47 protein-coding genes and 1 riboswitch (2 of these 48 only partly in view) are annotated in these 57,519 nt (G+C 71.1%); of the genes, 33 read left to right on the top strand and 14 right to left on the bottom strand.

Annotated elements, in window-relative coordinates:
• On the bottom strand, positions 1-248 hold the 5' portion of the coding sequence (locus tag K4B79_RS31585) for a hypothetical protein (protein ID WP_232030717.1). The gene continues 16 nt to the left of window position 1, outside the view; the window shows 248 of its 264 coding nt (coding positions 1-248); it begins with the start codon at positions 246-248; its stop codon lies off the left edge, out of view.
• Between the two features lie 118 nt (positions 249-366).
• Entirely contained in the window at positions 367-1,527 is a 1,161-nt protein-coding gene (locus K4B79_RS31580; RefSeq protein WP_232030716.1) for a sensor histidine kinase, read from the bottom strand.
• A 187-nt stretch (positions 1,528-1,714) separates the two neighbouring features.
• Here K4B79_RS31580 and K4B79_RS31575 point away from each other — a divergent pair, with 187 nt between their 5' ends.
• Together K4B79_RS31575 and K4B79_RS31570 are read left to right on the top strand one after the other, a co-directional pair.
• A complete protein-coding gene (locus tag K4B79_RS31575; RefSeq protein WP_232030715.1) occupies positions 1,715-2,113 on the top strand; it encodes a DUF4333 domain-containing protein in 399 nt (132 codons plus the stop codon).
• Positions 2,114-2,146: 33 nt separating this feature from the next.
• Positions 2,147-2,776: a hypothetical protein gene (locus tag K4B79_RS31570; protein WP_232030714.1), complete on the top strand. Its 630-nt coding sequence runs from the start codon at positions 2,147-2,149 to the stop codon at positions 2,774-2,776.
• A gap of 71 nt (positions 2,777-2,847) precedes the next feature.
• On the opposite strand, the gene K4B79_RS31565 is transcribed toward K4B79_RS31570, so the two are convergent.
• Positions 2,848-6,498 (bottom strand): LamG-like jellyroll fold domain-containing protein, encoded by a 3,651-nt coding sequence (locus K4B79_RS31565; protein ID WP_232030713.1) that lies wholly within the window; start codon positions 6,496-6,498, stop codon positions 2,848-2,850.
• A gap of 369 nt (positions 6,499-6,867) precedes the next feature.
• On the opposite strand from K4B79_RS31565, the gene K4B79_RS31560 reads away from it, so the two are divergent.
• The 7 genes from K4B79_RS31560 (at position 6,868) to K4B79_RS31530 (ending at position 17,347) form a co-directional block, all read left to right on the top strand.
• A complete protein-coding gene (locus tag K4B79_RS31560; RefSeq protein WP_232030712.1) occupies positions 6,868-7,887 on the top strand; it encodes a LacI family DNA-binding transcriptional regulator in 1,020 nt (339 codons plus the stop codon).
• A gap of 166 nt (positions 7,888-8,053) precedes the next feature.
• Complete coding sequence (locus tag K4B79_RS31555) at positions 8,054-9,295, top strand: sugar ABC transporter substrate-binding protein (RefSeq protein ID WP_232030711.1); 1,242 nt, start codon at positions 8,054-8,056, stop codon at positions 9,293-9,295.
• 10 nt (positions 9,296-9,305) lie between these two features.
• A complete protein-coding gene (locus K4B79_RS31550; RefSeq protein WP_232030710.1) occupies positions 9,306-10,280 on the top strand; it encodes a carbohydrate ABC transporter permease in 975 nt (324 codons plus the stop codon).
• A complete protein-coding gene (locus K4B79_RS31545; protein ID WP_232030709.1) occupies positions 10,277-11,101 on the top strand; it encodes a carbohydrate ABC transporter permease in 825 nt (274 codons plus the stop codon). The genes K4B79_RS31550 and K4B79_RS31545 overlap by 4 nt, the downstream gene beginning before the upstream one ends.
• A 74-nt stretch (positions 11,102-11,175) precedes the next feature.
• Positions 11,176-12,912 (top strand): amylo-alpha-1,6-glucosidase, encoded by a 1,737-nt coding sequence (locus tag K4B79_RS31540; protein ID WP_232030708.1) that lies wholly within the window; start codon positions 11,176-11,178, stop codon positions 12,910-12,912.
• Between the two features lie 306 nt (positions 12,913-13,218).
• Positions 13,219-14,229: a cytochrome c oxidase assembly protein gene (locus tag K4B79_RS31535; RefSeq protein WP_232030707.1), complete on the top strand. Its 1,011-nt coding sequence runs from the start codon at positions 13,219-13,221 to the stop codon at positions 14,227-14,229.
• A gap of 388 nt (positions 14,230-14,617) precedes the next feature.
• Entirely contained in the window at positions 14,618-17,347 is a 2,730-nt protein-coding gene (locus K4B79_RS31530) for a SpoIIE family protein phosphatase (RefSeq protein WP_232030706.1), read from the top strand.
• A 114-nt stretch (positions 17,348-17,461) separates the two neighbouring features.
• Here the strand turns inward: K4B79_RS31530 and K4B79_RS31525 are convergent, their stop codons facing one another.
• The 4 genes from K4B79_RS31525 to K4B79_RS31510 all read right to left on the bottom strand — a co-directional run bounded on the left by K4B79_RS31525 (position 17,462) and on the right by K4B79_RS31510 (position 19,657).
• Positions 17,462-17,998: a GNAT family N-acetyltransferase gene (locus K4B79_RS31525; protein ID WP_232030705.1), complete on the bottom strand. Its 537-nt coding sequence runs from the start codon at positions 17,996-17,998 to the stop codon at positions 17,462-17,464.
• Positions 17,998-18,414 carry a hypothetical protein gene (locus tag K4B79_RS31520; RefSeq protein WP_232030704.1) on the bottom strand — a complete coding sequence of 139 codons (417 nt, stop codon included), beginning with the start codon at positions 18,412-18,414 and terminating at the stop codon, positions 17,998-18,000. Before K4B79_RS31520 ends, K4B79_RS31525 begins: the two co-directional genes overlap by 1 nt.
• A 306-nt stretch (positions 18,415-18,720) precedes the next feature.
• A complete protein-coding gene (locus K4B79_RS31515; RefSeq protein WP_232030703.1) occupies positions 18,721-19,077 on the bottom strand; it encodes an ArsR/SmtB family transcription factor in 357 nt (118 codons plus the stop codon).
• A gap of 205 nt (positions 19,078-19,282) precedes the next feature.
• Positions 19,283-19,657 (bottom strand): hypothetical protein, encoded by a 375-nt coding sequence (locus K4B79_RS31510; RefSeq protein ID WP_232030702.1) that lies wholly within the window; start codon positions 19,655-19,657, stop codon positions 19,283-19,285.
• A 795-nt stretch (positions 19,658-20,452) separates the two neighbouring features.
• Positions 20,453-20,628, top strand: a riboswitch (cobalamin riboswitch).
• Positions 20,629-20,686: 58 nt separating this feature from the next.
• Between K4B79_RS31510 and K4B79_RS31505 the strand changes: the two genes are divergently transcribed.
• From K4B79_RS31505 to K4B79_RS31495, 3 genes are read left to right on the top strand one after another with little or no spacing between them, the layout of a single operon-like run.
• Entirely contained in the window at positions 20,687-21,718 is a 1,032-nt protein-coding gene (locus tag K4B79_RS31505; protein ID WP_232030701.1) for an ABC transporter substrate-binding protein, read from the top strand.
• Positions 21,715-22,728, top strand: a complete 1,014-nt coding sequence (locus K4B79_RS31500) for an iron chelate uptake ABC transporter family permease subunit (RefSeq protein WP_232030700.1) — start codon at positions 21,715-21,717, stop codon at positions 22,726-22,728. Before K4B79_RS31505 ends, K4B79_RS31500 begins: the two co-directional genes overlap by 4 nt.
• Positions 22,725-23,567, top strand: coding sequence for an ABC transporter ATP-binding protein (locus tag K4B79_RS31495; RefSeq protein ID WP_232030699.1), 843 nt, complete (start codon positions 22,725-22,727; stop codon positions 23,565-23,567). Before K4B79_RS31500 ends, K4B79_RS31495 begins: the two co-directional genes overlap by 4 nt.
• A 756-nt stretch (positions 23,568-24,323) precedes the next feature.
• On the opposite strand, the gene K4B79_RS31490 is transcribed toward K4B79_RS31495, so the two are convergent.
• On the bottom strand, positions 24,324-25,010 hold the full coding sequence (locus K4B79_RS31490) for a GntR family transcriptional regulator (RefSeq protein ID WP_232030698.1): 687 nt from the start codon (positions 25,008-25,010) through the stop codon (positions 24,324-24,326).
• 301 nt (positions 25,011-25,311) lie between these two features.
• On the opposite strand from K4B79_RS31490, the gene K4B79_RS31485 reads away from it, so the two are divergent.
• From K4B79_RS31485 to K4B79_RS31460, 6 genes are all read left to right on the top strand, one after another.
• The gene (locus K4B79_RS31485) at positions 25,312-26,736 is read left to right on the top strand and encodes an MmgE/PrpD family protein (protein WP_232030697.1); all 1,425 of its coding nucleotides are present in this window, start codon (positions 25,312-25,314) and stop codon (positions 26,734-26,736) included.
• Positions 26,737-26,769: 33 nt separating this feature from the next.
• Positions 26,770-27,903 carry an ABC transporter ATP-binding protein gene (locus tag K4B79_RS31480; RefSeq protein WP_232030696.1) on the top strand — a complete coding sequence of 378 codons (1,134 nt, stop codon included), beginning with the start codon at positions 26,770-26,772 and terminating at the stop codon, positions 27,901-27,903.
• Positions 27,900-29,672: an ABC transporter permease gene (locus K4B79_RS31475; RefSeq protein ID WP_232030695.1), complete on the top strand. Its 1,773-nt coding sequence runs from the start codon at positions 27,900-27,902 to the stop codon at positions 29,670-29,672. The genes K4B79_RS31480 and K4B79_RS31475 overlap by 4 nt, the downstream gene beginning before the upstream one ends.
• Entirely contained in the window at positions 29,665-30,804 is a 1,140-nt protein-coding gene (locus tag K4B79_RS31470) for an ABC transporter substrate-binding protein (protein WP_232030694.1), read from the top strand. The genes K4B79_RS31475 and K4B79_RS31470 overlap by 8 nt, the downstream gene beginning before the upstream one ends.
• Before the next feature lie 87 nt (positions 30,805-30,891).
• Complete coding sequence (locus K4B79_RS31465) at positions 30,892-32,034, top strand: acyl-CoA dehydrogenase family protein (RefSeq protein ID WP_232030693.1); 1,143 nt, start codon at positions 30,892-30,894, stop codon at positions 32,032-32,034.
• 14 nt (positions 32,035-32,048) lie between these two features.
• Positions 32,049-34,103 (top strand): FAD-dependent oxidoreductase, encoded by a 2,055-nt coding sequence (locus tag K4B79_RS31460; protein WP_232030692.1) that lies wholly within the window; start codon positions 32,049-32,051, stop codon positions 34,101-34,103.
• A 59-nt stretch (positions 34,104-34,162) separates the two neighbouring features.
• Here K4B79_RS31460 and K4B79_RS31455 read toward each other — a convergent pair whose 3' ends face one another.
• On the bottom strand, positions 34,163-35,080 hold the full coding sequence (locus K4B79_RS31455; protein ID WP_232030691.1) for an acyl-CoA thioesterase: 918 nt from the start codon (positions 35,078-35,080) through the stop codon (positions 34,163-34,165).
• Positions 35,081-35,197: 117 nt separating this feature from the next.
• Between K4B79_RS31455 and K4B79_RS31450 the strand changes: the two genes are divergently transcribed.
• From K4B79_RS31450 to K4B79_RS31385, 14 genes are all read left to right on the top strand, one after another.
• On the top strand, positions 35,198-37,342 hold the full coding sequence (locus K4B79_RS31450; RefSeq protein WP_232030690.1) for an acetate--CoA ligase family protein: 2,145 nt from the start codon (positions 35,198-35,200) through the stop codon (positions 37,340-37,342).
• 30 nt (positions 37,343-37,372) lie between these two features.
• A complete protein-coding gene (locus K4B79_RS31445) occupies positions 37,373-38,194 on the top strand; it encodes an alpha/beta fold hydrolase (protein WP_232030689.1) in 822 nt (273 codons plus the stop codon).
• Complete coding sequence (locus K4B79_RS31440) at positions 38,191-38,763, top strand: carboxymuconolactone decarboxylase family protein (protein ID WP_232030688.1); 573 nt, start codon at positions 38,191-38,193, stop codon at positions 38,761-38,763. The genes K4B79_RS31445 and K4B79_RS31440 overlap by 4 nt, the downstream gene beginning before the upstream one ends.
• Positions 38,764-38,776: 13 nt before the next feature.
• Entirely contained in the window at positions 38,777-39,577 is an 801-nt protein-coding gene (locus tag K4B79_RS31435; RefSeq protein WP_232030687.1) for an SDR family NAD(P)-dependent oxidoreductase, read from the top strand.
• Positions 39,578-39,604: 27 nt separating this feature from the next.
• Positions 39,605-40,489 (top strand): amidohydrolase family protein, encoded by an 885-nt coding sequence (locus tag K4B79_RS31430; protein ID WP_232030686.1) that lies wholly within the window; start codon positions 39,605-39,607, stop codon positions 40,487-40,489.
• Positions 40,490-41,197: 708 nt separating this feature from the next.
• Positions 41,198-41,503: an MSMEG_0570 family nitrogen starvation response protein gene (locus tag K4B79_RS31425; RefSeq protein ID WP_232030685.1), complete on the top strand. Its 306-nt coding sequence runs from the start codon at positions 41,198-41,200 to the stop codon at positions 41,501-41,503.
• Positions 41,500-42,855, top strand: a complete 1,356-nt coding sequence (locus K4B79_RS31420) for an MSMEG_0569 family flavin-dependent oxidoreductase (protein ID WP_232030684.1) — start codon at positions 41,500-41,502, stop codon at positions 42,853-42,855. Before K4B79_RS31425 ends, K4B79_RS31420 begins: the two co-directional genes overlap by 4 nt.
• 20 nt (positions 42,856-42,875) lie before the next feature.
• Positions 42,876-43,691 carry an amidohydrolase family protein gene (locus K4B79_RS31415; RefSeq protein WP_232030683.1) on the top strand — a complete coding sequence of 272 codons (816 nt, stop codon included), beginning with the start codon at positions 42,876-42,878 and terminating at the stop codon, positions 43,689-43,691.
• A gap of 41 nt (positions 43,692-43,732) precedes the next feature.
• Positions 43,733-44,263, top strand: a complete 531-nt coding sequence (locus K4B79_RS31410; protein ID WP_030049047.1) for an MSMEG_0572/Sll0783 family nitrogen starvation response protein — start codon at positions 43,733-43,735, stop codon at positions 44,261-44,263.
• 9 nt (positions 44,264-44,272) lie between these two features.
• The gene (locus K4B79_RS31405) at positions 44,273-45,364 is read left to right on the top strand and encodes an MSMEG_0568 family radical SAM protein (RefSeq protein ID WP_232030682.1); all 1,092 of its coding nucleotides are present in this window, start codon (positions 44,273-44,275) and stop codon (positions 45,362-45,364) included.
• Positions 45,361-46,800, top strand: a complete 1,440-nt coding sequence (locus K4B79_RS31400; protein WP_232030681.1) for an MSMEG_0567/sll0787 family protein — start codon at positions 45,361-45,363, stop codon at positions 46,798-46,800. The genes K4B79_RS31405 and K4B79_RS31400 overlap by 4 nt, the downstream gene beginning before the upstream one ends.
• Positions 46,797-47,648, top strand: a complete 852-nt coding sequence (locus tag K4B79_RS31395; RefSeq protein ID WP_232030680.1) for a carbon-nitrogen hydrolase family protein — start codon at positions 46,797-46,799, stop codon at positions 47,646-47,648. The genes K4B79_RS31400 and K4B79_RS31395 overlap by 4 nt, the downstream gene beginning before the upstream one ends.
• Positions 47,645-48,481, top strand: a complete 837-nt coding sequence (locus tag K4B79_RS31390) for a carbon-nitrogen hydrolase family protein (RefSeq protein ID WP_232030679.1) — start codon at positions 47,645-47,647, stop codon at positions 48,479-48,481. Before K4B79_RS31395 ends, K4B79_RS31390 begins: the two co-directional genes overlap by 4 nt.
• Positions 48,478-49,740 (top strand): MSMEG_0565 family glycosyltransferase, encoded by a 1,263-nt coding sequence (locus tag K4B79_RS31385; RefSeq protein WP_232030678.1) that lies wholly within the window; start codon positions 48,478-48,480, stop codon positions 49,738-49,740. Before K4B79_RS31390 ends, K4B79_RS31385 begins: the two co-directional genes overlap by 4 nt.
• An 82-nt stretch (positions 49,741-49,822) precedes the next feature.
• Here the strand turns inward: K4B79_RS31385 and exaC are convergent, their stop codons facing one another.
• The 5 genes from exaC to xylB all read right to left on the bottom strand — a co-directional run bounded on the left by exaC (position 49,823) and on the right by xylB (position 56,775).
• Complete coding sequence (gene exaC / locus K4B79_RS31380; protein WP_232030677.1) at positions 49,823-51,346, bottom strand: acetaldehyde dehydrogenase ExaC; 1,524 nt, start codon at positions 51,344-51,346, stop codon at positions 49,823-49,825.
• Positions 51,347-51,456: 110 nt separating this feature from the next.
• Positions 51,457-52,770 (bottom strand): GAF domain-containing protein, encoded by a 1,314-nt coding sequence (locus K4B79_RS31375; RefSeq protein ID WP_232030676.1) that lies wholly within the window; start codon positions 52,768-52,770, stop codon positions 51,457-51,459.
• Between the two features lie 109 nt (positions 52,771-52,879).
• Entirely contained in the window at positions 52,880-53,893 is a 1,014-nt protein-coding gene (locus K4B79_RS31370) for an acetamidase/formamidase family protein (RefSeq protein ID WP_232030675.1), read from the bottom strand.
• A 169-nt stretch (positions 53,894-54,062) separates the two neighbouring features.
• Complete coding sequence (locus tag K4B79_RS31365; RefSeq protein ID WP_232030674.1) at positions 54,063-55,271, bottom strand: ROK family transcriptional regulator; 1,209 nt, start codon at positions 55,269-55,271, stop codon at positions 54,063-54,065.
• Positions 55,272-55,329: 58 nt separating this feature from the next.
• Positions 55,330-56,775: a xylulokinase gene (xylB, locus tag K4B79_RS31360; RefSeq protein ID WP_232030673.1), complete on the bottom strand. Its 1,446-nt coding sequence runs from the start codon at positions 56,773-56,775 to the stop codon at positions 55,330-55,332.
• A 117-nt stretch (positions 56,776-56,892) separates the two neighbouring features.
• Between xylB and xylA the strand changes: the two genes are divergently transcribed.
• Positions 56,893-57,519, top strand: partial view of a xylose isomerase gene (xylA, locus tag K4B79_RS31355; RefSeq protein ID WP_232030672.1) — the 5' portion only. Its footprint extends 540 nt past the window's final position; only the first 627 of its 1,167 coding nucleotides appear in the window; the start codon lies at positions 56,893-56,895; its stop codon lies beyond the right edge, outside the window.

Genomic DNA, 57,519 nt, shown 5'->3' with positions numbered 1-57,519 from the left:
GGAGGGTCGGCGTCGAGTCCCGTCGGAGCGGACGGGGCCGGCAGCGGGGACGGTGCGGGAAGGGGGCGCTGCTGTTCCCGCTGCACCGAGACGGTCGGCTGGATGTAGTCGCCCCGGCCGCCGGTGTCCGGTGCGCCGGCATAGGAGGTCAGGGTGGGGATCACGGCGGCGCCGAGGGTCAGGGTTCCCACGAGGACGGGGACCAGGATCGTGCCCATGGCGGTGCGGGAGTGTTGGTTGTGCGTCAACTCGTGTCCAAATGGCTTGGCTTGGCGTTGTGTGGTCTCCCCTTGTCTCCACTGTCACAGGCGCCGCACCGTAAGGGAATCTTGAGAGTTGAAGCTCTATCGGCCCTGCACAAAGGCTTCACGGCAGCCGCAACGGGAAGACCGCCCGGACGTTCCAGCCGTGCTCGGGGCGGGCGCCGCAGCGCAGATCGCCGTTCAGGGCGCTCACCCGCTCCTTGAGGCCGACCAGGCCGAAGCCACCGCCGCGGGCGGCGTCGGGGAGCTGGGTGCCGCCGCGGCCGTTGTCGGTCACGGCGACGTGCAGGCGGCGGCCGTCGCACCGCAGGTCGACGGTGACCTCGGTGGCGTCGGCCGCGTGCCGCCGTACGTTGGTCAGCGCCTCCTGGACGACCCGGAAGGCGGCGGCCTGCACCTCGTGCGGCAGGTCGTCCGGTACGGCGGGATCGCGGCGCAGGGTGACCCGCTGCCCCGGGACCGCGAAGCCGTCGATGAGCTCGCCGATGCCCGCCAGGTCGCCGGCCGGCCGGCGGCCGCCCGGCTCCGTCCCGGTGTCGCGCAGCACGCCGACCGTGCGGCGCATCGAGGCCAGCGCCTCGGTGGCGGCGCGTTCGATGGTCGAGAGGACCGGGTCGAGCTCGCCCGGCCGGTCGGCGGCCATCATGCGGGCCACCTGCGTCTGCACCAGGATCCCGGTGACGTGGTGGGCCACGAAGTCATGCAGGTCGGCGGCGATGGCGAGGCGCTCGGAGCGGCGCGTCTCGGTGACGGCCACGGCGCGTCGGTAGTCCAGGGACCGCAGGTAGCCCGCGAGGCCCGCGGTGAGGCCGACCAGGACCAGGCCCGCCAGCATCAGGGCCTGTGTCTCCTCCGCGGTCACCCCGAAGAGGCGGACCGGTGTGGCGAGCAGGGCGGCGCCGTCCAGGACCGCGCAGGCCAGGGCCCACCGGGGCGGGCAGTGCCGTACCGCGACGAACAGCAGGCACAGCAGGACCAGTACTTCGCCCGGGCCGAAGGGGGCATGCCGGCCCATCGAGATCGAGGCCAGCGTGTAGGCCGCCGAGGCGACTGCCGGGACCGCGGTGCGCAGCGGCACGGTGAGCCACCGCGGTGCTCGCCGGACCGGCCACAGCACGGCCGCGAGACCCGTGGAGAGCACGATCGCGGTCGCCTCCGTCGAGCCGCGGGATTCGGTCGCGGCGGCCACGTCGGCGGCGGACGCCATGAGCAGGGCGCCGACGGCGAAGCCCCAGGCGCAGCCACGGGTGGAGGCGGTTCTCATGCGATCACGGTATGCCGGGCCGTCGGCGGCGGGATCGGTCGATCGGCCGAGGGAGTGGGCCGCCCCCGCGCGGGCGTATGGCCGTATGGCCGAGGCGGGCGGAGGGGTGCGCGGGGGAGGCTGGAGCAGGCGTTCCGCCCCCCTTGGGTTCTTAGGGTTCTCAAGGCCTGCTTCCTGGGAGTACGTGATGCGGCACAGCGGGTTTGTCGTCGGCGCGGTCGGCGGCGCGATCGCCGTGGCCGCCGTCGGAGGCGTGATCACCCACGCTCTCGCCTCCAAGGACAGACAGCACACCAGGGTCGAGCGGATCCGGGGCGGGCTGTACGTGACAGTCGACGGCCACCCCGCCGTCCACCGCACGATCATCGAGAGCCGCATCCAGGGCTGGTACCACCCACTGCCCTGGGTCGGCCGGAAGATCCACGACGTGTCCTGCCCGACCCACCTCAAGGCGGTCGTCGGCGCCCGGGAAACCTGCACGGCGCGCAGCGACGACGGGCGGATCGAGATCCCCGTCAGCGTGGTCGAGGTCGAGGTCGAGGGAAAGCCGACGGAACCGACGGTCCACTGGACGTTCGAACGCTGACCCTCGGGCCGTCCGTGATGAGAGAGTCGGCGCATGTCCACCTCACCGTCCGTCCGGCGTGTTCCTCTCGGCGCCGTGGTCCTCGTCCTCACAGCGGCGCTCACCCTCACCGCCTGCGGCCGGCTGCACGCGTCGGACGAGGCGGCAGGAGCGACTCCCGGCACGTCTGCGCCCTCGCCCTCGTCCTCCTCGTCCCCGTCGCCGTCCGCTCCCGCGGGGGCCTCGCCGTATGTCGAGCCGGGTGCCGGTGACGGGGCCCCGCACTACAACGAGAACAACGCCTACCGCCGGGCGGGCGAGATGACCCCCGCCCACGCGGAGGACGCCGAGCGGGAGGCCGGCCGTATCAGGCCCGTACTGGAACGGCTCTGGAAGCAGCGGACGTGGGACCCCGCGTCGGTGCGGACCGCCCTGCTCCGGCTCGGCTACGAGGAGGAGCGCGTCACCCGGGACGGCAGGCGGACCGGCGGGACGCTCACGGTCGCGGCGATGTCCCCGCGCTGGGAGAACGACGGCTACGTCACGCCCGAGGGGACGCGGGTCGCGCTGCGTGTCCATGACGACGCCTGCGTCACGGCGTTCGTGCAGAAGACCAATTTCGAGGCCCGGGCCAACGGCCCCTACCCGGAGACCGGCTGCTTCGAGCCGCCCGTCGGGCACTGAACGCGGCCACTGAACGCGGGCGCGGGGCCGCCCGGGTCCGCCGCGACGGACCCGGGCGACCGACCGCTAGCTCATCGCACCTCCCGCGCGTACGGCGCGACGGCGATCCGGTCGATCAGCGGCGCGTAGCGGGAACGGAGCGGTACGCCGGGGAAGGTGTCCGAGGCGTAGCTGGTGCCGTCGAAGTTGGGCAGTTCCTCGGAGCGGAAGGTGATCGTGTTCTGCCCCTTCTTCAACTGGACCGGGACGGTCAGCTCCCAGAAGTTGTTCTGGTGGAAGCTGTGCGGGAAGCCGACGCGCCGCACTTCGCCGCCGTTGACACTGATGTCGGCGTGACGGGCGAGCGGGTCCGGGTTGTAGTGGGTGGCCTCGGCCTGCTCGGGGTTGGAGTAGCGCACGCGCAGCGCGTACAGGCCGGCGCGGTCGGCGGTGACGGTGAAGGTGGCCGTGTTGCCGTTGCCCGGGTCGCCGCCGATGCCGGTGACGGCCGTGCCGGCGGTGGCCAGGGACAGCGGGGTGAGCGTGGCCGACCCGGCGAGTGCGGCGTCCCCCGCCTCGTACGTCCGCGCCGGGAGCGCGCCCTCGGTGGGCGTGACACGGAGACGGTCGACGAGGGTGGGGGAGGAACCCCCGGTCAGGGTCACCTTGTTGACGCCGCCCGAGAGGGACACCGCCACGCCGCTCGTGCCCTTGCCCAGGCGCAGCACGTCATGGCCGTTGACCGAGAGCCGGGCGCCCGATCCGCCGAGGGTGTCGACCTTGAGGGTGGCCTCGCGGTCGGCGGGTGAGTAGACCCAGAACGTGGCCGTCTGGCCCTTGGCGAGCCGGGCCGCGCCCGATCCGCCGGCCGCCCGCTTCGGCAGGTCGTAGACGGGACGGGCCCCGCCGGTCAGCCAGGCCAGCTCACCCTCGTAGACCTGCGTGTTCGCCGAGGCCGAGGGCAGGGCGAGGGTGAGACGGTCGACGATGGCGTCACCCTGGGTGACGCGCTTCCCGTCGGCGCTCCTCGCCGCCAGGGTCAAGGTGTGCTTGCCCTTGGTGAGCTTCACCTTGGTGTCGGCGTGGTCCCACACCACCCACTTGTAGCCGAGCGGCAGGTACAGCTCCTGCTCGCCGTCCGCCTTGCCGTCCACCCGCAGGAACACGTTGGTCGGGCCCTGGTCCTTCACCTTGTCGAAGGTGTTGAGGGAGTTGGCGAAGACGCTCAGGTCGTAGGTGCCGTCCTCGGGCACGTCCACCGTGAAGTCGAGGGTGACGTCGGAGCCGGTGCGCAGGCCGCCCACGTCGTAGCCGCCGGAGGTGTAGAACTTCGACACGTCACGGGGCGAGCCCTCCGGGCCGTTCTTGGAGTAGCCGGACCCGGTGTGGGCCGCGTCCTCCGCCTCGTACGAACCCTGCCGGCGCGTGGGCGGGGACTGCGTGGCCTTCGCGTCGCCGGCCGGGCTGAGGACGATCTCGTAGGCCGAGGACTCCTTCAGCCCGGGCAGTGCGCCCTCGCCGAAGTCGACGACCACCGTGCCGTCGTCACCGACCTTCAGGTTCTGCTCCGCGAGCAGCTTGGGGCCGGAGTTGTCACCGACCTGGCCGCTCCAGTCGATCTCCTTCACCCAGGCGTGCACGCGGTCGCCGAAGAGCTTCTTCGGGACGCCCGCGAAGGTGATGTGACCCTTGCCGGTGGAGCCGCCGAAGATCAGCCGGGACTGCTTCTTCTTCTCGTCCAGCGTCGCGACGCCCTGCATGGTGTAGTTCTCGCCCGGGAACGGCGGCGTCACCTTCAGCGTGTGGCCGCTCATCGAGGCGTACGCGTTCAGCAGCCACCACTGGCCGTTGCCGCGGTTGGACTGCACCGCGGAGTCGGAGAGGTTGCCGTCGATGTTCCAGTACGCGATGTCGGCGTCCACCTTGGACTCCTCGATCGCGGAGACCCACTGGATCATCTGGCCGGGGACCGAGGTGTGGTAGTTGAAGGCGTACTCGTTGATGTTGACGGGGAGTTGGGTGCCCTCGCGGTCGGTGCCCTTGAACAGGTCCTTCTCCCACGCCCGGTACTTGGCGACGCTGTCGCGCACCGCCTCCGGGTGGCTCAGCTCGTGCCAGGTGATGACGTCGGGGAGGGTGCCGGCGGCCAGGGTGTGGGTGAGGAAGCCCTTCACCTGGTCGTACAGGACGCTGGTGTTGGGGCCGGCTATGCGGGCCTCGGGCATCCTGCTCTTGATGAGCTTGTAGAAGTCGTCCCAGGCGGCGAAGTAGGCGTCCGGCTTGTCGAGCCAGCTGACCTTGTCGTAGCTCCACTCGCCGGTGCCGAACATGTTGCCCTCGGGCTCGTTGAACGGCACGAAGACGATGTTGTCCTGGTACTCCTTCGGCAGCTTCAGGACCTGGTCGACCTGCTTGGCGATCTTCTCCCGGTAGAGCTTGAGCTTCTCCTCGGGGGTGTCGCCCGGCCACTGGTACGGGAAGCCGCGGTGGATGTCGGTCATGTAGATGTACACGTCACCGTCGGTGGAGTCGGCCAGCGGCTTGACCACCTCCAGCGCGTCGGCACCGGGGTGCTGCGGGCCGTCCTGCGCCTTGGTGGAGACGGTGCGCAGGCCCATGCCCTCGATGAGGTTGTTGGTGGGCACGTCCGGTCCGTACACGCCGTAGAGGGTGCCGGAGGCGCCGCCGTGGAACGCGCCGGTGTCGGAGCCGAGGTCGACGGTGAGCTGGCCCTCGCGGACCACGGTGACGGTCGCCCGCACCGCGCGGCCGGCCGCGGTTCCCGCCACCGTGAAGGTGCCCGGCCGGGCGTACCGGTCGGACGGCACGGCGTCCCAGGTGACCGGCGTGTCACGGTCGTAGCCGTCGGAGAACGTGGCGCGGACGGCGGCGGGCAGGGACGGAGCGGTGCCGGTCGTCGTGCGGACGTCGAAGGTCGTCTTCGAGAGCTCCTGGAGGGTGGGCACGGCGGTGACCGTACCGGCCACCTGCGCGGGGCTGAGCGCCGCGTGCCACACGGTGAAGTCGTCGACCGCGCCCTTGAGCAGCGGGTCCGGCCAGAAGGACTTGCCGATGTACCCGGCGGCGGTGGCCGAAGCGCCCAGCAGGTCCTTGGCCTTGACGGCGGTCTGCGCGGAGGAGACGGCCACGCCGTCGAGGTAGGTGGTGACCCGGCCGGCGGCGGTGTCGAGGGTGACGGTGACGGTCCGCCACTGGTCGGCGGGGAGCGCCGCGTAGCCGCTGACCTGTGCCTCCGCGCCGCCGCCCCCGGTGGTCACGGCGGTGCGCAGCACGCTGCCGTTGGACGGGGTGGTGAAGAGGTACGTGGTGTTGTCGGTGCCCAGATCGAAGATCCGCTGCCAGGCGGACTTGTCGTCACCCCACTTCACGCGGGCGGAGACCGTCAGGTCGGTCGCGTCGGCGAGGATCTCGCGGGGGAGTCGGACGTAGGCGCCGTTCGAGGTGGACGCCCCGCCCGGCAGGGCCAGTGCCCTGCCTCCGTCGGAGCCGGCGACCGACTGGGCGGTGGAACCGTTCACCAGACTCGCCGTCAGGCCGTTGCCGGAGCTGTCGGCGATCCGGCCGGAGGCCAGGTCGTCCTGGTCGAAGGTGTAACGGGCGGTGGGCGGGGGCATGTCGGCCGCCTGGGCCGTGACGGCCGGTGCGGCCAGCAGGCCCGCGCCGAGCGTCAGTGCCACGGCGGCCGGGAGCCGACGCCGGGCGGATCTGTCAGCGGATGGCATGGATCGCGTCCTCAATCCTTGGGTGTGCGGGTGTCGAAGGGTGTGCGGGCTGTCGAACCGGTTCGATCGAGTGGGCCGCAGAGGAGAGGGGCTCGTCAGGGCAGGGAGAGGTCGACCTTGTGCCGGCAAAGCAGGGTCGGAAGGGGCCCGGGGGTGTCGGAAGGATCAGTTCATCGAACCGGTTCGGGAAGCTAGCACCGTCGATCGCCCCCAGCAATCCCTTCGACACAAGCTTCTTCAGGCCTCTCGCCAGGTCCGAGGAAGTGGCGTCGGAAGTGTTGACAGGCGTGGAGGCAGTTCCTACCTTCACTTCACGCGAACCGGTTCGACAATCGGTCGCAGGTGAACCGGTTCGACGAAGGAGTCCCCGTGAACATCGGTGAGATCGCCCGGCGGGCCGGCGTCTCGCGCAGCACCGTCTCCTACGCGCTGAGCGGCAAGCGCCCGGTGTCGGAGGACACGCGCCGGAAGATCCAGCAGGTGGTGGACGAACTCGGGTACCGGCCCAGCGCCAGCGCCCGGGCCCTGGCCAACGGACGCACCAGCACGATCGGGCTGGTCTTCCCGCCGGCCGGGAACCACTACACGGGGATGCAGCTGGACTTCATCGGCAGTGTCGTGGAGGCCGCGGCGGCCCGTGACTACGACGTGCTGCTGTCCCCCAGCGGCGTGGACAGCGACCGCTCGTTCCAGCGGCTGCTGGGGGAGCGGCGGGTCGACGGCGCGATCCTGATGGAGATCAGACTCCAGGACGACCGGGTCGATCACCTGGCCGCGCTGGACTTCCCCTCCGTCACCATCGGCCGCACCGCCCGTCCGGAGCGCGGCTGGTGGGTCGGCCTGGACCACACCGCGCTGGCGGCGGCGTGCGTCCACCATCTCGCGGACCTCGGTCACCGCAGGATGGCCTTCGTCAACCGTCCCGAGCAACTCCTGCGGGCCGGGTACGAGTCGGCCCACCGCGGCCTGGACGGCTTCACCAAGGCCGCGGCCGAGCGCGGCCTGACCGTGCGGACGTACTGCTGCGGGGACGACGCGGCGTCCGGCCAGGCGTGTCTGGAACGGATCCTGTACGACGACCCGGACACCACGGCCCTGGTCACGCTCAACGAAGCCGCTCTGGGTGGCCTCTACCGAGGGCTCGCCCAGGCGGGCCGCCATGTGCCGCGCGACTTCTCTGTCACCGGAGTCGTGGCCGCCCGCTGGGCGGAGACGGTGAACCCGCAGCTCAGCGCGGCGGACGTACCGGCCGCCGAGCTGGGCAGGCGTGCCGTCGATCTGCTCATCGAGCGGCTCGACCGTCCCGACGCGCCGCCCCGGCACCACCTGCTCACGCCACCGATCTCACTGCGGGCCAGCACCGGGCCCGCCGGAACACCGGACGCCTGACCACCGGACGCCCGACCCCACAGCACGGCTCCTCGTACCGCCACCTTCCGCACGGCTTTTCGTACCGCCATCTTCCGAGCACGCCCCACCTCGCCGTTCGGCGTGCCCGCATCCACCCGTGTCACCACTCGCACGGCACCCGTGTGCCGAGAACGAAGGACCTGCCATGCACAGCTCCTCCAGACGACTCCTCGCCGCCATGGCCGTGTCGACCGCGGTCGCCCTCGTCGGCACCGCCTGTTCCTCCGGCTCGGGCAACAGCGGCGCCAAGGGCGCGGACAGCGGCACGTACACCGTCTGGGACCCGTATCCGCAGTTCACCAAGGACTCGGCCTGGACGAAACTGCTGGACGACTGCGGCACCGAGGCCGGAGTGAAGATCAAGCGGACCGGTTACGACACCAGCGACCTGGCCAACAAGACCCTGCTCGCCGCCCAGCAGGGCAACTCCCCGGACATTCTCGTCGTCGACAACCCGGTGGTGTCGACGCTGGCCGAGGCGGGCGTGCTCACCACGACCGACGACAACAAGCTGGACACCTCCAAGGTGGACCCGAACCTGCTCGCGGCCGGCCAGTCGGACGGAAAGACCTACGGCACCCCGATCGGCGCCAACACCCTCGCCCTCTACTACAACAAGAGCGTGCTGAAGGAAGCCGGGGTGGACATCGCCTCGGTCAAGGACTGGCCCTCGTTGACGGCGGCGCTGGAGAAGGTGAAGAAGGCCGGCAAGAAGGGCATCACGTTCTCGGCGATCGGCACGGAGGAGGGCAGCTTCCAGTTCCTGCCGTGGTTCTGGGGCGCGGGCGCCGAACTGACCCGGCTCGACTCCGAACAGGCCGTCTCCGCGCTGTCGTTGTGGAAGGGCTGGCTGGACAAGGGCTACGCCCCGAACTCGGTCCTCAACAACACCCAGACCACCAGCTGGCAGGAGTTCGCCGGCGGTGACTACGCGTTCGCCGAGAACGGCACCTGGCAGCTCGCCAACGCGGAGAAGGCCGGCTTCGACTACGGGGTGCTGCCCGTCCCCGCCGTGTCGGGCGGGAGCGCCGCCGCTCCCACCGGCGGCGAGTTCGTCACCCTCCCGGTCCAGGACGACACCGGCCGCTACACCACCTCCCAGAAGCTCGCGGCGTGTCTGACCAGCACCCAGAACCTGTACGACACCGACACCACCCTGTCCTACGTGGCCCCCACCACCGAGGTCCAGGACAAGCAGGTGGCGGCCAACGCCGCGCTCAAGCCCTGGGTCGACGCGGTGAAGCAGGCCAAGGGACGCACCAGCGACAACCTGGGCACCAAGTACCCCAAGATCTCCGAGCAGTTGTGGAAGGCCGTCCAGTCCGCCCTCAGCGGGTCCAAGTCGCCCAAGGACGCGCTCACTTCGGCGCAGGCCGCGGTCAAGTGACGTGAGCCCGATGAAACAGACGACCCGCCCGCCGGACCCCCGGCCCGTGCGCGCCCCGGCCGCCGCCCCACCCCGGGACAGCGGCGCCGGGACGCGGCGCCGCCCGCCCTCCGCGCAGTGGGCCGCCTGGGCGTTCCTCGCCCCGGTGACCCTCTACCTCGTCCTCTTCTACGCCTATCCGCTCTACCGCAACATCGACCTCAGCCTGCGCCACTACACCGTCCGCTCCTTCGTCCAGGGCGACGCGCCCTTCACGGGCATCGAGAACTACCTCACCGTCTTCGACGACCCGACCTTCGCCCCGGCCCTGCTGCACACCGTGGTGTTCACCGCCGTGTGCCTGGTCTTCCAGTACGCCATCGGCCTGGCCCTGGCGGTCTTCTTCCACCAGCACTTCCGGCTCTCCGCCACCCTGCGCGCCCTGTTCCTGGTGCCCTGGCTGCTGCCGCTGATCGTGTCGGCCTCCACCTGGTCGTGGATGCTCAACAGCGACTCCGGCGTGGTCAACGCCTTCCTGAACGCCTTCGGCATCGGACCGGTGAACTGGCTGACCTCGCCGGACTGGTCACTCGCCTCGGTGATCATCGCGAACATCTGGATCGGCGTCCCCTTCAACCTGGTCGTCCTGTACAGCGGCCTCCAGTCCATCCCCGCCGGCCTGTACGAGGCGGCGGCCCTGGACGGGGCGAACGCCTGGCAGCGGTTCTGGCGCATCACCGTCCCGCTGCTGCGCCCGGTGTCGGCGATCACCCTGCTCCTCGGCCTGGTGTACACGCTCAAGGTCTTCGACATCATCTGGATCATGACCAGGGGCGGTCCGGCGGACTCGTCCACCACCTTCGCCACCTGGTCCTACCAACTCGGCTTCGGGAACCTGTTGCCCGCCTTCGGCCCGGGCGCGGCCGTCGGCAACCTCCTCGTGATCGCCGCCCTGGTCTTCGGCCTGATCTACGTCCGGGCCCAGCGAAAGCAGGCGCTGTCATGAACCGAGCCATCAGCCGTACGTGGTGGAAGACGGCCGTCGGCCTGCTGCTGACCGGCATCATGCTCTTCCCGGTCTACTGGATGGTGAACGTCTCGCTCACCCCCGAGCAGGACATGCGCAAGAGCCCGCCGGACCTCCTGCCGCTGCACGGCACGCTGGAGGGCTACCGCACCGTCCTCGACGAGCAGTTGCCCTACCTGGGCACCAGTCTCGTCGTCGGTCTCGGCACCGTCGCGCTGACCGTGGCCCTGTCCGCCCCGGCCGGCTACGCGCTGGCCAAGCTGCGCCCGCGCGGCGCGGGCGTCCTGAACTTCGTCCTGCTGGCCGCCCAGATGATCCCCGGCATCGTCATGGCGATGGGCTTCTACGCCATCTACCTCAGCCTCGGCCTGCTCCAGTCCGTCCCCGGCCTGATCATCGCCGACTCCACCCTGGCCGTCCCCTTCGGCGTGCTCATCTTCACCGCGTTCATGTCCGGCATCCCCGGCGAACTGCTCCAGGCCGCCAAGACCGACGGCGCCGGGCCGCTGCGCACCTTCTGGTCCGTCGTCCTGCCGATGAGCCGCAACGCCGTCGTCACGGTGTCCCTGTTCGCGTTCCTGTGGTCGTGGTCCGACTTCGTCTTCGCCGGCACCCTCGTCAACGGCGGTGCCCACGAGCCGATCACGCTCGGCATCTACCACTACATCGGCAACAACAACCAGGAGTGGAACGCCATCATGGCCACCGCCGTCGTGGCCTCGGTGCCCGCCGCGGTCATCCTGGTCCTCGCCCAGCGCTACATCGCCGCGGGCGTGACCGCCGGCGCGGTCAAGGACTGACCCAAGCTCCTCCGACTCCCCAGGGGCATCCCCGTGCCCTTGACGTTCCCTGCTCGAGAAACGAGTACCTCTTCATGACCGCCGCCCCCTCCGGCCCGGCCTTCTCCGTCCACGACATCCCGTTCAGCACGCACGGCTCCTGGTTCGACATCTCACCCGTGGTGGCGGAGAAGACCTACGCCGACGACCTCCACCTCGTCTCCCACCAGAACGGCATGCACGCCGTCCTGCGCCTGGTCCCGCTGGACCCGGCGGGCGGCCGGGCCGAGAGCGGCCTCCGGGCCACGCCGGGCCTGCTCACCTGGACCGGTGAGGGCGGCGGGCGGGTGGATCTCGCCTACGAGACGCCGGACACCGTACGTCTGCGGGGGAGCGGCCTGGGGATGACCGTCACCGCCGCCGCACCGGTCCTGACCCCGTTCAGCGGCACGTACTTCTTCCACGACCCGGCCGCCGGCGCGCACGTGTTCACGTCGTACGAGACCGGCCGCCGCTACCGCGTCACCGTGCTGTCCGGCACCGTCGCCGACACGGCCGGGGACCAGGCGCTGGGCAGTGCCGAGCGCGGTCTCACCCTGGCCGCGGAGGCGGACGGGTCCTGGGAGATCGCCGTCGAGGAACTCGACACCGCCCGCCCGCGGTTCACGTCCTCGGCGACGTTCGACGAGGTGGTCGAGGCGGCGGGGCGGTCCTTCACGGAGTTCGTGGACACGGTGGCTCCCTGGCGCTCGTCCGCCACCCCGGCCGCCGAACTCGCCGCCTACGTGCTCTGGTCGGCGACCGTGCGTCCGGCGGGCCTGGTGGGCCGGCCCGCGGTGCTGATGTCCAAGCACTGGATGGACAAGGTCTGGAGCTGGGACCACTGCTTCAACGCCCTCGCCCTGGCCACCGGTTGCCCCGACCTGGCACTGGACCAGTTCGCCCTGCCCTTCGACCACCAGGACGACACCGGCGCCCTGCCCGACTCGGTCACCCACTCCGAGGTCCTCCACAACTTCGTCAAGCCGCCCATCCATGGCTGGACCTTCGGCCACCTCCGCCGCCGACTGCCCACGCCCCCCGACCGGGCCGAACTCACCGACACCTACGACAAGCTGGCCCGCTGGACGGACTTCTGGCTCACCGAGCGCCGCACCCCCGGCGCCGAACTCGCCCACTACCAGCACGGAAACGACAGCGGCTGGGACAACGCCACCACCTTCGACCCCGAGCGGGTGGTCGCCACCGCCGACCTGTCCGCCTTCATCGTCCTCCAGCTCCACGAACTGGCCGACCTTGCCCGGGAGTTGGACAGACCGGACGAGGCCGGTCGATGGACGCGGACGGCGGACGAGATCCAGTCCGCGCTTCTCGCCCAGCTCTGGAGGGGGGACCGCTTCGTCGCCCGGGGCGTCGCCACCGGGGACACCTGGAGCAGCTCCAGCCTCCTCGACCTCATGCCCATCGTGCTCGGCGAGCACCTGCCCGGCGAGATCGGCAGCGCCCTGGCCGACCACATCAAGGCCCATCTCACGCCGTACGGCCTGGCCACCGAACTGACCACCTCACCGCACTACCTCGCCGACGGCTACTGGCGCGGCCCCATCTGGGCCCCCGCCACCGTCCTCGTCGAGGACGGCCTGCGCCGCGCCGGCCACCACCGCCTCGCCGACGACATCAGCGCCCGCTTCCGCGCCCTGTGCGAGGCCCACGGCTTCGCCGAGAACTTCGACGCCCTCACCGGCACGGGGCTGCGCGACCGCGCCTACACCTGGACCGCCAGCAGCTATCTCATCCTCGCCGAGGCCCACACCCACCGCTCCGAGACCTGAAGGCCATCGCCGCGAGCAGGACGTCCAGGACGCCCGCGGTGATCGTGCGCGCGGCCACCGCGAGAGTCCGCTCGGCCCGAAGGCGCTCCACCGATGGGCATCAGGCCCCGGTCGTGAGCGCGTACACGGTAACCAGGGAGTCCGGCCGCACCGAAGCGGGGCACTCCTCCGCTTCCGGGGTGCCTGCTGTTCCGCGTCCGGACGCCCACGGACCCCCCGCCGCCCGGCGCGTGAACGGCGGGGCATACCGTCCGGCTGTGCGGCCGAGTCGACGCGTCCCGGAGGGGGCGGGGGAGGAGGGGCCGGATGGTCGGCCACGGGGTGACCGAGGTGGCGGTCGGGCAGCTCGCGGAGCTGACCGGAGGGCGCGTGCTGTCCTCGTGGCGGCTGGACGTCCCCGCGCTGCTGCTGGCCGTCGCCCTGGGCGCGCTCTACGGCTGGGGCGTGGCGCGGCTGCGTCGGCGCGGTGCGCCCTGGCCGTTCGCCCGGACCGCCGCCTTCGGGCTCCTCGGGCTGGGCGGACTGATCGTGGCGACGATGTCCTCCCTCGCCGTCTACGACCAGGTGCTGTTCTGGCCGGCCGCGGTCCAGAACGTCCTGCTCGACCTGGTGGTGCCGCTCGGCCTCGCACTCGGTGATCCGCTGCGGTTGGCCGTCGAGGCGCTGCCGGGGTGGGCCGGCGGACGGGTCCGGCGGGTCATGACCGGGAGGGTGGTGCGGGCGCTGACCTTCCCCCTGGTGAGTACGGCCCTGGTGCTGGCCACCGAGCTGACGGTGTACTTCACGCCGTACTTCGCCACGGCGCTGCGGGTGGGCTGGCTGCACGAGCTGATGTACCTGCACCTGCTGGCGGCCGGCTGCCTCTTCGTCGTACCGGTGCTGACCCGGGAGGAGACACTGCCGTCCTGGTGCACGCACCCCGTGCGGGCGGCCCTGGTGTTCCTCGACGGCATCGTCGACGCGGTTCCCGGGCTCGTCGTCATGACGCACGGCACCCTGATCGCGGGCGCCTGGTACCTCCACCACGCCCCGTCCTGGTCGCCGGACGTCCGGCACGACCAGCAGGTCGGCGGCGGCGCGATGCTCGGCATCGCCGAACTGGTCGCCCTGCCCTTCCTCCTGGCGGTCCTCTTCCAGTGGGCGCGCGCCGAACGCGCCCGCACCGCGGTCCTCGACCGCCGCCTGGACGCGGAACTCGCCGCCGCACCGGCCCCGGAGCCCGGCGCGCCTCCCGCTCCCGACCGCGTGCGCCCCTGGTGGGAGACCGAACAGAACGACGTGGCCGCCAGGATCCGCCACCACAACCGGGGCCACTGAGCGGCTCGGGGTGGCTCACGGCGTCGCTCCCGGGCGAGTGGTGCCGTGGTGCGGATGTGAGCGTCCAGCCCTCTCCCTGCGCTCCACCCTTGTCCTCTTTTGGTAACTCGCCGTCGGTATTCGACCAGTTGGGAGAGTGCGCGACCCGCCCTCCTCACCACCGGCTACGTTGGCCTGGCGTATCTGTGTGCCAGAGCCTGCGAGGCGGGGCGAGGCGAGTATGCGGGAAGGCGATGGGCGGGTGTAGCGGGCGGTGCTGGACGCGTCACATCAGCAAGGCGACAGGGCGGGGCCCCGACGGGGGCTGCCGAAGCGACCACCGGCGGGCGAACAGGGGGCGGAACCGGACGAGGTGGCCGGGAGAGGCGCTCAGCGGTTCGCCCGCGTCATGGCCGCCTCCTGTGCGCTGCTCGCCGGCACCGGTCTGGCCGGATGGGTCTTCGACGTCGACGCGCTGAAGAGTGTCGTGGCGGGGCAGACGTCGATGAAGCCGAACTCGGCGCTCGCGCTGCTGGCGCTGTCCGTGCCCCTGTTGCTGATCCTGCGTGATCGGGGCGCACCGGGTCCGGCCCGGCTGAGTCCGTTCGGTGCCTCGGTGGCGATCGGTATCGGCGCGCTGACCCTGGCCGAGTTCGCCGTGGACGCGGGTTCCGGGATCGATCAGCTCGTGTTCCACGACGACACGGCCCAACCCGGTGCGCCGCCGGGACGGATGTCGCCGAACACCGCGCTGGCCCTGGTGCTGGCCGGCACCGCGCAGTTCACCCTGGGCCGCAGATCCGCCTGGGCCGTCCGTCTGGGGCAGGTGTGCGCGCTGATCGTGCTGATGCTCGGACTGCTGCGGGTGTACGGATTCGCCTACCGGGTGCCGCAGCTCGGCCAGATCGACGACTACACGCGGATGGCCCTGCACACCGCCCTGGCCCTGGTACTGCTGGGAGCGGCGACGTTCCTGTCGCGCCCGGACTCCGGACCGGCCGCGCTGCTGCTGAACCCCGGCCCGACGGGGCTGGTGGGCCGCTGGATGGCCGTCGCGGGGTTGGTGGTGCCACCGGTGGTGGGCTGGTTGCGCCTGAAGGGGCGGGACGCCGGCTGGTACGAGACCCGGATGGGCTCGGCCCTGGTGGCCTGCGCCCACGCGGTGATCCTCACCGTCGTGAGCCTCACGGCACTGGCCGTGGCACGCCGCGCCGAGCTCGCGCACGACCGCATCCGGCGCCACATCCGCGAGTACGCCTGGCTGCAACGGTTCATGGACCACACCCCGGCGGCCATCTTCATCAAAGGCAGCGACGGCCGGTACCTGGCCGTCAACGTCGGCTTCGAGCGGCTGACCGGTACCGCGCGTACAGGCATCCTCGGACACCGCATCGAGGACGTGCTTCCCCCGCGGGACGCGGAGCCGCTGCGCGCGGCCGAGATCGAGGCGCAGTCCACCGGCCGCAGCCTGCAACGCCAGCACACCTTCCAACTGGCGGACGGCGCCCATCACTTCCTCACCACACTCTTCCCGCTCACCGACGAGCGCGGCGCACCGTACGCGGTGTGCGGCATCGCCACCGACGACACGGAACGCATCCTCGCCCAGCAGGACGGCGAGCGGGCCCGACACCGCTTCCGCGCTCTGCTGGAGTGCGCCCCGGACGCCACCCTCATCACCGACGGGGAGGGCATCATCGTGATGGCCAACGCCCAGGCCGAGGCCCTCTTCGGGTATCCGCGCAGCCACCTGGTCGGCTCCCCCGTGCACGACCTGGCCCCCGTCCGTGCGCGCCGCCGCCACAACGCCCTGCTGCGCGCCTGTCTGGCCCGGCCACAGGCCCGGGCGATGAACGCGGACGCCGATCTGATCGCCCACGACAGCGAAGGACGCGAGTTTCCCATCGAAGTGAGCGTCGGCCCACTGGAGACGGAAGAAGGGTTGCTCGTCTCCATCGCGGTCCGTGACATCAGCGAGCGCAGACAAGCCGAAGCGGAACGTGCCGCCCGCTACGAGGAGCAGCACCACATCGCCTACACCCTCCAGCGCAGCCTCATGGGCAGCCCGCCCGTCCTTGAGGAGCTGCCCAGCGCCCGTCGCTATCTGGCCTCCGTGCAGGACGCGGGGGTGGGCGGCGACTGGTTCGACTTCATCCCCCTCGGTGCCGGCCGGACCGGCATTGTCATCGGTGACGTCATGGGCCGGGGCCTGGAGGCCGCCGCCGTCATGGGCCAACTGCGTGCCGCCGCCCACGCTCTGGCTCAGGCCGGGCTTCCCCCGGACCGGCTCATCGGCGCGCTGGACGCCTTCGTGTGCGACCTGCCCGACCAGATGGTCACCTGCTGCTACCTGATCATCGACCAGGAATCGGCGGAGCTGACCGCCTGTTCGGCCGGACACCCGCCGCTGCTGCTCGCCGCGCCGGACCGACCGGCACACCCGCTCGACCTGCCGGTCGGTGTCCCGCTGGGCATCGGCGGCTTCCCCCACCACCAGACCAGCCTGCCCCTGCGCGCCGGTGCAACTCTGGCCCTGTACACCGACGGGCTCATCGAGCGGCCCCATGCCGACATCGAGGAACAGATCTGCCGACTGGCCGACACCCTCGACGGCGCCCTGCACACCTACGGCACCTCCCCGACCGCACTGGAACCGGCCGCCGACCACCTCATGACCACGCTCCTGCCCGCCGACGACGGCCACGGCGACGACGTCACCCTGCTCCTCGTCCATCTGCCGCCCGCGGACCACGCACGCACCCGACTCCTGCCGCATCCGCGCGCGGTCCCCCTCGGGCGACGCTTCCTCACCGACACCCTCACCTCCTGGCGACTGCCCCCCGACCTGATCGACACCGCACACCTACTCGCCTCCGAGCTGCTGACCAACGCGCTCACCCACGCCCACGGCCCCCTCACCGTCAGCGTGAACAGATCGGCGACCGAGCTCAACGTGGAGGTGACCGACAGCAGTTCCACCCCGCCCCGGCCCCGGGAGGCCGACACCCTGGACGAGTCCGGCCGCGGTCTCGCCCTGATCGGCACCCTCGCCAAACAGTGGGGCACACACCGGCACCCACAGGGCAAAACCGTCTGGTTCACGCTGCCCCTCACCCCCGACGAGGAGCCACTTCCGTGATGGTCATGCTGCCGACGTTCGCAGCTGTCCGCGACAACGCCCTGTCACTGTTTCCCGGTGAGCGGCGGCGCGAGCGCGGCTCCACTTCGTGAACCGACCGTCTCTACGCCGGCATCACTCCGCGTCCTCGGCACGCCATTCCTCTTCGAGAATGCTGAACGCCAGGGAGTCCCGCCAGCCGTCCCGTATCCATGCCGTGTGTCGAAGGCGCCCCTCGTATGTCATACCGAGCTTGGCCAGCACTCGGGCGGATCCGAGATTCCGAGGGTCACAGGTGGCGAAGATTCGATGAAGCCCCAACTGGCCGAAGCCGCGGGAGAGAAGCTGCCGTCCGACTTCTGTGCCAATTCCTTGTCCCCACGCCCGAGGATGCACAATGTAGGAAATCTCGCCCTGGCGTTGCGTGTGACTGCGGACATGCAGCTCACCCATACCGACAACATCGCCCCCGATGCGCACTACATGGGCAAACCTCTGCTGGGGTGTGCTCGACCAGGCCTCGACCGCGGCCTTCACGAAAACGCGTGTCTGGTCCTCGGTGTTCGGTCCCCAAGGCTGGAAACGACAAGCCTCCGGGAGACAGGCCCACGAGTGAATGGCCTGCCAGTCGTCCAACGCGACCTTGTCCAGGGAAATCGAGTGCTGACGCACTACGTCCTGCCGATCTCTTGCCGGAGCTGGTGGGTGAAACGGCGGAGCAGATCCTCCGTTTCCCTGTGCTCGGCCCTGCGATCGTCCCGGCCCTCGCTGGGCCGGGAGCTCCAGACCCGCCGCGCGAGAGCGCCGGCGAGATCCACGGTGTCGTCGGCGCACAGCAGGTAGAGGGCCGACCGGGCTTCCTGCATCCGGCTCACCAGTTCGTTGGCCCCGGCACCGTCGTCACCCAGCCGTGTTTCCCGGAGGTGGTCGATGAGCTGGACCACGGCGGTGTTGAAGCCGACCCCGGCTTTCAGCTTCTGTTCGCGCAGCCACATGCGGTCCTGCCGACGCGCGGTGAACCAAGCCCCGAACACGGCCCCAACGAGGCCGAAACCAGCCCCGATGGCAACGGAAAGAATGTTCACCACGCCAACTCCCCCGACACACAGCTGGCAGCAGGCTACCGAAGCCACCCAGCACCCGACTTGACGGGCGTCCGTTCGAAGCGGCTTGGCCGCTACGGCATCTGGAGCAGGAGATGTGAGGATGGCCTCCCGCCGAGTGGTGTAGCCGATCGCGGCCCGCCGCGTGACATATCGGACGGCTCCGAAGTGGAAACGGCGGACCGTGACGCGGGTGTGCTGTACCGGGGCCCTGCTGCCCCAGGCCGAGGAACTGTTCGTGGTGCTGACGTGCGGCCCTGACAACGGCCGCACGAGGCCCCGCTCACAGGGTCAGCCGCTGTGCAGGGTGGTGGTCGGGGCGTCGGCCTGCTGGAGTTCGGTGAGGATCTGGTGCTGGCCGGCGAGGAGCTCGGTGAGGATCCGGCGGGCGGCGCGCAGGAGTTCGGCGACATCGCCCCCGGCCAGTGCGTAGCGGACGGTGGAGCCCTCTCGCATGGAGACGACGATGCCGGAGCGCCGGAGGACGGCGAGCTGCTGCGAGAGGTTGGAGGGCTCGACGTCGATGTCGGCGAGCAGATCCCGTACGGACACCGGCCCGTGCTGGAGGAGTTCCAGCACCCTGATGCGTACGGGGTGACCGAGCATGCGGAAGAACTCCGCCTTGACCTGGTAGAGGGGGGCCTGCATGGGTGCTCGCTCCTGGTCGGCTGAGGGGGAACGCTGACGCGGTGATGCGGAGGCACCGGGGCGCCGCCGCATCACGCACCGTCTTCGGGTGTCGATCCTTCACGTCGTGGGGCCGGCGGGAACGCACATTGACATCATGCTGATGTGGTGACTTGAAGAAGTCTTCACATGCTGGGCGTGCGTGGCCCCGAGCCGCTCGGACGCGCTAGACCTCGATGACCTCCTCCACACGCTTGAGTTGGTGGCGGGCCATCGCGAGGTTCGCTCGCGCCTTGTCGAGGACGAGGTAGAGGAACAGCCCGTTGCCGTTGCGCCCCTGTACCAGGCGGATCAGGTGGTACTGACGGTCGAGGGTGATGAGGACGTCCTCGATCTGGCCCTTGAGCCCGAGCTGTTCCATGGTGCGGCCCTTGGCCCGGATGACGTCCGTGTTCCCGGCCGCGGCGACATTCAGGTCCAGGTCCTTGCCCCCGCCGAGCGTGCCCAGCGCCATTCCGCTGGTGTAGTCCACGACGGCGGCTCCCAATGACCCCTCGACCCCGGCCATCATCTCCTTCAGCGACACTTCCACACTCGCCACAGCGCCTCCCATTCGCTTCGTGTGCCGTTGACCGCGCGGGCTCCTTCCGGCGACCCGCTGCGGTGCCCGGACCGTATGCCCGCGGCCGTCACGTCAGCGGGAACTCTCTGGTACTGATCTGTGGCGATCGAACAGTGACGCGAAGGGATCGTTCGGCTGACGGGAAGTGCCGTGACGGGCGTGGATATGGACACCGAATGTCGTGCCGTCGGGTGACGGGTGATGGGTGATGGGCGGCGCGGTGCAGAGCGGCCCAGGCTGGTCTGACCTGGGTGAACGGAGACAGCGGGGCGGGACCGCGCTGCGGGTGCTGGTCGACCTGGCACTTGAGCGGTGGCACACCCCTGAGACAGCCGTGACCGCCGACAACGACTCCAGCGTCATCGGCCAGTTGATGGCGGTCAGCCGACACCGGCCTGGCCCTCGACGATCCACAGTCGCTCTGACGAGCTCGTCCCAACGGGGCCGGGATCCCGGCAGGCGACGCCACCTCCGCCAGGACTCTCGAAGACCGTCTGCCGGAGACGCCGTCGGAGCGCGAAGCCGACGGGTCGGTGTGCAGGAGGAAGGCAGCCTCTGCCCGCCTGTCACGCAGGGGCGTGTCGTACATGAGCTGGGCAGACCGATCGCGCCGGTGACGGGAGGAGAGAAGGGCTCGGCGTACCGAGTCACCAGAGCCCGCGATGTCCAGCGGGTCGCACCACCGCTCGGCCGGCCGCCGCGGATCGACCAGAACGCCGGCCCCTTCGCGCCGCACCCCATGACCGATCGCACAGTCCGACCGTACGACGGGCTTGATAGCCTCAGCGGGCCAGTCGAGCCACACCCGAGGCCAGGGAATCCGGTGCGAATCCGGAACTGACGCGCAGCGGTGAGGGGGACGGGCGGGGCACGCAGCCACTGGGAGACCGGGAAGGCGCCCCGTCCGGACGAACCCGAGTCCGAAGACCTGCTGGCACCTCCGTGCACCCGCGCGGAGGACGTCCGTAGGCCAGGCTCCGCGTACGAGCCCCGACCCCAGAGGCATGCATGCCCGTGCTCCGCACCCCCGCCCTCCTCCTCGTGTCCGCCCTGCTGCTCACCGCCTGCGGATCCTCCGGCGACGACGCGACGGCGGAGAGGACCTCCGATGCCGGCTACCCGGTGACACTCGACAACTGCGGCCACAAGGTCACCCTGAAGTCCGCGCCGAAGCGCGCCGTCTCCCTCAATCAGGGCAGCACGGAGATCCTGCTCTCGCTCGGTCTCGCCGACCGCATGGCCGGTACGGCCACATGGACCGACCCGGTGATGAAAGGCATGGAGAAGGCCAACGCGTCGGTGCCACGCCTCGCCGACAACAACCCCTCGTTCGAGAAGGTCCTGGACGCCGAACCCGACTTCGTCACCGCCTCCTTCGTCTCCACTCTCGGCAAGGGCGGTGTCGCCACCCGCGGGCAGTTCGAGAAGCTCGGCGTGCCCACGTACGTCTCGCCGTCCGACTGCGCCGCCGGCAAGGACAATGACAGCGGCGGGGACGGATCGCGCAGCAAGCCGCTCACCCTCGACGCCGTGTACGGCGAGATCCACGACCTGGCCCGCGCGTTCGGCGTCGAGGCACGCGGCGAGAAGCTCGTCGGACAGCTGAAGGAGCGGGTGCGCGAGGCCACCGACGGGCTGGATGCCTCCGGCGTCTCCCTGATGTACTGGTTCGCCAACTCCCAGTCGCCCTACCTCGCCGGCTGCTGCGGCGCACCGGGTGCCATCACCCGCGCGGTCGGCGCGAAGAACGCCTTCGCCGACACCCACGACGAATGGCCCCAGATCAACTGGGAGACCGTCGCCGACCGCGACCCCGACGTCATCGTGATCGGCGACCTGACCCGCAAGCAGCAGACCGCGGAGACCGCCGCGGCCAAGATCCGCTTCCTGGAGACCAACCCCGCCACCCGCAATCTGACCGCCGTGAAGAAGAGGCGGTACGTCCTGCTGAGCGGGCAGGCGATGAATCCGTCCATCCGCACGGTCGAGGGGATCGAGAAGGTCGCAGCCGGTCTGCGGGACTTCGGGCTCGCCAAGTGAGCCTGCGCACCCTGCTGCTGACGGGCAGTGGACTGGCCGCGCTGCTCGCGTCGATCGCCGTGGCCGTGACGATCGGGCCCGCCGACATCTCCACGGGGGACGTCTGGGCGTCCGTCGCGGCCCATCTGGGCCTCGGTGAGGGTACGTTGGCGCCGCTGCGGGACGGCATCGTGTGGAACCTGAGGATGCCGCGCACGCTGCTCGCCGCCGTGTGCGGGGCCGGACTCGCGGTGTGCGGGGCGGTGATGCAGTCGCTGCTGCGCAATCCGCTGGCTGATCCCTTCGTGCTCGGGGTCTCCTCCGGTGCGTCCACGGGTGCGGTCGCCGTGGTCGTGCTCGGGGTGGGCGGCGGAGCGGTGTCCCTGTCGGCGGGCGCCTTCCTCGGGGCGCTGCTCTCCTTCGCCCTGGTGCTGCTGCTCAGCCATACCCTGGGGGGCAGCACCGACCGGGTGGTGCTGTCCGGGGTGGCGGCCATGCAGTTGTTCTCGGCGCTGACCTCGTTCATCGTCCTGACCTCGGCCGACGCCGAGACCACCCGGGGCGTGCTGTTCTGGCTGCTCGGCTCGCTCACCGGCGCCGACTGGGCGCAGGTGCTGCTCTGCACCGCCGTCCTGGCGGTGGTTCTCGTCGTCTGTCTCGGGTACGCCCGCACCCTGGACGCCTTTGCCTTCGGCGACGAGGCCGCCGCCGGACTCGGGGTCCGGGTCGCCCGCACCCGCCTGGCCCTGCTCTGCGCCACCGCGCTCCTCACCGCCGCCCTGGTCAGCTGCACCGGCGCGATCGGCTTCGTCGGCCTGGTCCTCCCGCACGCCACCCGCGCCCTCACCGGCTCCGGGCACGCCCGTCTGCTGCCGGTCACCGCGCTGACCGGGGCCGTCTTCCTGGTGTGGGTGGACACCCTCGCCCGTACCGTTCTCGACCCCCAGGAGGTCCCGGTGGGTGTGGTGACGTCCCTCATCGGCGTACCGGCGTTCGTGGTCGTGCTCTACCGCGAACGGAGAAGGGCATGACCAGCCTGCGTGCGGACCGCGTCGTCCGGCGCATCGGCGACAAGGTCGTCGTCGACGATGTCACCCTCACCCTGCGGCCCGGCGAGACCGTCGGCCTGCTGGGCCCCAACGGCTCGGGAAAGTCGACGCTGTTGAGGCTGCTGGCCGGGGTCCTCGCCCCCACCGCCGGAGTCGTGTCCCTGGACGGTCGCTCGCTCACCGAGGTCGGCCGCCGCGCCACCGCCCGCCGGATCGCCACCGTCGCACAGCACACCGACACCCAGACCGAACTGACCGTCCGGGACGTCGTCGCCCTCGGCCGTATCCCGCACCGTCGCGCCTGGACAGCGCCCACGGCGGCCGACGCGGAAGCCGTCGCCGAGGCCCTGCGGCGCACCGGCCTGACCGACCGGGCCGGACAGTCCTGGCACACCCTCTCCGGCGGCGAACGCCAGCGCACCCAGATCGCCCGCGCGCTCGCCCAGGAGCCCCGCGAACTCCTCCTCGACGAACCCACCAACCACCTCGACATCCAGCACCAGCTCGACCTCCTGGAGCTGATCGCCGGCCTGCCCGTCACCACCGTGATCGCCCTGCACGACCTCAACCTCGCCGCGATGTACTGCGACCGCCTGCTCATCCTGCGCGACGGCCGCGCCGTCACCGAAGGCGCCCCGGCCGACGTCCTGAGCCCCGCCCTGATCGAGCGTGTCTACGGCGTCCGCGCCGAGGTCACCCACGAGCCCGGCCACCCCGTGATCCGCTTCCTGCGCCCGGCCGCCCGGGACGCGTTTCCCCCCAAGGGGAGCGCGGGGCCCTTGGAGAGGAGCGCGACGAGCGATGCCCGGACAAAGCCCTGAGAGACCTGAAGGAGCGGGCACGCAGCACACATCACGACGAGGGGGCTCGACCGGGCTGAGGGCCTTGTCCCGGAAGGGCTGCTCGAAGTGGGGCGAACAGGAGGCGCCTCACGGGTAACAGCCCAGTGCAGGCGCCTCCTGCCGGCGTTCCCAGAAGAAGCCGAGCTTCTTCGGCGAGTACGACACCAGAAGGTTCTTCGTCTGCTGGTGGTACACGCTCACCGTCCCCTTTGACCTGTGGCAATGGGCGGAATCGTCTGCTGCTGAGCCGAGTCGGTCCGCACCTGGTCCGGATCTTGGTCCGGTGTCCACGGCAGTCCAGCGTAGGCGCGTAACACCAGGTCAGAGCTGTCGTTCCGGGAGAGTCGACGTAGTTGGTGACAGGCGGGTGAGGGGGCCTGTGAGGGCGGCGGTGATACGAAGCCCCACCGGGAACCATCCCGCACTCACGGGCCGCGCCAAGACTGGCGACGGTCCGGTGCGGAGCGCCAGGGTGTCCCCACTCGCCGAGGACTCCGCTGCCAAGGCTTGAGTCTGCCGGATCAGCGCATGGTGCGGCTCACCGGGCAGATCGATGAGGTGAACCGGCGCCTGTCGTGGAACGTCACGCGCCTCAGGTGCTCGTGCCGGTGGGTATCGGCCCGGACGGTGCCGTCGCTCTCCCGATCGCCATGGCAGACCATCCCGTACTGGTCGACGGGGCCATCGTCGCCGGGTGCGGACGCGGCCCGCGAGTGCGTCGGCGGTGCCGGCCTCCTACCGCTTGTCGCTCCCCGCCGCCCGGAGATCCGGTTCGTGTTCGCGGATCGCTGCGGCCCGCTGGATGTGCGCCGCCGTCAGGGCGCCTGCGTTCTCCGCGTCACCCTGGAGTACGGCCTGGAGAATGAGGTCGTGATCGTGGCGGAGCGCGGCGGCGTGCTCGGCGGTCCAGATCGTGGCCGCTGGGGTGAAGCGCACCCAGAGGGTTTCGATGTACTCGGCGACGAGCGGGGAGGACTGTCGATAGAGGGCGAAATGGAACTCCCGGTTGAGGACGGAGAGCTCCGCGGCCGTCGCCCGGCCGCTCTGCTGCGCCTCGGTGAGCCGGGCGTGCCGTTCCTTCAGCAGTTCCAGGCCGGCCGGTGTCATGCGCTCGACGGCCATGACAGCCGCGGTCTGTTCGGCCGCCGCGCGCAGGCGGTAGAGGTCGCGGGCCGCGTCGGGGGAGAGCTGGCGGACGGAGGCGCCCTTGTGCGGGGAGTAGATGATCACGCCGTCGGCCTCAAGCATGCGCAGGGCTTCGCGCACGGGTGTCGGGCTGACGCCGTAACGCTTGGCCAGCACGGTCTGCTTGATGAGTTCGCCGGGGCGGATCACGCCCTTCGCGACGTCGTCCCGGATGCGGTCCGCGACATAGGCGGTCCTGCTCACGGGTGGGGCGGAACCGCTGCCTTCCTGGCTCATCGAGCTCCTCGGGCTCAGGGCCGATCGCTGCCGGCGCTCTGGATGCAGGACTCAATAATGTACAGCGTGCAGAGAAGAGAGCGGGTGCGCTGAAGGGTTTTGCTGCCTTTCGGCTCCTCTCGGCTCGGCAGTGTTCGGCCACTCCTGGGGTGTGATCTCAGCCGCCGATCCTCTAGACAGCACTCTATAGACTATGTAATCTCCGTCACCGCGGGAGCGTGGAAGTGGCACAGGTCACGCCACAGGCGTTCATCTGCGCCCCTCTCTCAGCGTCGAGAGCTTCGGAAGTCGGGAGACTGGCATGTCCAAACAGGAACGACTCACCCGGGATGTCGCGGAATGGGTCGCCGGGCAGCGGCGCGTCGCGCTGCCGGCGGAACTCGACCGGCATGTGCGGCGGATGACCCTGGATCACCTGGCCGGGGTCGTCGCGAGTTCGGTGGGCCCGGTCTCGGCGGCGGTCGCCGAACACGTGGGGCGGATGTATCCCGGCGACGCGGCCACCGCGATCGGCCACGGACGGATGTCCGCGCTGGGGGCAGCGCTGGTCAACGGGACCAACGGGCACGGCATTGAGGCCGACGAGGGGTACACCCCGGGCAGCATGCACCCCACGTCGGTCGTTCTGCCGGCCGTCTTCGCCGTGGCGCAGGAGCGCGGGATCGGCGTGGAGCGCGTCACCGTCGCGGCGGCCGTGGGGATGGAGCTGGCCTGCCGGATCGCGGCGGCCGGACACCCGGCCACGCGCAACAACCACTTCCACAACACCCCCCTCGCGGGCGTGCTGGGAGCCGCCGCGGCGGTGAGTGTCCTGCTGGAGCTGGATGCCGAGACCACCGCCAACGCGCTCGGCATCGCGGCCTCCCACGCCGGTGGCCTCTTCGAGTTCCTCAGCGGCTCCGCCGAGGTCAAACGGCTCCACCCGGGCAAGGCCGCCCGGGACGGGATAGCCGCCGCCGACCTCGCGCAGGCCGGGCTCACCGGTCCGACCACCGCACTGGAGGGCAAGGACGGCTACTTCGCCGCGTACGCCGGCACGGAGGGCCGTGACTGGCACGCCGAGACGGTCCGGGACGGACTCGGCGAGCGGTGGGTGCTCCTCGGCACGTATGTCAAGCCGTACCCCTGCTGCCGCCACCTGCACGGCGCGATCGACGCGGTGCTCGCGCTCGGCAAGGCGCACACCATCGACCCGGAGCAGGTCGAGGAGGTCCACGTCGGAACGTTCAAGATCGCCACCGGGCATGCCGGGAAGACCCTGGACACCGTGCTCCAGGCACAGCTCAGCCTCCCCTACACGGTGGCGACGGCACTGGTGCGCGGCACTGTCACGCTCACCGACTTCCGCGAGGAGGCGCGCACCGACGCCCGGGTGCGGGCACTGGCCGACAAGGTCGTCGTCGAGCTGGACGAGGCCGCCGACGCCGCCTACCCGACGGCCGGCCGGCCGGCGGACGTGACGGTCGTGCTGCGTGACCGGACACGGCTGAACCACCGCGTCCAGCACCCCTACGGCGAGCCCGCCAACCCGCTCTCCGACGCCGCGCTAGAGGACAAGGTCCGCGGTCTCGTCGTCCCTGTCGTCGGCGCGGCGCGGGCCGAGGCGCTCATCGCCGCCGCCTGGGGCCTGCGGTCTCTGGACTTCCTCGACGAACTCGACGAGGCCGTCCGCTCCGGCTGCCCCGTCCGTGCCGCGCATGAGCGCGGGAACGCCGTTCCCGTCTGACCAGACCGACCGCAACGAAGGGAGGATCCCACCATGAAGGTTGACGTGCGCGGCCTCGAACTCGCCTACGGCGACTTCGTCGCCATCAGGAATCTCGACCTCACCATCGAGGACGGGGAGTCGGTGGTCCTGCTGGGGCAGTCCGGCTGTGGGAAGTCCAGCACCATGCGGTGCATCGCGGGGCTGGAGACACCCACCCAGGGGACGATCTCGATCGGCGACACCACCGTCTTCGACGCAGTACACGGCACGGCGCTGCCCGCCTTCCGGCGCAACGTCGGCATGGTCTTCCAGTCCTACGCGGTGTGGCCGCACAAGACGGTGCTGGAGAACGTGGAGTTCCCGCTGCAGATGAAAGGTGTCGCCAAGGGCGACCGGCGCCGCACAGTCCTTCAGGTGCTGGACACCGTCGGCCTGGCCCACCTCGCCGACCGGGGCGCGAGCATGCTCAGCGGCGGGCAGATGCAGCGCGTCGCGCTGGCCCGTTCGATGGCGATGTCGCCCAGTGTGCTACTGCTGGACGAGCCCCTGTCGAACCTGGACGCCCGCCTCCGTGACGACCTGCGCGTCGAACTCCGCCGCATCCAGGTCGAGCAGGGCCTGACCAGCATGTATGTGACGCACGACCAGCAAGAAGCGCTCGCCCTGGCTGACCGGATCGCCATCATGCAGGAAGGCCGTATCACCCAGCTGGGCACCCCGGAGGAGATCTACAGGCGCCCCGCCAGCGCGTCCATCGCGGCCTTCCTCGGCGTGACGAACGTCTTCGAGGCCAAGCGGGGAGCATCGGCGAGGGTTGCCGAACTCGTCGGACGCGGCTTGTCGCTGCGCACCGCGGACGACATGCCGAGCCGGTCGGCCAGCGTGTGCATCCGCCCCGAGGACGTCCGGGTCCACCTCATCGGTACAGGCCACCCCTCTCCGGCCGCCGCCCACGATGCCGATAACTCCTTCGAAGGCACCGTCGACGTCGCCGTCTTCCAGGGTTCGTCCATCCGGTGCAAGATCACCACCGACGCCGGGCTCGGCCTGGAAGCCGTCTGTGCGCCGCCGGTGGCCGGCCGACTCGACCACGGTGCCCGGGTAACCGTCAGTGTCCCCGCCGGGAACGTGATGGTGCTGCCCGCAACCGTGCCAGAGCCTGCCGTGGCGGAGGTGGCCGCATGAGCACGACTCTCATGAAGCCCGAGGCGTCCGCCGCCGAGCCGCAGCGCCGAACGACGCGTCCCTTCCGGCGCGGCCCGGGGCGGTGGACCAGACTGGTCGGGTTGCCGCTCCTGGCCGTCGTCGGCTTCCTCGTCCTGGTCCCGGCGGGGTTCATCGTGCTCGCCGCGTTCAGCGAGGAGGTTCCCCGGCCCGGCTCCATCGGCCTCGACCTCACCCTGGACAACTTCCGTGTGCTGGCCGAGGCCGGGGTCCTCGCGGCGGCGGGCAACTCGCTCCTCATCGCGGTCTGCGCGACCGTGTCCGCCCTGGTCATCGGTGGCTTCCTGGCGTTCGTGACGGCCCGTACCGACATCCGGTGCAAGGGCTTCGTTTTCCTCATCGGGCTCATGCCGCTCTTCCTGCCGTCCTACGTCGGAGCCCTGGCCTGGGCGATCCTCGGCAGCCCCGGCGCCGGGCTGATCAACACCGGCTTCCGCGACCTCGGCATGGCCGGGCCCGTCAACATCTACTCCGTGCCCGGCGTCGTCATGGTCATGGCCATGTACTACGCCCCGTACGCGTTCCTCATGATGCACAGCGCGATGTCGATGATGAACCCCGACCTGGAGGATGCGGCCAGCACCCACGGCGGCTCGACGTGGCGGACAATCCGCGCGGTCACGCTGCCTCTGGCACTGCCCGCCATCCTCGGCTCCGGTCTGCTGATCTTCGTCCTGATCTTCGAGAACTTCGCGGTCTCCCAGGTCCTGGCCTCACCGGGCGGCATCAACACCCTGCCGACGTTCGTCTACACGTTGATGAACGCCACGCCCTCGCGCGGCAACGAGGCGGCGGCCGTGGCCGTCGTGCTGGTCGCCGTCGTCGTGTCCGTCACCCTCGTGCAGCGCCGCGTTCTCGCCAAGCGGTCCTTCACGACCGTCTCGGGCAAGGGCGTCAAGCCCCGCACCCTGCGTCTGGGCCGACTGCGGACCCCGGCGCTGCTGGCGGCCTTGATCTACTTCGTCCTCTCCATCGTCGCCCCGCTGCTCGGGCTCCTCCTCTCGGCCATCCGCACCTCGCCGTACATGAGTTCCTTCGGCAGCCTCACCGAGCCGGGCGCCCTGAACATCACCTCGTTCGTCACGGCGGTCACCTCCGACGTCTTCGTCAAGACCGCGAGCAACAGCGTCCTCGTGTCGCTGTTCGCCGCCCTCGGCGGAACGGTCCTGGCCTTCCTCGCCGGCTACGTCGTCTACCGCACCAAGGCCGTCGCACGCGGAGCCCTGGAGACCGTGTCCATGGTCCCGCTCGCCATTCCGGCGGTCGTACTCGGTATCGGCCTGCTGTGGACGTGGCTGGTCATGCCGGTGCCGGTGTACGGGACCCTGTGGGTGCTGATCATCGGCTTCGTGGCCGTGCAGATGCCCCAGGGCTTCCGCGGGATCGCGTCCGCCATCCAGTCCACCGACCGCGACCTGGAGGACAGCGCCGTGATGCTCGGCGCCCGCCGCCTGCGAGCGATCTCCTTCGTCACGCTGCCACTGCTGCGCGTCGCCGTCTCCTCGACGTTTCTGCTACTGCTCATGCTCAGCATGCGCGAGCTGACCGTCCCGCTCTTCCTCTACACCACCGACACCGAGACCCTCTCCATCGCCATATACGACCAGTTCGAGAACGGCGGAGCGCTGCGCGAGGCATCGGCGACCGCGCTCGTCTACTGCCTGATCATGTTCGTCCTGAGCTACCTGCCGCGTCGCCTCGGCGCGAAGAAGGGGGTCCACGGTGCCTGAGACCGTACGACACCTGAACAGGCGTGGACTCCTCGCCGCGCTGGGGGCCGGTTTGTTCGTCACGGTCGGCGCCTGCGGCGACCTAGAGGACACCAAGGCACGGACGGCCGCGGATCTGCTCGCGAAGCCGGAGATCGACACATCCGACGGGCTGCGCATCGACGGGGAGCTGATCGCCGGCCGGAAGCTGTACCAGGCCGCGAAGAGGGACACCGTCGTCCTCTACTCCGGCACCGGGCAGGAGGCGGAGGAACTCACCGTCGCCCGGTTCGAGACGGACACCGGCATCAAGGTCCAGCTCACCCGGCTCCCCACGAACAAGCTCGCCGAACGCGCACTGTCGGAACAGGGGGCGGGCAGGCTCAAAGCCGGAGCCATCCGCATCACCGACCCGCTCGTGGCCCGCCAGTTCGCCAAGGCCGGTGTGTACGTCCCGTATCGCACGCCCTTCCACGGCCGACTGCCGGAGGGGACCGCGCTCACCAGCGACCGCTACTGGGCGAGCTACTACATCGTCAACGCGATGGGCTACAACTCCGCCGTCATCACCGACGACCCGCCCACCGGCTGGCAGGACCTCACCGACCCCCGCTACAAGGGGAAACTCGGCGTCGTCGCCGTCACCACCGGCGGCAGCGTCAAGGCTCTCGCCCACTTCCAGATCGACGAGTTCGGCGCCGGCTACCTGCAGGCGCAGGGACGGAACCAGGCACGTATCTTCGACTCGACCTCGACCGAGGTCGACGCCCTCGCCCGCGGCGAGATATCGATCGCCTCGCTCAGCTTCAACAACGCCTTCGCCGCCCAGGCCGCCGGAGCCCCCATCAAGCTCATCGTCCCCGAGGAAGGGGTCGCCGGCGCTCCCGCGCCGCTCGGCCTCACCGAACAGGGACTGAAGAGTCCGGCCGCGCGAGTCTTCGCGAACTGGTCGGTGTCGAAAGAAGGGCAGCGCTTCGCCGCCTCGCAGGGCTTCATCGCCGCGCGGACCGACATCGGCCGAGTCAAGGCGGGGGAGTACCAGCTGCCCCCGGCCGACTCGCCCCGCGCGCATCTGCTCAACGAGGACCAGATGGAGCGCTACAACAATGCCGACGAGCAGGTCTGGCGCAGGGCCTTCGACTACATCGGCTGAGTGGCCGGGCCACTCCTGCACGACTCCAGCCGACGCACCCCACCCTCCAGGCACCTCACCCAGCCGAACCAAGAGGACAGCATCCCCATGCCCGACACCACCGAACGCCAGGACCTCATCGCCTCGGTCCGCTCCTTCGCCTCCCGCCACCTCGCCGAGGGCGCACTGGCCCGGGCCCACGACCCGAAGTACCCCTGGGACATCGCCCGCCTCCTCGCCGACCGGGGCCTGCTGGGCCTGACGATCTCCGCCGAGGACGGCGGCCAGGGCGCCGCGCTCGGCGACGCCGTGGCCGTCATCCAGGAGATCGCCCAGCACTGCCCGAAGAGCGCGGACGTCCTCCAGGCCGGCAACTTCGGCGCCATCCGCACCTTCGCCGAATTCGGCACCGACCCGCAGAAGAAGAAGTACCTCCCTGACCTCCTCGCCGGCCGGACCCTGCTCTCCCTCGCCATGAGCGAGCCCGAAGCGGGCTCGGCCGCCACCGAGCTGAGGACCACGGCCACCGAGGACGGGGACGACGTCGTCCTGAACGGCACCAAGATCTGGGGCACCCACAGCGTCGACGCCACGCTCTTCCTCGTCTACGTCCGCTTCGGCCCCGGCACCCGCAACATCGGCTCCGTCCTCGTCGAGCGCGACACCCCCGGCTTCACCCTCGGCACACCTTCGACGTACATGAGCGGCGAGACCTGGGCGCAGCTGTACTTCGAGGACTGCCGGGTACCCAAGGAGAACATCCTGCTCGGCCCCGGCGGCTTCAAGAAGCAGATGAGCGGCTTCAACGTCGAGCGCATCGGCAACGCCTCCCGCGCCCTCGCCCTGGGCCGCCTCGCCTTCAACACAGCCAGGGAACACCTCGACACACGCACCCAGTTCGGCCGTACGCTCAGCGAATTCCAGGGACTGCAGTGGAAGTTCGCCGAGGTGGCGGTGGCCCTGGACGCCGCGGATGCTCTCCTTGAGCGTGCCGTGCGCAACGCCGCCGCCGGGCTGCCGTCCGCCTACGAGACCTCCGTCGCCAAGTACGCCGCGAACGACGCCGGCTTCCGGGCCGCGAACGAGGCCATGCAGGCCATGGGCGCGCTCGGCTACAGCACCGAGACACTCGTCGAGTACTGCATGCGCCGCACCCGTGGCTGGATGATCGCCGGCGGTTCGACGGAGATGCTGAAGAACCGCATCGCCGAGGAGATCTTCGGCCGCCGCTTCAGCCAGCGCGCCGCATGAGGGAGGGGCACATCATGACAGAACAGCAGTGGGGGCCCGTCACCTACACCGTCGAGCAGGACGTCGCCCTCCTGGTCATCGACCACCCGCCGGTCAACGCGAGCACTGCCGCCGTACGGGCCGGACTGCTCGCCGGGGTCTCGGCGGCGGCCTGTGACGAGCGCGCGACGGCCGTCGTACTCATCGGCGCGGGCCGGTATTTCGTCTCGGGCTCGGACCTGCGCGAGTTCGCGGTCGACACCCTGCCCGAACCACAGTTGCCCGAGGTCGTCGCGGCGATCGAACGGTGCCCCAAGCCGGTCGTCGCCGCGCTCGCCGGTGCGACCCTGGGCGGCGGGTTCGAACTCGCGTTGGGCTGCGACGGCCGGATCGCGCAGGCCGGAGGAGTCGTAGGGTTCCCCGAGGTGACGCTCGGGATGATCCCCGGTGCGGGCGGAACCCAGCGCTCCCTGCGCCTGGTTGCGCCCTCTCGTGCTCTCGAACTGGCCACCTCCGGTGAGCGCCTTCCGGTGGAGCGGGCTCGGGACGAGGGTCTCGTCGACGAGGTGGTGATCGCCTCGCTGCGTACGGAGGCGGTCCGCTTCGCCCGCGCCCTGGAGGGCAAACGGGTGCTGCGGGACCTTCCGGTGCGCACGGACGAGCCGGGCGCGCTGGAGGAGAGCGCGCGCCGGGCCATCGCCGCGGGGCGCGCACGCCCCGCTGTCGTCGCGGCCGTGGCTGCGGTGCTCACCGGGACGGCCGTGCCGTCGGCCCGCGCCCTCGCGTACGAGAGGGCCGAGTTCAACCGGCTGCGCACCGGGCGCGAGGCGGCGGCGCTGCGGCACCTCTTCTTCGCCAGAACCGCGGTGCGCAAGGCTAACCGGGCCGAGACGGAATGCGAACTCACCCACGTCGGTGTGGTCGGTGCCGGAACCATGGGGGCCGGTATCGCACGCGCATGCGCGGAGGCCGGGATGCAGGTCACCGTCGTGGACCAGGACCCCGTGGCCGCGCGCCGCGCCGTCGAGTCCCTGGGCGGCACGTACCTGCGCATGGTCTCCGCCGGACGTCTGGAGGCAGAAGAGGCGGGCAGGCGCCTTGAGTTGCTGTCGGCGGGGACGGACCTGTTCGATCTCAAGGACGTCGACCTCGCCATCGAGGCGGTCACCGAGGACACCGCGGTCAAGGTGCGGGTGCTCAGGGAACTGGAGAGCGTCACACAGCAGGGCACCACCCTGGCCACGAACACCTCCTACCTAGATGTCGACGAGCTGGCGGCGTCACTGGACACCCCCTCCCGCCTCGTCGGCATGCACTTCTTCAACCCCGCGCACCGGGCGGCGGTCCTGGAGCTCGTGCGCGGCGCACGCACGTCGGACGCGGCGATGGACGTGGCGTTCACGGCCGCCCACGCGATGCGGAAGCTCCCTCTCGTCGCCGGCGTGTGCGACGGGTTCATCGGTAACCGGATCTACAACGCCTACCGCAGGCAGTGCGAGCTGATGGTCGAAGAGGGCGCCACTCCCGAGGGGATCGATTCCGCTCTGGAGGAATTCGGTTTCGCCATGGGACCGTTCGCCGTCGCCGACATGTCGGGCCTGGACATCGCCTGGCGGATGCGGCAGCGCCGCGCGCCCGACAGGGACCCGCGCGAGCGCTACCCCGATGTCGCGGACCAGCTGTGCGAACGCGGCCGCCTGGGCCAGAAGACCGGCGACGGCTGGTACCACTACGAGCCCGGGTCACGCACACCGGTGCCCGACAGCCGGGTGGCCCGGCTGATCGAGGAGTCCCGGCAGCGCAAGGGGATCGCGCCACGGGCCTTCACGGCGGACGAGATCGTGCGCCGGGCACTGATGGCGATGGCGAACGAGGCCGCCCTCCTGCTCGACGAGGAAATCGCCGACCGGGCCGGCGACATCGACCTGATGCTGACCCTGGCGTACGGCTTTCCCGAGCACGTCGGCGGGGTCACCTTCTGGGCGCGGGGCCAGGATCCGTCCGTACTCGAAGCCGAGCAGAGACGCTTGGGTGAGGCGACCGGATGGGGCTTCAGACAGGGGCGGCTGGCTCTGCTCACCGAGGGGTGAGGTGGCGAAAGGGGGCGGACGGGCCCGGAGCCGTCCGGTCCGTCGGCACACTGCCGTCGCTACGCCTGCGCCCGTGACCGGCTGCCCGGGACTATCCCTTGCTGGACCACGGTCGCGGCCGGCACGCCGTCGGCCCGGTAGATCAGCCCGCGCGCCAGTCCCGTCCCGGCGGTGCTGTACGGACTGTCCTGTACGTACAGCAGCCAGTCGCCGGCGTTCACGTCGCTGTGGAACCACATGGTGTGGTCCACACTCGCCACCGTGCGGTGGCCGTGCCCGGTCAGTTCGCCGCGGGTGTGGTGGATGACCGGGAGCAACGATCGGTCCGAGGCGAACGAGAGGATCGCCCGCTGCGTGTTCCGGTCGCCCCGGGGCGTGGGCGCGGTACGGAACCAGAAGCAGCGCAGCGCGGGGTCCTCCAGGTGCGTCCCGTCGATGTACCGCACGTCCAGCGGGCGTGAGGACGTCCACCAGTCCTTGCGGGTGCGCCAGTTGAAGCCGTCGGGGAGATGTCCGTTCGCGGCGGTGCGTGCGTGGAGCGGGGTGAGGGACGAAGGCACGGGAACGCACGGCATGGGGGGCGCGTGGAGGCTGTCCTCGTCCTCGCGGGTGACGGAGAAGGACACGTGCGCGCGGAGCAGAGTGCGTCCGTCCTGTTCCGCCGTGATCGAGCGCAGCGAGAGGGAGCGGCCGTCGCGCAGCGGGGAGACGGAGTACCGGATCGGGGCGTGCGGCGTACCGGGCCGCAGGAAGAAGGCGTGCAGCGAGTTGGCGACGCGGCAGGCGTCGACGGTGTGGGCCGCGGCCAGCAGGGTCTGCGCCAGGAGGTGACCGCCGAAGACGCGCTGGTCGAAGCCGCGCGCCGGGAATCCGGTGTACGTGTCCTGGCCGGTGGCCTCAAGCCGTAGGCGGTCGACGAGTGCTTCGTCGTTGACGGTCGTCCCGGTGGAGGACTCGTCCCCTTGTGTCGGCTCCATCGTGTGGGCTCCTTCCGGCGTATCGAGCAGTGCCTGATAGACAACACTCTATAGACTATGTAATTATCCGGATCATCCGATCCGGACTGGCCGAGCGGAAATGAGGAGTTGACCGGCATGGACAACGCGGCGATGAGGCGCGCGACCGCACCGGACACGTCGTCTGCGGACGCACTGAGCCAGGCCCTGCTGAACCCGCGCAGCGTCGCCGTGGTCGGGGCGTCGGACAACCCGGCCAAGACCACGGGGCGTCCGCAGCGCTTCCTGGCCCAGGCCGGCTACGGGGGCCGCACGTACTTCGTCAACCCGCGCCGGGAGACCGTCCAGGGGGAGAAGGCATGGCCGAGCCTGACGGCACTGCCCGAGGCGCCCGAGCACGTCTACATCATGACCGGCGCGGAAGCGGCCATCGAGGCCGTACAGGAGTGCGCCCGGACCGGCGTCCGCGTGGCCACCATCCTCTCGGCCGGGTTCGGCGAGGACGGTGAGGCCGGGCGCGAGCGCGAGGACAGGCTGCGGGCGGCGGCCGCCGAAGGGCAGGTGCGGCTTGTCGGGCCGAGCAGCCTCGGCGTCGTCAACCCCCGTGCGGGAGTGATGCTCACCGGTAACGCCGCCTTCGGCGAGCCCGACATCCCGCGAGGCGGCGTCTTCGTCGCCTCCCAGTCGGGCAGTGTCATCGGCTCCCTGGTCAGCCGGGCCCGCGGGCGCGGCATCGGCTTCGCCGGACTCGTCTCCACCGGCGGTGAGGCCGATCTCTCCCTGGGCGCCATCTGCCGGGCCGTCCTCGACGACCCGGGCGTCACCTCGTACGCCCTCTTCCTCGAATCGCTGCGGCACGCGGACGACCTCGCCGACTTCGCGGCCGCCGCCGACCGCGCGGGCAAGCCTGTCGCCGTCTACAAACTCGGACGCTCGCAGGAGGCCGCCGCGCTGACCGTCTCGCACACCGGCGCGCTCGCCGGCGAGGACAGCGAGTCCGAGGCGTTCTTCACCGCGTGTGGCTTCAGCCGTGTCGCGCACTTCGAGTCGCTCCTCGAAGCCCCCGCACTGTTGCGCCGTCTCCCCGCCTTCGCCGGCCGCCGCCAAGCGCGCGTCGGCGTGATCACCACCACCGGAGGTGGCGGCGCGATCGTCGTCGACCAGCTCGCCCTGCGCGGCCTCCCCGTCACCGCACCCAGCGAGCGGCTGCGTGATGCCATGGCGGCGGCCGGCGTTCCGATACCGCACAGCCTGATCGCCGACATCGGCCTGGAGGGAGCCCGCCACGACAGCGTCACCAGGGCGCTGCGCCTGATGCAGGACAGCGGCGAGTTCGACCTGATCGTCTTCGTCATCGGCTCCTCCGCCCGCCTCAACCCCGAACTCGCCGTCCACGCCATCGCGGAACGCGGCGGCCACCAGGTTCCCGTGGCAGCGTTCGCGCTCCCGGAGGCCGCCCAGGCCGCCGAACTGCTGCACGCCGCGGGCGTCCCCGCCTTCCGCACCCCGGAATCCTGCGCCGACGTCGTCGCCGCGGCCTTCGCCCGGCAGCCCGCCACCATCGGCGGCCGGGCACACCCCGCCGTCAACGCCTCGGGCGAGGCGAGCGTCATGGACGAACTCGCCTCCACGGAACTGCTCCGCGGGCAGGGCGTCACGCCGGCGCCCGCCGTCGGCCTGGCCCTTGACACCCTGCTGGACTCCTGCGGCCCGCTCGACCTGCCCTTCGACTACCCCGTCGTGGTGAAGGCCCTCTCCGGGAAGCTCCCGCACAAGAGCGACGCCGGCGGAGTCATCCTGAACGTCCACGACGCGGACGGAATCCGGGACGCCGCCCGTGCCGTCGCCGTAGCCGTGGCCGCCTACGACCCGGACATCGTCATCGACCGGGTCCTCGTGCAGCAGATGGTCGGCTCCGGGGTCGCCGAAGCGCTCGTCGGCTACCGGGTCAGCCAGGATGTCGGCCCCGTCGTCGTGCTCTCCACCGGCGGCGTGCTCGCCGAGCTCTTCGCCGACTCCGCCGTCCGCCTCGCACCCGTCACCCGTGAGACCGCCCTGGAGATGATCCGCGAGGTCAAGGGGCTCGCCCCGCTCAGCGGCCACCGGGGTGCCCCGGCAGGCGACATCGATGCCCTCGCCGACACCGTCGTCGGCATCTCCCAGCTGGCCGTCGACCATCCCGGCGTCCTGGAGGCGGAGGTCAACCCGGTCTCGGTCGGCCTCGCAGGCAAGGGCGTGACCGCGCTCGACGCACTCGTCCGCCGGGCGCCGGTCCAGCTCTGAGGAGGGGGGAAGGAAGCGGGGGAGCACAGCATGGTGCAGCGGAAGGTCGTCACCGAAGGAGACGTACAGATCGAGACCCTCAGCCAGGGTGAGGGGCCGACCGTCGTCATCCTCCCCTCCCTCGGCAGGGGCGCGCGGGACTACGACGAGGTAGCGGCCCTGCTGGCCGCCGCGGGCTTCCGTGTCCTGCGCCCCCAGCCGCGCGGCATCGGTCGCAGCAGAGGACCGATGAAGGGCCTGGACCTGCACGACTTCGCCGCCGACGTCGCGGCCGTCCTCGACGAGGAACGGACCGGACCCGCGGTGATCGTCGGCCACGCCTGGGGCAGTCAGCCCGCCCGCACACTGGCGGCAGACCGCCCCGACCTGGTCAGCGGCCTCGTCATGGCCGCCGCTTCGGCCGGAAAGCTCCCACCGGGCTCGTCGGAGAAGCCCTACCGCAGGATGCGCGAGGCGATCGACGGGGCCGGTGACCTCTCGCTGCCCGAGGGGCGGCGACTGCGCTACCTGGAGCAGGCGTTCTTCGCACCCGGAAACGACCCGAGGCCCTGGCTGACCGGCTGGTACCCCGAGACGCACCACGCGCAGGGACACGCGCGCGACACGACGCCCGTGGACGACTACTTCAGCGGCGGCGGCACGGTCCCGCTGCTAGACCTGCAGGCGGAGCACGACGCGGTCGTCGTCCCGGGCGTGTTCCGGCCGATGCTCGGCGAGCGGGTCACCGTCCGCGTCGTCCGTGGCGCCGGACACGCCCTCGCCCCCGAACGGCCCGCCGCTCTGAGCGAGGCCGTCGCCGCGTTCGCCCGCGCGGTCGAGAACCAAACCGAGGAAGGAGGACCGAAGGCATGACACGACTCGACCCTCGGAGCCGCGACGGCGATGACGACCGCGAGGTCGCCGAGCGGATCCGTGAACGGCGGGGCGGGAACCTCACCCCGCTGGACGAGATGCTGCTGCACAGCCCGCCCGTCGCCGACGGCTGGAACACCCTGCTCGGCGCGATCCGCACCCAGACCCTCCTGGACGCCGACATCCGCGAACTCGCCATCCTGCGCATCGCCGCCCTCAACGGGGCGGCCTACGAGTGGGACGCGCACCAGCCTGTGGCGCTCCGCGCCGGGTTGAGCCGGCGGCAGACCGACGCGCTGCGCGGGGCCGCTGAGGACGCGGCCCCGCTGCTCACCCCGGCCCAACGCGGCGCCCTCGCCTACACCGACGCCATGACCCGCTCCGTCGACGTACCGGACACGGTCTTCGACGGCCTGCGTGCGCACTTCGACGACCGGCGGATCGTCGAACTCACCGCCCTGATCGGCACCTACAACCTGGTCTCCCGCTTCCTGGTCGCGCTGCACATCGGCCGACCCGCGACGGGCACGGCCCTCGGCGCGTCCAACGAGCACGGAGCAGTGGCATGAACGGATCAGAGGCATGACCGGACGGCTGGTGGGCAAGACCGCGATCGTCACCGGCGCGGGCAGCGTCGGGCCCGGCTGGGGCAACGGCCGCGCGACAGCGGTCCTTCTCGCCCGGGAGGGCGCCAGGGTTCTGCTAGTGGACCGGGACACCGGACCGCTGGAACCGACCTCGAAGCTGATCGAGGAGGAGGGCGGCACGGCGGTGACGCACGTCTGCGACGTCACCGACTCCGACGCGGTGGCCGGCATGGTCGAAGCCGCCCTCGCCGCCTTCGGCCGGGTCGACATCCTCGTCAACAACGTCGGCGGCTCACGCCACGGCGGCCCCGTCGAACTCGACGAACAGACCTGGCGGCAGCAGCTCGACACCAACCTCGCCAGCGTCTACCTGGGCTGCAAGCACGTCATCCCGGTCATGCGGCAGCAGGGTGGCGGCGCCATCGTGAACATAGCCTCCACCTCCGGCCTGAGGTGGACCGGCTCCGCCCAGGTTGCGTACGCCGCCGCGAAGGCCGGCGTCATCCAACTGTCCCGCGTGGTCGCCGTGCAGCACGCTCCCGACGGCATCCGCGTCAACACCGTCGTCCCAGGACAGCTGCACACGCCGATGGTCGAGGCGCGGCTGGCCGGACAGCGCTCCGGTGGCGACGTCGACACCCTCCTCGCCCGACGCCAGGCCCGCATCCCGCTCGGCTTCATGGGCGACGGCCGCGACACCGCCCACGCCGTGCTCTTTCTCGCCTCGCCGGAAGCGCGCTTCGTCACCGGAACCGAACTCGTCGTGGACGGCGGCATGACGGCCCGCTGCGACTGACCACCCAGCGACCGCCGGGAGACACCCATGGCCACCGCTTCGACCCCCTCGAACCCGGGCCCGCACCCGGCCCCGCACGCGCCCACGCTCACGCTGCCCGACAACGCCTGTGACGCGCACTGCCACGTATTCGGCCCCACCAGCCGATTCCCCTACGCCCCCGACCGGACCTTCACCCCGCCCGAGGCTCCCCTCGCCGACCTGCAGAAGCTGCACGCACTCCTGGGCATCCGCCGCGCCGTGATCGTCCAGTCGGCGGCACACGGCGCCGACCACACGTCGCTGCTGGCGGCACTGGAGGAGGGCGAACGCCGCTACCGAGGCGTCGCGCTGATCCGCCCGGACACTCCCGCCCGGGAGGTCGCCCGGCTGCACGAGGCCGGTGTACGCGGCACGCGCCTGCACTTCCTTCCGCACCTGGGGCAGCCGCCCACACCCGCGGCGACAGCGGCGATCACCGACCTGGTCCGCCCCTACGGCTGGCACCTCGCACTGCACGTCACCGGCGACGTCCTCGTAGATCACGAGGACTTCATCCGCTCGATTCCCCTGCGGCTCGTCATCGACCACATGGGCCGCGTCGACCTGCGCCAGAGCCTCGATTCCCCTGCCGTGACAGCCCTGCGCCGCCTCCTGGACACCGGCCGGACCTGGGTCAAACTCAGCGGAGCCGACCGTCTCGCCACAGCCCCGCCCGCCATGACCGACTCCGCCGCACTCGCCCGGCTCCTCACCCGCACCGCCCCGGAACGCGTCGTCTGGGGCACGGACTTCCCCCACCCCAACACCCATGGCTTCGTCCCCGACGACGGCGACCTCACCGACCTCCTCGCCGACATCGCCCCCGGCGAGACGGCCCGCCACCGCCTGCTGGTGGACAACCCGACGGAGTGCTTCGACTTCCCCGGGTGAGACGGGGGAGGGCACGGGGAGGTCTGGGTGCACGGGAGAGCCCACGGTCGCCTGGGGCACGCCCTTCGGGAACGTGTCCCCTGGGCCGGCCGTGGTCCTCAGCGTCGTCGGTCACGCCGAGCTCTGACGACGCCGGGGGCGGTCGGACGCCCTCGCCTTCATGGCTCCGAGGGCCCAGCGTGGCACCGACACGGCGTGTTCAGGAAAGAATCCGGCAGCGAGGTGCGGGGCCATGAGGGTGTGCACCTGGGGTTGCGCGCGTTCCCCACGATCTCGGGGCCCGGGCGTCCAACGCGGGCGAACGCGTCGGCGCGCACGGAGCCAGGCAGGGTGGGCCGCCCGGATTCGGTAGGACCACGTTCATCCCTGCCTCAATCACCTGGAACACAGAGACGAGGGCGAGATCCTCATGGGTGGGGTGGCGCCGACGACGGTCAGGGGCAGGGCTCGGCCGATGCGGTCGCAGCCATGACGGAAAACTGATCCCGGACGGAAGATCCGGACCCCGCCGAACATCCTGACGGGCTCGACGCCTCCGTTTCATGTCCCTGCAACAAGAATACGTCGATCGTGTTCCGAACTGAGGTGAGTTCTTGGCAACTCCCCTTTATTCCGGATGACTTCGTTCGGAAATCTCCGAGGGCTGAAGTTGGTCTCCACGGACAGCGGCGAGGTGTCAAGACCTCGGCGCCCGTCATGGAGGATGTCATGCCCGAGATGTATTTCCATGTGCGCTGGCCCGACGGTCTGATGCAGCGCTGCTATTCCCCCTCCACGATAGTCGAGGACTATTTCGTTCCCGGCGGCCAGTACGAGCTTGCGGATTTCGTCGAGCGTAGCCGTACGGCACTCGGTATCGCCGGGGAGCGCGTGAAGGAGAAGTTCGGCTTCTTCTGTACCGGTGCCTCCGACCAGCTCGCGCAGATCGAGCGGACCGCCGCCGCGTACGCCGACGTCAGCCATGCCAAGATCACGGTCGAATCCATGACCGGCGCCGACGGGAGCACGCGGTGAGCTCGGCTCCGGCGATACGGCTGTCCGGCGCCCTCCCTCATGGCCTGACGGACGCGGGAAGTTCCCCGATCCCGGTGGTCGTGATCGGCGGCGGTCAGGCGGGGCTCTCGATGAGTTACTGCCTCGGTCGGCGAGGTGTCGAGCATGTCGTCCTCGAGGCCGACCGGGTCGGGCACGAGTGGCGTGAGCGCCGCTGGGACTCCTTCTGCCTGGTGACCCCCAACTGGCAGTGCAGGCTGCCCGGTTACCCCTACCCGGGCGATGATCCGGACGGGTTCATGGTCCGTGACGAGATCGTCCGGTACCTGGAGGAGTATGTCTCCTTCTTCCGGCCGCCACTGGTGGAGGGGGTGACGGTCACCCGGCTGCGGCGCTCGCCGAGCGGGGTGTTCGAACTCTCCACCACCGCCGGGGACTTCACCGCCGAGCAGGTGGTGGTCGCCACCGGCCCCTACCACACGCCGGCCGTCCCGCCCATGGCCCAACGCCTGCCCGACGGCATCACCCAGGCCCACTCCTCTCGTTACCGCAGCCCCGACCAGCTCCCCGAGGGAGCGGTTCTGGTGGTCGGCACCGGTCAGTCCGGCTGCCAGATCGCCGAGGACCTCCACCTCGCCGGGCGCCAGGTGCACCTGGCCGTCGGCAGCGCCCCTCGTGTGGCCCGCTTCTACCGCGGCCGTGACTGCGTGGCCTGGCTCGACGACATGGGCCACTACGACAAGTCCATAGACGACTTCGACGACGCCGACGCCGTGCGCATGCGGGTCAATCACTACGTCACCGGCCGCGACGGCGGCCGCGACATCGACCTGCGTGCCTTTGCCCGCGACGGCATGCGGCTGTACGGGCGGCTCACCGCGATCACCGGTACGGGCCTGGAGTTCGCCGACGACCTGAAGGTGAACCTGGACCACGCCGACTCCGTCGCCGAGGGCATCAAGGACGCCATCGACGCCCACATCGTCGCGCATGGCATCGACGCCCCGGCCGAGCCCCGGTACGTCCCGGTGTGGGAGCCGAACGAGCAGCCGCGCGCGCTGGACCTGGAGGCCGCCGGTATCACCTCGGTGATCTGGTCTACCGGCTTCCGGCGCGACCACCGGTGGATCGAGGCCCCCGTCTTCGACGGCCGCGGCTACCCGATGCACTGGCGCGGCGCCACCAGCACGCCTGGCCTGCACTTCCTCGGTCTGCCCTGGCAGTACTCCTGGGGCTCGGGCCGCTTCGAGGCGGTCGGCCGAGACGCAGAGTTCCTCGCCGATCACATCGACGCCTCGCGGCGCCTGGCCGACGTGTGCGGCACGCTCACCGGAGCCCCCAGCGAACTGGCCTCCGCCCTCCCGATCGGCTGAGGAAGCTGAGGACCGGAAACATGGTCTACGACGCACACCGCCACATCGGCGTCCTGCCCGCCTACCCCTTCTACGGCGGCCCGCCCGTCAACCCGGACACCACCGCCCGCGCCACCGTCAAACAGCTCATCGCCGACCTCGACGCGGAGGGCACCGAACGGGCCCTGGTCATCCCCAACTACGGCGTCCCGGACCCCGCGATCGCCTTCTCCTTCAACGAACTGGCGCTGGAGGCCGCGCAGAGCGACGACCGCATCCGTGCCGGACTGTGGGTCTCCCCACGCCCCGAGGACGCCCAACGCACTGAGGAAGCGCTCCAATTGGCGGGCGAGCCCGGAGTCAAGGCCCTCAAGCTGAGCTTCCTGCTCGGCGGCCGCCCCACGGACCCCGCCTGCCGCCCCCAGCTGGACCGCATCTTCGCCGAAGCCGCCCGACATGGCCTCGTCGTCCACGTCCACACCTCTCCCGGCGCCGCCTCCGACATCGACGAGGTCGGCCACCTCGTCGACTGGTACGCCGACCAAGTGCCCGTCCATCTCGTGCACTTCGGCGGCGGCATGAGCGGCCACATCAAACTCGTCGGCTCCCGGTTCTTCGACTGGATCAGCGCCGGCAAGCGTGTCTACACCGATCTCTCCTGGGCCATCGGCTTCACTCCCCGCTGGCTGGCCCAGGAGATCGAGCGCCGCGGCATCGGCCACGACCGGGTGCTCTTCGCCAGCGACCAGCCGTGGGGCGACCTCACCGGCGAATACGCCCGACTCGCCGAAGCCACCGGCGGCGGCGAACTCGGCGACCTGGTCTTCCGGGACACGTTCGCCGCGCTCTACGACTGACCAACCCCCGACTCCCCTCCCATCCACACCAGGAGACAGCCATGTCCGAATCCGTCGTCACCGCCGAACTCTCCGACGTCGAGCAGAAGTCTCTCGACGAGATCCCGCACCCCTCGCTCCCCGAGGGCACCAGCATCTACGGCTCGACCAAGGTGTTCCCCGACTACCAGGCCGAGGACGGCGAAACGTACTTCACCCTCGTCCACGGCATCGCCCACGAGTCCTCGGTGTCCTTCGTCGCCGTCCTGCAGGCCACCCGCGCCCTGCGCAAGGGCTTCGAGACCGCGATCTACTTCTACGGCCCCGGCTCGCTCAACTGCCTTGCCACGCGTGGCTTCCCGACCGTCGGCAACTCCGCCTTCCCCGGCGAGCACAACATCAACAACCAGCTCAAGACGTTCATCGCCGAGGGCGGCAAGGTCTACTGCTGCCGCTTCGGCCTGTCCCTGCACGGCGCCCGCGAGGAGGACCTCATCGAGGGCGTGATCCCCACCCACCCCCTGGACGTCCAGGACGCGCTGATCCACTACGCCCGCAAGGGCGCCATCATCAACTCCACCTACCAGCTGTAGGAGCACGACGTGAGCGTTGGCACCGGTGACAGCAGTACGGCGGTGGATGTGCGGATCATGACCCGTGCCGAACTCGCCCTGCACGGCGTCGCGTCGGACGCGTCCGTGCGGCGGCCGGACGGCGCGGGGCCCAGCGACGACGGACACGTCCTCGTCGACGGTGCCAACGCCGCGCTCCCACGCAACCCCGACAGTCCCTACTCCGTGCGGGACGGCAAGGTGTGGCTCGGTGACGAGGACACCGGTCTGACCTACAACGCCGTACGCCGCCCGAGGTTCTACGACCTGACCACGTCCGACGGCATCCGCTACGAGCAGATCGCCCGCCTGCACGGCTCGGACGTCCTGGCAACCACCGTCGTACAGACCTGCATCCGCTACGCCGAGTCAGACCGCTGCCGCTTCTGCACCATCGAGGAGTCCCTGCGCTCCGGCGCCACCGTGGCTGCCAAGACCCCGGCACAGCTCGCCGAGGTCGCCGAGGCCGCCGTACGGCTCGACGGCGTGCAGCAGATGGTGATGACCACCGGCACCACCACCGGACCCGACCGCGGCGCCCGCACCCTCGTACGGTCGGTCCGGGCCGTGCTGGCGGCCGTGCCCGGTCTGCCGATCCAGGTGCAGTGCGAACCGCCCGGCGACCTGGCCTGGATCCGCGCTCTGCACGACGCCGGTGCCACCGCCGTCGGCATCCACGTCGAGTCCCTCGACGACGAGGTGCGCCGACGCTGGATGCTCGGCAAGTCGACGGTCCCGCTGGCCGACTACGAGGCCGCGTGGGACGAGGCGGTACGCGTCTTCGGACCGAACCGCGTCTCCACCTATCTCCTCGTCGGCCTCGGCGAGGATCCCGACGAACTCGTCGCCGGGGCAGGCAAGTTGATCGACCGGGGGGTGTACCCGTTCGTCGTCCCGTTCCGCCCGATGAGCGGCACCCTTGCCGCCCGCGACGGCGTCGGGGCACCCAGTGCGGAACTCCTGACGTACGTCACCGAGGGCGTCGCCGCGAAACTGCGCGCCGCCGGGATGAGCGGCGCCGACCAGAGGGCCGGCTGTGCGGCGTGCGGGGCCTGCAGTGTGCTCCAGGCGGCGGGCGGGTGAGCGCCGTGAACCTCGACGGTTCCGTGGCCGTGCCGGCCGTGGACGCTCCGCAGGACATCCTGGCCCTGCTGGGCGACCGCAGCACGCTCGCACGCCGGCCTGCGTTCCGCATCGAGGAGGCGGACGGTACGACGGACATGGCCGCCTACCGGGAGCTGCGCCGCGCCGCCTTCGTCCAGGAGCAAGGACTCTTCGCCCATCACGACCTGGACGACCACGACACCGACCCCCGAACCGTCGTCCTGGTCGCGAAGGACCCGGAGAACGCCGTCGTCGGCGGAGTGCGCCTCGGCCCGGTCGACGACGGACCCGACCTCGGCTGGTGGCAGGGCGGCCGCCTGGTCGTCGCCCGCCGGGCCCGCGGCCCGCACGGCATCGGCGCGGCGCTCGTCCGGGCCGCCTGCGCCCGCGCCGAGGCGGAGGGCGTGCTGCGGTTCGACGCGACCGTCCAGGCGCGCAACGAGGTGCTGTTCCGCCGGCTCGGCTGGCAGCGGGTGCGGAACACGACGGTCGCGGGCGTGCCGCACGTCCTGATGCGCTGGCCGATCGGCCGCATCGCCGCCCTCGCGGCAGCCACGAAGTCCCCCCTCGGACCGCTCCTCACCGCGCTGGCCCCGCCCCCGGGCTTCGTCGGTGACGACGGCGCGCCCGTCCCCGGCACCGACGTGATCGCGGCGTGCGACGCGATCGTGCCGTCCATGGTCGAACGGGACCCCGAGTGGGCGGGCTGGTGCGCGGTCCTCGTGAACGTCAACGACCTCGCCGCGATGGGCGCCGCACCGCTCGGCCTGCTGGACGCGGTCGGCGCACGCGACGCCGCGCACGCGGCCCGGATCCTGGCCGGACTGACGCGAGCGGCACGGGCGTACGACATCCCGGTGCTCGGCGGGCACACTCAACTCGGCGTCCCGGCCGCCCTGTCGGTGACCGCGCTCGGCCGCACGGACCGGCCGGTGCCCGGTGGCGGCGGCCGCCCCGGGCACGCCGTACGGCTCACCGCCGACCTCGACGGTCGCTGGCGCCCGGGCTACCGGGGCCGCCAATGGGACTCGACCAGCCACCGCCGTACGGACGAACTGCGCACGATGACCGGGGCGGTGGCCGCCGCGCGGCCCGCCGCCGCGAAGGACGTGTCGATGGCGGGCATCGCCGGAACCCTCGGCATGCTCGCCGAGGCGAGCGGCTGCCGCGCGGTGCTCGACGTGGCCGCCGTGCCCCGGCCGGAGGCCGCGACCGTGGGGGACTGGTTCACCTGCTTCCCGGGCTTTGCGATGCTCACGGCCGACGACCCCGGCGCACCGCCCCTGCCCGCCGGACCCGCCATGGGCGCGGTGTGCGGGGGGCTCACCGATGGAGAAGGCGTCGGGCTGCGCTGGCCCGACGGAGAGATCACCGAAGCGGTCATGTCCACCGTGACCGGGATGGGGACCGCATGACCACCCTGCGCATGGCCGCCGTCGCCGCCGAGTTCGGCCGCGACCTGGAGGAGGACTTCCAGATCGCCGAACGGCTTATCAAGGAGGCCCGGGAGGAGGGCGTACGCCTGCTGGCGCTGCCCGAGGCGTGCCTGGGCGGGTATCTGCTCAGCCTCGACGACTCCGCCGAACTCGACGCGGGCCCGCCCGCGCTTGCCCTCGACGGCCCCGAGATCCGCCGACTGGCCTCCCTGGCAGGGGAGATGACGGTCGTCGCCGGTTACTGCGAAGCCGCCGGGGACGACCGCTACAACAGCGTCGTCTGTGTCACCGGCGACGGCGTCCTCGGCAACCACCGCAAGGTCCACCAGCCACTCAGCGAGGACGCCAGCTACGCCTCCGGGGACCGCTTCCACGCCTTCGACACACCGGTCGGCCGGATCGGCATGATGATCTGCTACGACAAGGCGTTCCCGGAATCCGCCCGCGCACTCGCGCTCGACGGCGCCGAGATCGGGATCTGCGTCTCAGCCTGGCCAGGATCCCGTACGAACGCGACCGCCGACCTCGTCGACGACCGCTGGAAACGCCGCTTCGACCTCTTCGACCGGGCCCGCGCGCTGGAGAACCAGATCGTGTGGCTGTCGGCCAACCAGGCTGGCACGTTCGGGTCGCTACGCTTCGTCGGCAGCGCCAAGGTCGTCGACCCCGGCGGCGAGATCCTCGCCGACACGGGCGTCGCCGCCGGCGTCGCCGTCGCCGAACTGGACGTCGCACAGGCACTGGAGACCGCCCGCCGGTCGATGGGGCACCTGCGCGACCGGCGGCCCGAGACCTACGACGTACCCACGGGAGCACTCACCGCATGAGCACGATCCGGATCGCGGCCGCTGCCGCCCACTTCGGCCGCGACCTGGAGTTCGACTTCGCCCGCATCGCCAAACTCGTCGACGATGCGCGCGCCTCCGGCGCCGGACTGCTGGTCCTGCCCGACGCCGCGCTCGGCGGCTACCTCGCCGACCTGCGCCACCCCGACCCCGAGGCGCTGCCGCCTGCCCTGAAGCCGGACGACCCGCTGATCCTCCAGGTCGCCCGCCTGGCCGCCGAGATGGTCGTCTGCCTCGGCTACTGCGAGGACGGCGGCGACGAGCGCTACAACGCCGCGGTCTGCGTCAGCGGCGACGGTGTCCTCGGCCGTCACCGCAAGGTCCATCTGCCGGCCGGCGAGGTCGCCGCCTACACGCCCGGTGACCGCTTCGACGCCTTCGACACCCCCGTCGGCCGAATCGGCATGCTCATCGACTACGACAAGACCTTTCCCGAGTCGGCCCGCTCGCTTGCCCTCGACGGCGCGGAGATCCTCGCCTGCCTCTCCGCCTGGCCGACGTCCATCACCAACCGCGCCCCGCGCACGGCACAGGACCGCCAGGCCAAGCTCTTCGACCTGTACGACCAGGCCCGCGCCGCCGAGAACCAGGTCGTCCTCGCCTCCTCCAACCAGACCGGTGCCATGGGCGGCATGCGTTTCCTCGGCCAGTCCAAGGTGGTCGGCCCGGGTGGTGACATCCTCGCCCGCACCTGGTCCAAGGCCGGTCTGGCGGTCGCCGAGATCGACATCGTGGAGGAGATCGACCGCGCTCGCCGCATCCTGCACCACCTCGACGAGCGCCGGCCCGACGCCTACCGGGAGAACCCGTCGTGAAGATCGCTCTGCTGAGCTACTCCACCAAACCGCGCGGCGGCGTCGTCCACACGCTCGCCCTCGCCGAGGCGCTCGCCGCGGCCGGGCAGGACGTCACCGTGTGGACGCTGAGCCGCGGCGGTGACGAGGGCTTCTTCCGGCCGGTCGACCCCGCCGTACGGCTGCGGATCGTGCCGTTCCCGGACGGCCCGCCGGAGGAGTCCGTCGGCGAACGGATCCTGCGTTCCATCACCGTCCTGGGCACGGCCTTCGAGCCCTTCACGGCGGCGTACGACATCGTCCACGCCCAGGACTGCATCAGCGCCAACGCGGTCGGCGGCCGCTGCGTGCGCACGGTCCACCACATCGACCACTTCACCACCCCCGAACTGGCCGCCTGCCACGAGCGAGCCATCGTCGAGCCGTACGCACACATCTGCGTGTCGGCGGCCGTCGCCACGGAACTGGCCGACGGCTGGGGCATCGAGGCGGCCGTCATCCCCAATGGAGTGGCCTACGACCGTTTCGCCACCACCGATCCGGCCGCCCGCGCGAACTGGCGTACCCGCCTGGGCCGCTACGTCCTCACCGTCGGCGGCATCGAACCCCGCAAGGGCTCCCTGGACCTGCTGGAGGCGCACGCCCAGCTGCGCTCCGCACACCCCGACGTACAACTTGTGATCGCGGGCGGCGAAACCCTCTTCGACTACCGCGACTACCGGGCCCGCTGGGAGACACGCGCAGCCGAACTCCGCGTTGAGCCAATCGTGTTGGGACAGGTTGCCGAGGACGAGCTGCCGCCCCTGGTGGCCGCCGCCTCCGCCTTCGCCTTCCCCTCCGTCAAGGAGGGCTTCGGAATGGCCGCGATGGAAGCACTCGCCGCGGGAGTTCCGCTGGTCGCACGAGACCTGCCCGTACTGCGCGAGGTGTTCGACAGCGCCGCCCGTTTCGCGACCACCCCCCAGGACCTCGCCGCCGAACTCGGCGCCGCGCTCACGGACGACACCCCCACGCGCCGGGAGAGGGGCCGCCGACTCGCCGCCCGCCACACCTGGGCCACCGCAGCCGAACGCCACCTGGCGTTCTACGTCTCTCGACACGGTGGCGGCCAGGAACGGCCTGCTCTGGCCGCGAGGACGGCGGCGCGGCCACAAGAGGAGGGCGATGACCGCAGAGTCACCCGCTTGCCGCCGCCGGTGTCGTGGGTCGGGTCCTTCGGAGATCCTCGGTTCGCGAATGGTCCGGCGGGAACTCCCTTGGACGCCGGACCACAGCTCTGAAAACCCGACTGATTACAGTGAGCATCTTCCGTGGCGGGTTGCCTGGAGCGCAACGACGTCCCCAGGCAACCGACTTCAGGCTCTAGAAGAACCCAAGTTTCTTCGGGCTGTATGAAACCAAAACGTTCTTCGTCTGCTGGTAGTGCTCCAGCATCATCTTGTGGTTCTCGCGGCCGATGCCCGACTGCTTGTAACCGCCGAAGGCCGCGTGTGCCGGGTAGGCGTGGTAGCAGTTCGTCCAGACACGGCCCGCCTGGATCGCGCGGCCGGCGCGGTAGGCGGTGTTCATGTCGCGGGTCCACACGCCCGCGCCCAGGCCGTACAGCGTGTCGTTGGCGATCTTGATGGCGTCGTCGAAGTCGTCGAAGGAGGTCACGGAGACGACGGGCCCGAAGATCTCCTCCTGGAAGATCCGCATGCGGTTGTCGCCCTCGAAGATGGTCGGCTGGACGTAGTAGCCGCCCTTCAACTCCCCGTCGTACTCGACGCGTTCGCCGCCCGTGAGTACCTTGGCGCCCTCCTGGCGGCCGATGTCGAGGTAGGAGAGGATCTTCTCCAGTTGGTCGTTGGACGCCTGCGCGCCGATCATGGTGTCGGTGTCGAGCGGGTGACCGGTCTTGATGAGCTCGGTGCGGGCGACGGCCGCCTCGATGAACTCGGCGTAGTTGCCGCGCTGGACGAGCGCCCGGGACGGGCAGGTGCACACCTCGCCCTGGTTGAGCGCGAACATGGTGAAGCCTTCGAGGGCCTTGTCGCGGAAGTCGTCGTTCTGCGCCCATACGTCGTCGAAGAAGATGTTGGGCGACTTGCCGCCGAGCTCCAGCGTGACCGGCTTGATGTTCTCCGAGGCGTACTGCATGATCAGCCGCCCCGTCGTGGTCTCGCCCGTGAACGCCACCTTCGCCACCCTCGGACTGGACGCCAGCGGTTTGCCCGCCTCCGCGCCGAAGCCGTTGACGATGTTCACCACGCCCGGTGGGAGCAGGTCCGCGATCAGGCTCATCCAGTAGTGGATGGAGGCCGGCGTCTGCTCGGCGGGCTTGATGACGACCGCGTTGCCCGCCGCGAGGGCCGGGGCGAGCTTCCACACCGCCATCAGGATCGGGAAGTTCCACGGAATGATCTGCGCCACGACGCCCAGCGGCTCGTGGAAGTGGTACGCCACCGTGTCGTCGTCGAGCTCGCCGAGCGAACCCTCCTGCGCCCGGATCGCCCCCGCGAAGTAGCGGAAGTGATCGATGGCGAGCGGGATGTCGGCCGCCAGCGTCTCGCGGACCGGCTTGCCGTTCTCCCAGGTCTCGGCGACCGCGAGCGGCTCCAGGGACGCTTCCATGCGGTCGGCGATCTTCAGCAGGATGTCGGAGCGTTCCGTCACCGACGTGCGGCCCCAGGCGGGTGCGGCCGCGTGGGCCGCGTCGAGCGCCCGCTCCACGTCCTCCGCGGTGCCGCGCGCGATCTCGGTGAACGGCTGCCCGTTCACCGGGGACGGGTTCTCGAAGTACTGTCCGCGGGCCGGCGGCACGTACTCGCCGCCGATGAAGTGGTCGTAGCGCGTCTGGTAGGAGACGATCGCGCCCTCGGTTCCGGGCGCCGCGTAACGGGTCATGCCGGTGTGCCTCCTCGAGAAGCGCTGCCCGCCGTTGGGCAGCTCTCGGCGCGAGGCTAGGAAGCGGCACGTTGCAACTACGTTGCGCGGTGGGCAAGGGAGGACGGCAGTCAGCGCACCGCCGGACGTGGCCACGCGGGCGGCGCCGACAACTCCGCTTCCAGCGAGGCCAGTCGGGCCCGCACCGCCGCTGTCGGTCGCACCGCGGCGAGCGCCCGCCAGACGTCGAGGTCGTCCTCGCCCCACGCTGCGTGTGCCCAGTCGGCGAGCAGGTCGGGATCGCGGCGGGCGATCAGGGCGGTGCGCAGACCGTCGGCGAGCCGGCGCCGCAGCCGCACCACCGCCGGGGCCTGCGAGCCGGGCAGCAGTGGTCCCGCGTACGCCGCAGCGGCCGCGGTGACCGCGCCGGTCTCCAGCCGCCGCTCGACCACGGCGACGTCGGACTCGACCGGGACGGTGAGCCGGTAGGGGCGCGACGCCAGCAGGCTCGGTCCGAGCAACCGGCGCAGGCGGGCCAGTTCGGCGCGCAGCGTCACCGGTGGCACCGACTCGTCCTCGTAGAGCGCGCACAACAGCTCGTCGCCGGTCAGCCCTTCCGGGTGCCGGGCCAGCAGCACCAGGATCTCGCTGTGCCGACGGCTGAGCCGGATTCGGCGCCCCTCGACGAGCAGTTGTGCCTCGTCGCGGCCGAGCACGGTCAGCTCCGGCGTGTCGAGGGCGGGCCGCTGCGGTGCGAGAAGCGCCAGGTGGGACTCGGCGGCGCGCGCCACGGCCTGTACGAAACCCAGGCTGTGCGGATGGGCGAGCCCGTCCCCGCCGGTGATGTCCACGGCACCGAGCACCCGTCCGGACCGCGGGTCGTGCACGGGGGCCGCCGCGCAGGTCCAGGGCTGCACCCGGCGGATGAAGTGCTCGGCCGTGAACACCTGTACCGGCCGGTCCACGGCCACCGCGGTGCCCGGCGCGTTCGTGCCGACCGAGGTCTCCGCCCAGCGCGCGCCCGGGACGAAGTTCATCCGCCCGGCCCGGCTCCGGGTGCTCGGGTCGCCCTCGACCCACAGCAGCCTGCCGTGCTCGTCGCACACCGCGAGGAGGTGTGCCCCGTCGGCGGCGAACGTGCCCAGCAGCTCACGGAACAGCGGCATCACCCGTGCCAGGGGGTGCTCCGCCCGGTAGGCGCCGAGATCACCGTCCATGAGCTCCACGTCCGCCGTGCCGTCGGGGCCGACACCGGCCCGCGCGGAACGCCGCCAGGAGTCGGCCACCACCGAACGCACCGGACGCGGCACCGTGCCCGCCTCGGTGAACGTCTCGTGCGCGCGCCGCAGCATCCGTGCGTGCTCGGCCGGGTCGGCCCCCGGTTCCAGGGCCACCCACGGATCGGACAACTCGGCCTCCCCGAAAGGCGATGCGGTTGTGGACATCGTCACTCCGGGTACGCGCGCGGACAACCGTTTCGACCACGTTCATCCGAACGACGGCCCAGGTGGTCGCACCCGAACCAGGGGCCAAGGATCGTGCTCGGCCGGGTGTTCAGGCCCGGAGCGCCGCCGCGGTCTCCCGCAGCCGTGCGTGCACTCCGCGGTGTGTCTCGCGCGCGGGCAGCCACTCCTTGCGGAGCTTGGCCACGCACGTGTAGTTGGTGTCGCAGACGTTGGCCAGCGGGGATTCGACGGTCTGGGTCGCGAACTGGTAGGCGTCCAGCTCGCTGAAGCCGTAGTCCCGCACGAGCCAGCGCACCAGGTCGAGCTGGGATATCCGGAACGCGTCCTCCAGCGGGCGTGCCGAGCCGGTCGAGATGATGTGGGTGTCCGACTCGATGCGCGGCCAGGGCGTGGCCAGCCCCTTCAGCAGCTCGACGATCACCACGGTGTTCATCGCGCACTCCACGGCCACTCCGCAGGTCTCTCCCTCGCCCTGCCGGGCGTGGCCGTCGCCGAGGCTGAGCAGCGCGCCCTCGACGTTCACCCCGAGGTAGCAGGTGACGCCCGCGCGCATCTCGGGTGTGTCCATGTTGCCGCCGTGCGCGTCGGGCACCAGTGCCGAGCGCACCTCCAGGTTGGCGGGGGCCACGCCCACCGTGCCGTGCATCGGGTCCATCGGCAGTTCCACCTCGATGTCGCTGTCGCGGGCCCGGAACAGCGCCGTGCGTCGGGAGCGGTCGAGCTGCCAGATCCACACGGTCTCCGGGAGCGGCGGTTGCAGCGTGGCCGTGGTGTGGGTGGAGGTGAGCGCGCCGAAGAGGGGGACCGTGGTGGAGGCGGCCCAGTCCCGGGCGGGTTCGATCGACACGAAGTGCACGGCGACGGTGTCGCCCGGTTCGGCGCCCTCGATGTGGAAGGGGCCGGTCTGCGGGTTGAGGAACGGGAACTCGCACACCTCGGACACCAGGTCCTTCTCGGACCGTACCCGTCCCGCGAAGCAGTCCTCGGTGTACAGGTCGAGCACGGTGCCGGGCGCGATCCGCGCGACTGGGGCCGCGCCGCCGAATGTCCAGGCGTACTCGCCCGGTTCGGGGCGCACGGTCAGGATCCTCGGGTCGTTCATCGTGGTACGGCTCCGTTCTGCGGAACTGCGATGGCTGTGGCTCGCGTGAACGACGGTACGGCGCTCGTGGGTCGGGCAGAAGAACACCCCGGGTTTCGGTGGACGGGTGCGTGATTGTGGATAAGTCACTCACCCGGACGGGTGAGAACGGCCCCGGGAAGGGCGGCGGTCAGGCCCGTTCCGCCACTCGCGCAGGGTCGTCCAACACGCCGCGCACCACCGAGTGCGCCGCCCCGAGCAGCGGTCCCTCGGAGCCCAGCTCGGACACCGACACCGGGCAGGCGGGGCCCGCCGTGCGCCGGGCCAGCTCCGCCCGCAGGGACGGCAGCAGCCAGGGCGCGAGTCCGGCGAGTGCGCCGCCGAGCACGACGTTCTCCGGGTCCAGCAGGTTGACCGCGCCGGTCAGCGCGATCCCGAGTGCCTCTCCGGCCTCGCGCAGGGCCCGGCGTACGTTCTCGTCCCCGTCCGTCGCGCGGTGCGACAGCAGCCCGACACGGTCCTCACCCGGCTCCAGTCCGGCCGCCCGCAGCACGGCCTCCTCGCCGGCGTACTGCTCCAGGCAGCCGCGCCCGCCGCACGGGCAGCCGGGCCCGTCCGGGTGGACCGGCACATGGCCCAACTCGCCCGCGAAACCGCGTGTTCCGTGCAACAGCCGCCCGTCCACCACGACCGCGGCGCCGATGCCGATCTCCGCGGAGACGTGCAGGAAGTCGTGCGGGGTGCCGTCGCCGAGCCAGAGCTCGGCGAGAGCGCCGAAGTTGGCCTCGTTGCCCACGGTCGGCGCGAGTTCGGCGGGCAGCAGGGCACCGAGGTCGGTGTCGTGCCAGTCGAGGTTCGGTGCGCGGACGACGGTCCGGGCGTCGCGCGCCACCAGTCCGGGCACGGCCACGGCCAGCCCCGCCGGCCACAGCCCGAGGCCCTCCGCGTCGGCGACGACCTGCCGCACCAGGTCGGTGAGCTCGGCGGTCACCGGCTCGGGGGAGCGGCCCCGGTTGGCGCCGTGGCGCACGGCCCGGGCACGTATCTCGCCGCGCAGGTCGACGGCGCAGACCGCGAGGTGGTCGACGCCGATCTCGGCACCGATCCCGGCGGGGCCGTGTCCGCTGACGGCGAGCGCCGAGCCCGGCCTGCCCACCCGGCCGGGCCGTTCCGGACCGAGTTCCTCCAGCAGTCCCGAGCGGATGAGCTCGTCGACCAGGCTCGACACGGCCGCGCGGGTCAGCCCGATGTGCGAGGCGACGGCGGCACGGGACAGCGGCCCCTGGGCGCTGACGGTGTGCATCACCCGGGCGAGGTTGCGCCGCCGCATCCCCTGCTGGGTGTCGGGCAGCGCGCGTCCGGGGCCGGCCGGGCGGGCCTCGTGCAGCGGTGCGGTCATGCCTCCGTCCGTCCTCGCTCGGTGTCGGTCGCCGGTTCGACGGGCCCGCGCAGGTGGCTCAGCGTGCGTCCGTCCCCCGCTCCAGCAGCGGAGCCGCGTCGGAGAGTACCCCGGTGATCCTCGCCAGTGCCGCCTCGTCCCGCTCCACGGCCTCCAGCACCGGACCGGCCGCGGTGTTCCAGCGGCGGGCGACCGCGGCCGGATCCTCGCCGGTGAGCAGGCCGGCCGCCTGCGCCGCCGCGCCCAGCGCGACCAGTTCCTTGGCCTCGGGCACCTGGACCGGGCGGCCCGAGAGCCGTCGTACGGTCTGCTGCCAGGCCGTGCCCCGGGCGCCGCCGCCGATCAGCAGCAGCGGGGTCGAGCGGTCGGCGTCCTCGTCGAGGACCAGGTCGAGCGCGCCGAGCAGCGCGTGGACGGCGCCGTCGTAGGCGGCCTGGAGGAGCTGGCCGCCGGTGGTGTCGTGGCGCAGCCCGTGCAGCAGTCCCGAGGCGTTCGGGAGGTTGGGGGTGCGCTCGCCGTCCAGGTAGGGGAGCAGGGTGACGGCGGTGGTGGGCTCGACCGCCTCGCGGTCCAGGCCCAGCAGGGCGGCGATCCGGTCGACGGCGAGGGTGCAGTTCAGGGTGCAGGCCAGGGGCAGCCAGTCGCCGTGGGCGTCGGCGAAGCCCGCCACCGTGCCGGTGGGGTCCGTGGGGCGCCGCTTGGACACGGCGTACACCGTGCCGGAGGTGCCCAGGCTCAGCACCGGGGTGCCGGGGCGCAGGCCGAGGCCCAGCGCGGCGGCGGCGTTGTCGCCGGTGCCGGGGGCGACCAGGGTGCCCTTGGAGAACGGCAGGTCGTGGCCGTCGCGCACGGTTCCGGCCACCTCACCGGGCCGGACCACGCGGGGCAGCAGGGCCGGGTCGAGTCCGACGTGGGCGAGGATCTCGTCGTCGTAGGACTCGGTCCCCGAGGCCCACCAGCCGGTGCCGGAGGCGTCTCCGCGGTCGGTGGTGCCCTGGCCCGTCAGGCGCTCGGTGAGGTAGTCGTGGGGGAGCCGGACGGCCTTGGTGGCGCGGACGGCCTCCGGTTCGTGCTCGGCCAGCCAGGCCCACTTCGTGACCGTGAAGGAGGCCGCCGGGACCGACCCGGTGCGCTCGGCCCAGAACTTCGCGCCGCCCAGTTCCTCGGTCAGCCGGCGGGCCTGCGGCGCGGAGCGCACGTCGTTCCACAGCAGGGCCGGGCGGACCGGCTCGCCGCGCTCGTCCAGGGTGACCAGGCCGTGCTGCTGGCCGCCGATCGAGACCGCGGCCGCCTCGCGGGCCGCGTCCCCGCACTGGCGCAGGGCCTCGTTCAGCGCGTCCCACCACTGACGCGGGTCGCTCTCCCGGCCGGCGCCGGAGGTCACGGTGTGCGGCGCCTGGCCGCTCGCGACGACCTGTCCGGTGGCCGCGTCCACGACCAGCGCCTTCGTGGACTGCGTGGATGTGTCCACGCCGACGACGAGCGGACCCTCGGCTGCTGACATCGGGCTCTCCTCAAGTTTTTTCGCGGCTCTTCGGGGTCTGTCTTCCCAGAGATGCGTTCGCATACTAATTTGTAAACGGCCATGACGAAATAGTCTCAGCACGCAAGGAGCCGCGGCATGAACTACCAGCCCACCCCCGAGGACAGGTTCACCTTCGGCCTGTGGACCGTCGGCTGGCAGGGACGGGACCCGTTCGGCGACGCCACGCGCCGTGCCCTCGACCCGGTCGAGACCGTGCGGCGTCTGTCCGAGCTCGGTGCCCACGGCGTGACCTTCCACGACGACGACCTGATCCCCTTCGGGTCCTCCGACAGCGAGCGCGAGGGCCACATCAAGCGCTTCCGCGAGGCCCTGGACGCCACCGGCATGAAGGTGCCGATGGCCACCACCAACCTCTTCACGCACCCGGTCTTCAAGGACGGCGCCTTCACCGCCAACGACCGTGACGTGCGCCGCTACGCGCTGCGCAAGACGATCCGCAACATCGACCTCGCTGCCGAGCTCGGCGCCGAGACCTACGTCGCCTGGGGCGGCCGTGAGGGCGCCGAGTCCGGTGCCGCCAAGGACGTGCGCGTCGCCCTGGACCGCATGAAGGAGGCGTTCGACCTCCTCGGCGAGTACGTCACCGAGCAGGGCTACAACCTGAAGTTCGCCATCGAGCCCAAGCCGAACGAGCCGCGCGGCGACATCCTGCTGCCCACCGTCGGCCACGCGCTGGCGTTCATCGAGCGCCTGGAGCGCCCG

Origin of the sequence: Streptomyces lincolnensis, from assembly GCF_021173675.1 — a bacterium.
Classification (GTDB): Bacteria; Actinomycetota; Actinomycetes; order Streptomycetales; family Streptomycetaceae; genus Streptomyces; species Streptomyces lincolnensis_B.
This window is presented reverse-complemented; position numbering and strand designations above follow the sequence as displayed.

What these genes read in the sequence shown, in the direction of transcription:
- K4B79_RS31410 (WP_030049047.1), top strand. Translation starts at nt 43,733, where the DNA reads ATGTCCGAATCCGTCGTCACCGCCGAACTCTCCGACGTCGAGCAGAAG.
- K4B79_RS31530 (WP_232030706.1), top strand. Translation starts at nt 14,618, where the DNA reads ATGGCCGCCTCCTGTGCGCTGCTCGCCGGCACCGGTCTGGCCGGATGG.
- K4B79_RS31580 (WP_232030716.1), bottom strand. Translation starts at nt 1,527, where the DNA reads ATGAGAACCGCCTCCACCCGTGGCTGCGCCTGGGGCTTCGCCGTCGGC.
- K4B79_RS31430 (WP_232030686.1), top strand. Translation starts at nt 39,605, where the DNA reads ATGGCCACCGCTTCGACCCCCTCGAACCCGGGCCCGCACCCGGCCCCG.
- K4B79_RS31480 (WP_232030696.1), top strand. Translation starts at nt 26,770, where the DNA reads ATGAAGGTTGACGTGCGCGGCCTCGAACTCGCCTACGGCGACTTCGTC.
- K4B79_RS31540 (WP_232030708.1), top strand. Translation starts at nt 11,176, where the DNA reads ATGACCGCCGCCCCCTCCGGCCCGGCCTTCTCCGTCCACGACATCCCG.
- K4B79_RS31450 (WP_232030690.1), top strand. Translation starts at nt 35,198, where the DNA reads ATGGACAACGCGGCGATGAGGCGCGCGACCGCACCGGACACGTCGTCT.
- K4B79_RS31445 (WP_232030689.1), top strand. Translation starts at nt 37,373, where the DNA reads ATGGTGCAGCGGAAGGTCGTCACCGAAGGAGACGTACAGATCGAGACC.
- K4B79_RS31565 (WP_232030713.1), bottom strand. Translation starts at nt 6,498, where the DNA reads ATGCCATCCGCTGACAGATCCGCCCGGCGTCGGCTCCCGGCCGCCGTG.
- K4B79_RS31555 (WP_232030711.1), top strand. Translation starts at nt 8,054, where the DNA reads ATGCACAGCTCCTCCAGACGACTCCTCGCCGCCATGGCCGTGTCGACC.
- K4B79_RS31440 (WP_232030688.1), top strand. Translation starts at nt 38,191, where the DNA reads ATGACACGACTCGACCCTCGGAGCCGCGACGGCGATGACGACCGCGAG.
- K4B79_RS31465 (WP_232030693.1), top strand. Translation starts at nt 30,892, where the DNA reads ATGCCCGACACCACCGAACGCCAGGACCTCATCGCCTCGGTCCGCTCC.
- K4B79_RS31415 (WP_232030683.1), top strand. Translation starts at nt 42,876, where the DNA reads ATGGTCTACGACGCACACCGCCACATCGGCGTCCTGCCCGCCTACCCC.
- K4B79_RS31505 (WP_232030701.1), top strand. Translation starts at nt 20,687, where the DNA reads ATGCCCGTGCTCCGCACCCCCGCCCTCCTCCTCGTGTCCGCCCTGCTG.
- exaC (WP_232030677.1), bottom strand. Translation starts at nt 51,346, where the DNA reads ATGACCCGTTACGCGGCGCCCGGAACCGAGGGCGCGATCGTCTCCTAC.
- K4B79_RS31545 (WP_232030709.1), top strand. Translation starts at nt 10,277, where the DNA reads ATGAACCGAGCCATCAGCCGTACGTGGTGGAAGACGGCCGTCGGCCTG.
- K4B79_RS31490 (WP_232030698.1), bottom strand. Translation starts at nt 25,010, where the DNA reads ATGAGCCAGGAAGGCAGCGGTTCCGCCCCACCCGTGAGCAGGACCGCC.
- K4B79_RS31550 (WP_232030710.1), top strand. Translation starts at nt 9,306, where the DNA reads ATGAAACAGACGACCCGCCCGCCGGACCCCCGGCCCGTGCGCGCCCCG.
- K4B79_RS31370 (WP_232030675.1), bottom strand. Translation starts at nt 53,893, where the DNA reads ATGAACGACCCGAGGATCCTGACCGTGCGCCCCGAACCGGGCGAGTAC.
- K4B79_RS31570 (WP_232030714.1), top strand. Translation starts at nt 2,147, where the DNA reads ATGTCCACCTCACCGTCCGTCCGGCGTGTTCCTCTCGGCGCCGTGGTC.
- K4B79_RS31455 (WP_232030691.1), bottom strand. Translation starts at nt 35,080, where the DNA reads ATGGAGCCGACACAAGGGGACGAGTCCTCCACCGGGACGACCGTCAAC.
- K4B79_RS31375 (WP_232030676.1), bottom strand. Translation starts at nt 52,770, where the DNA reads ATGTCCACAACCGCATCGCCTTTCGGGGAGGCCGAGTTGTCCGATCCG.
- K4B79_RS31425 (WP_232030685.1), top strand. Translation starts at nt 41,198, where the DNA reads ATGCCCGAGATGTATTTCCATGTGCGCTGGCCCGACGGTCTGATGCAG.
- K4B79_RS31485 (WP_232030697.1), top strand. Translation starts at nt 25,312, where the DNA reads ATGTCCAAACAGGAACGACTCACCCGGGATGTCGCGGAATGGGTCGCC.
- xylB (WP_232030673.1), bottom strand. Translation starts at nt 56,775, where the DNA reads ATGTCAGCAGCCGAGGGTCCGCTCGTCGTCGGCGTGGACACATCCACG.
- K4B79_RS31390 (WP_232030679.1), top strand. Translation starts at nt 47,645, where the DNA reads ATGAGCACGATCCGGATCGCGGCCGCTGCCGCCCACTTCGGCCGCGAC.
- K4B79_RS31535 (WP_232030707.1), top strand. Translation starts at nt 13,219, where the DNA reads ATGGTCGGCCACGGGGTGACCGAGGTGGCGGTCGGGCAGCTCGCGGAG.
- K4B79_RS31515 (WP_232030703.1), bottom strand. Translation starts at nt 19,077, where the DNA reads ATGCAGGCCCCCCTCTACCAGGTCAAGGCGGAGTTCTTCCGCATGCTC.
- K4B79_RS31365 (WP_232030674.1), bottom strand. Translation starts at nt 55,271, where the DNA reads ATGACCGCACCGCTGCACGAGGCCCGCCCGGCCGGCCCCGGACGCGCG.
- K4B79_RS31435 (WP_232030687.1), top strand. Translation starts at nt 38,777, where the DNA reads ATGACCGGACGGCTGGTGGGCAAGACCGCGATCGTCACCGGCGCGGGC.
- K4B79_RS31460 (WP_232030692.1), top strand. Translation starts at nt 32,049, where the DNA reads ATGACAGAACAGCAGTGGGGGCCCGTCACCTACACCGTCGAGCAGGAC.
- K4B79_RS31475 (WP_232030695.1), top strand. Translation starts at nt 27,900, where the DNA reads ATGAGCACGACTCTCATGAAGCCCGAGGCGTCCGCCGCCGAGCCGCAG.
- K4B79_RS31575 (WP_232030715.1), top strand. Translation starts at nt 1,715, where the DNA reads ATGCGGCACAGCGGGTTTGTCGTCGGCGCGGTCGGCGGCGCGATCGCC.
- K4B79_RS31395 (WP_232030680.1), top strand. Translation starts at nt 46,797, where the DNA reads ATGACCACCCTGCGCATGGCCGCCGTCGCCGCCGAGTTCGGCCGCGAC.
- K4B79_RS31495 (WP_232030699.1), top strand. Translation starts at nt 22,725, where the DNA reads ATGACCAGCCTGCGTGCGGACCGCGTCGTCCGGCGCATCGGCGACAAG.